Origin of the sequence: Serratia marcescens subsp. marcescens ATCC 13880 (assembly GCF_017299535.1) — a bacterium.
GTDB classification, from domain to species: domain Bacteria; phylum Pseudomonadota; class Gammaproteobacteria; order Enterobacterales; family Enterobacteriaceae; genus Serratia; species Serratia marcescens.
The window spans coordinates 3,970,294-4,027,964 of sequence record NZ_CP071238.1; the positions used below are offsets into that span (position 1 = coordinate 3,970,294).

The 57,671-nt window shown below is 59.2% G+C and carries 50 protein-coding genes, 2 tRNA genes and 3 rRNA genes (2 of these 55 only partly in view); 27 read left to right on the forward strand and 28 right to left on the reverse strand.

The genetic code is table 11. The features are described 5' to 3' along the window. Together J0F90_RS19035 and J0F90_RS19040 are read right to left on the reverse strand one after the other, a co-directional pair. A protein-coding gene (locus J0F90_RS19035) for a DUF1289 domain-containing protein (protein WP_060445239.1) crosses the window boundary here: on the reverse strand, window positions 1-113 show its 5' portion. Its footprint begins 82 nt before the window's first position; the window shows 113 of its 195 coding nt (coding positions 1-113); it begins with the start codon at window positions 111-113; its stop codon lies off the left edge, out of view. Between the two features lie 64 nt (window positions 114-177). Continuing rightward, window positions 178-918 carry an SDR family oxidoreductase gene (locus J0F90_RS19040; protein ID WP_033639546.1) on the reverse strand — a complete coding sequence of 247 codons (741 nt, stop codon included), beginning with the start codon at window positions 916-918 and terminating at the stop codon, window positions 178-180. A 102-nt stretch (window positions 919-1,020) separates the two neighbouring features. On the opposite strand from J0F90_RS19040, the gene J0F90_RS19045 reads away from it, so the two are divergent. After that, on the forward strand, window positions 1,021-1,914 hold the full coding sequence (locus J0F90_RS19045) for a LysR family transcriptional regulator (protein WP_033639545.1): 894 nt from the start codon (window positions 1,021-1,023) through the stop codon (window positions 1,912-1,914). Window positions 1,915-1,926: 12 nt separating this feature from the next. Here J0F90_RS19045 and J0F90_RS19050 read toward each other — a convergent pair whose 3' ends face one another. Beyond that, window positions 1,927-2,871 carry an MBL fold metallo-hydrolase gene (locus J0F90_RS19050; protein ID WP_033639544.1) on the reverse strand — a complete coding sequence of 315 codons (945 nt, stop codon included), beginning with the start codon at window positions 2,869-2,871 and terminating at the stop codon, window positions 1,927-1,929. A 206-nt stretch (window positions 2,872-3,077) separates the two neighbouring features. Between J0F90_RS19050 and J0F90_RS19055 the strand changes: the two genes are divergently transcribed. Then, a complete protein-coding gene (locus J0F90_RS19055; protein WP_033639543.1) occupies window positions 3,078-4,049 on the forward strand; it encodes a patatin-like phospholipase family protein in 972 nt (323 codons plus the stop codon). 98 nt (window positions 4,050-4,147) lie between these two features. Here J0F90_RS19055 and J0F90_RS19060 read toward each other — a convergent pair whose 3' ends face one another. Continuing rightward, entirely contained in the window at window positions 4,148-5,503 is a 1,356-nt protein-coding gene (locus tag J0F90_RS19060; RefSeq protein ID WP_016929843.1) for a 2-hydroxycarboxylate transporter family protein, read from the reverse strand. A 326-nt stretch (window positions 5,504-5,829) separates the two neighbouring features. Between J0F90_RS19060 and J0F90_RS19065 the strand changes: the two genes are divergently transcribed. Beyond that, on the forward strand, window positions 5,830-7,422 hold the full coding sequence (locus J0F90_RS19065) for an ATP-binding protein (RefSeq protein WP_033639542.1): 1,593 nt from the start codon (window positions 5,830-5,832) through the stop codon (window positions 7,420-7,422). 32 nt (window positions 7,423-7,454) lie between these two features. Further along, complete coding sequence (locus J0F90_RS19070; RefSeq protein WP_033639541.1) at window positions 7,455-8,141, forward strand: response regulator; 687 nt, start codon at window positions 7,455-7,457, stop codon at window positions 8,139-8,141. Window positions 8,142-8,157: 16 nt separating this feature from the next. Here J0F90_RS19070 and J0F90_RS19075 read toward each other — a convergent pair whose 3' ends face one another. After that, a complete protein-coding gene (locus J0F90_RS19075; protein WP_126186591.1) occupies window positions 8,158-8,421 on the reverse strand; it encodes a hypothetical protein in 264 nt (87 codons plus the stop codon). 126 nt (window positions 8,422-8,547) lie between these two features. Here J0F90_RS19075 and proV point away from each other — a divergent pair, with 126 nt between their 5' ends. The 3 genes from proV to proX all read left to right on the forward strand — a co-directional run bounded on the left by proV (window position 8,548) and on the right by proX (window position 11,920). Next, entirely contained in the window at window positions 8,548-9,750 is a 1,203-nt protein-coding gene (gene proV, locus J0F90_RS19080; RefSeq protein WP_033639540.1) for a glycine betaine/L-proline ABC transporter ATP-binding protein ProV, read from the forward strand. Next, on the forward strand, window positions 9,743-10,849 hold the full coding sequence (proW, locus tag J0F90_RS19085; RefSeq protein ID WP_016929847.1) for a glycine betaine/L-proline ABC transporter permease ProW: 1,107 nt from the start codon (window positions 9,743-9,745) through the stop codon (window positions 10,847-10,849). The genes proV and proW overlap by 8 nt, the downstream gene beginning before the upstream one ends. A gap of 69 nt (window positions 10,850-10,918) precedes the next feature. Further along, entirely contained in the window at window positions 10,919-11,920 is a 1,002-nt protein-coding gene (gene proX, locus J0F90_RS19090; RefSeq protein WP_033639539.1) for a glycine betaine/L-proline ABC transporter substrate-binding protein ProX, read from the forward strand. Between the two features lie 30 nt (window positions 11,921-11,950). Here proX and J0F90_RS19095 read toward each other — a convergent pair whose 3' ends face one another. Further along, on the reverse strand, window positions 11,951-12,829 hold the full coding sequence (locus tag J0F90_RS19095; protein WP_004928891.1) for a LysR family transcriptional regulator: 879 nt from the start codon (window positions 12,827-12,829) through the stop codon (window positions 11,951-11,953). Window positions 12,830-12,934: 105 nt separating this feature from the next. On the opposite strand from J0F90_RS19095, the gene J0F90_RS19100 reads away from it, so the two are divergent. The 7 genes from J0F90_RS19100 to emrB all read left to right on the forward strand — a co-directional run bounded on the left by J0F90_RS19100 (window position 12,935) and on the right by emrB (window position 20,252). Continuing rightward, window positions 12,935-14,134, forward strand: a complete 1,200-nt coding sequence (locus J0F90_RS19100) for an MFS transporter (protein WP_033639538.1) — start codon at window positions 12,935-12,937, stop codon at window positions 14,132-14,134. Between the two features lie 121 nt (window positions 14,135-14,255). Continuing rightward, complete coding sequence (locus tag J0F90_RS19105; RefSeq protein WP_033639537.1) at window positions 14,256-15,002, forward strand: AzlC family ABC transporter permease; 747 nt, start codon at window positions 14,256-14,258, stop codon at window positions 15,000-15,002. Further along, window positions 14,992-15,339, forward strand: coding sequence for an L-valine transporter subunit YgaH (gene ygaH, locus J0F90_RS19110; protein ID WP_016929852.1), 348 nt, complete (start codon window positions 14,992-14,994; stop codon window positions 15,337-15,339). Before J0F90_RS19105 ends, ygaH begins: the two co-directional genes overlap by 11 nt. Before the next feature lie 162 nt (window positions 15,340-15,501). Then, the gene (gene mprA, locus J0F90_RS19115) at window positions 15,502-16,020 is read left to right on the forward strand and encodes a transcriptional repressor MprA (protein WP_004928879.1); all 519 of its coding nucleotides are present in this window, start codon (window positions 15,502-15,504) and stop codon (window positions 16,018-16,020) included. A 28-nt stretch (window positions 16,021-16,048) separates the two neighbouring features. Further along, a complete protein-coding gene (locus J0F90_RS19120) occupies window positions 16,049-17,500 on the forward strand; it encodes an efflux transporter outer membrane subunit (protein ID WP_028127520.1) in 1,452 nt (483 codons plus the stop codon). A 23-nt stretch (window positions 17,501-17,523) separates the two neighbouring features. Beyond that, window positions 17,524-18,696 (forward strand): multidrug efflux MFS transporter periplasmic adaptor subunit EmrA, encoded by a 1,173-nt coding sequence (emrA, locus tag J0F90_RS19125; protein WP_016929855.1) that lies wholly within the window; start codon window positions 17,524-17,526, stop codon window positions 18,694-18,696. A gap of 17 nt (window positions 18,697-18,713) precedes the next feature. Further along, on the forward strand, window positions 18,714-20,252 hold the full coding sequence (gene emrB, locus J0F90_RS19130) for a multidrug efflux MFS transporter permease subunit EmrB (RefSeq protein WP_016929856.1): 1,539 nt from the start codon (window positions 18,714-18,716) through the stop codon (window positions 20,250-20,252). A gap of 60 nt (window positions 20,253-20,312) precedes the next feature. Here emrB and J0F90_RS19135 read toward each other — a convergent pair whose 3' ends face one another. Continuing rightward, window positions 20,313-21,401 carry a tRNA/rRNA methyltransferase gene (locus J0F90_RS19135; RefSeq protein WP_004928870.1) on the reverse strand — a complete coding sequence of 363 codons (1,089 nt, stop codon included), beginning with the start codon at window positions 21,399-21,401 and terminating at the stop codon, window positions 20,313-20,315. A 207-nt stretch (window positions 21,402-21,608) separates the two neighbouring features. Here J0F90_RS19135 and trxC point away from each other — a divergent pair, with 207 nt between their 5' ends. The 4 genes from trxC (at window position 21,609) to pssA (ending at window position 27,037) form a co-directional block, all read left to right on the forward strand. Further along, window positions 21,609-22,028, forward strand: a complete 420-nt coding sequence (gene trxC / locus J0F90_RS19140; RefSeq protein WP_004928868.1) for a thioredoxin TrxC — start codon at window positions 21,609-21,611, stop codon at window positions 22,026-22,028. Between the two features lie 114 nt (window positions 22,029-22,142). Continuing rightward, complete coding sequence (locus J0F90_RS19145; RefSeq protein WP_004928866.1) at window positions 22,143-22,838, forward strand: tRNA-uridine aminocarboxypropyltransferase; 696 nt, start codon at window positions 22,143-22,145, stop codon at window positions 22,836-22,838. Window positions 22,839-22,880: 42 nt separating this feature from the next. After that, window positions 22,881-25,529, forward strand: a complete 2,649-nt coding sequence (locus J0F90_RS19150) for a bifunctional acetate--CoA ligase family protein/GNAT family N-acetyltransferase (protein WP_033639536.1) — start codon at window positions 22,881-22,883, stop codon at window positions 25,527-25,529. A gap of 152 nt (window positions 25,530-25,681) precedes the next feature. After that, window positions 25,682-27,037 (forward strand): CDP-diacylglycerol--serine O-phosphatidyltransferase, encoded by a 1,356-nt coding sequence (gene pssA / locus J0F90_RS19155; RefSeq protein ID WP_028127521.1) that lies wholly within the window; start codon window positions 25,682-25,684, stop codon window positions 27,035-27,037. A gap of 36 nt (window positions 27,038-27,073) precedes the next feature. On the opposite strand, the gene J0F90_RS19160 is transcribed toward pssA, so the two are convergent. The 7 genes from J0F90_RS19160 to gmhB all read right to left on the reverse strand — a co-directional run bounded on the left by J0F90_RS19160 (window position 27,074) and on the right by gmhB (window position 34,733). Next, window positions 27,074-28,384 (reverse strand): MFS family transporter, encoded by a 1,311-nt coding sequence (locus J0F90_RS19160; RefSeq protein ID WP_016929861.1) that lies wholly within the window; start codon window positions 28,382-28,384, stop codon window positions 27,074-27,076. Between the two features lie 258 nt (window positions 28,385-28,642). Then, window positions 28,643-28,758 (reverse strand): 5S ribosomal RNA (rrf, locus tag J0F90_RS19165). Between the two features lie 99 nt (window positions 28,759-28,857). Continuing rightward, window positions 28,858-31,764 (reverse strand): 23S ribosomal RNA (locus J0F90_RS19170). Between the two features lie 206 nt (window positions 31,765-31,970). Further along, window positions 31,971-32,046, reverse strand: a tRNA-Ala gene (locus J0F90_RS19175). 38 nt (window positions 32,047-32,084) lie between these two features. Further along, window positions 32,085-32,161: transfer RNA gene (locus J0F90_RS19180), tRNA-Ile, on the reverse strand. A 74-nt stretch (window positions 32,162-32,235) separates the two neighbouring features. After that, window positions 32,236-33,777, reverse strand: a 16S ribosomal RNA gene (locus J0F90_RS19185). The 16S, 23S and 5S rRNA genes sit together here with 2 tRNA genes alongside, the layout of an rRNA operon. Before the next feature lie 392 nt (window positions 33,778-34,169). Further along, window positions 34,170-34,733: a D-glycero-beta-D-manno-heptose 1,7-bisphosphate 7-phosphatase gene (gene gmhB, locus J0F90_RS19190; protein WP_015378880.1), complete on the reverse strand. Its 564-nt coding sequence runs from the start codon at window positions 34,731-34,733 to the stop codon at window positions 34,170-34,172. Window positions 34,734-34,921: 188 nt separating this feature from the next. Here gmhB and metN point away from each other — a divergent pair, with 188 nt between their 5' ends. The 6 genes from metN to proS all read left to right on the forward strand — a co-directional run bounded on the left by metN (window position 34,922) and on the right by proS (window position 40,516). Beyond that, window positions 34,922-35,953 (forward strand): methionine ABC transporter ATP-binding protein MetN, encoded by a 1,032-nt coding sequence (metN, locus tag J0F90_RS19195; RefSeq protein ID WP_016929862.1) that lies wholly within the window; start codon window positions 34,922-34,924, stop codon window positions 35,951-35,953. Further along, window positions 35,946-36,599, forward strand: a complete 654-nt coding sequence (locus J0F90_RS19200; RefSeq protein ID WP_004932010.1) for a methionine ABC transporter permease MetI — start codon at window positions 35,946-35,948, stop codon at window positions 36,597-36,599. Before metN ends, J0F90_RS19200 begins: the two co-directional genes overlap by 8 nt. Before the next feature lie 39 nt (window positions 36,600-36,638). Beyond that, window positions 36,639-37,454 carry a MetQ/NlpA family lipoprotein gene (locus J0F90_RS19205; RefSeq protein ID WP_033639535.1) on the forward strand — a complete coding sequence of 272 codons (816 nt, stop codon included), beginning with the start codon at window positions 36,639-36,641 and terminating at the stop codon, window positions 37,452-37,454. A 114-nt stretch (window positions 37,455-37,568) separates the two neighbouring features. Next, window positions 37,569-37,973, forward strand: a complete 405-nt coding sequence (gene rcsF, locus J0F90_RS19210; protein ID WP_025304011.1) for an Rcs stress response system protein RcsF — start codon at window positions 37,569-37,571, stop codon at window positions 37,971-37,973. Beyond that, window positions 37,970-38,677, forward strand: coding sequence for a tRNA (N6-threonylcarbamoyladenosine(37)-N6)-methyltransferase TrmO (gene tsaA, locus J0F90_RS19215; RefSeq protein WP_016929866.1), 708 nt, complete (start codon window positions 37,970-37,972; stop codon window positions 38,675-38,677). The genes rcsF and tsaA overlap by 4 nt, the downstream gene beginning before the upstream one ends. Window positions 38,678-38,797: 120 nt before the next feature. Beyond that, a complete protein-coding gene (gene proS / locus J0F90_RS19220; RefSeq protein ID WP_033639534.1) occupies window positions 38,798-40,516 on the forward strand; it encodes a proline--tRNA ligase in 1,719 nt (572 codons plus the stop codon). A 61-nt stretch (window positions 40,517-40,577) separates the two neighbouring features. Here the strand turns inward: proS and nlpE are convergent, their stop codons facing one another. From nlpE to J0F90_RS19235, 3 genes are read right to left on the reverse strand one after another with little or no spacing between them, the layout of a single operon-like run. Continuing rightward, window positions 40,578-41,261: an envelope stress response activation lipoprotein NlpE gene (gene nlpE / locus J0F90_RS19225; protein WP_016929868.1), complete on the reverse strand. Its 684-nt coding sequence runs from the start codon at window positions 41,259-41,261 to the stop codon at window positions 40,578-40,580. A gap of 29 nt (window positions 41,262-41,290) precedes the next feature. Next, the gene (gene arfB / locus J0F90_RS19230) at window positions 41,291-41,704 is read right to left on the reverse strand and encodes an alternative ribosome rescue aminoacyl-tRNA hydrolase ArfB (protein WP_033639533.1); all 414 of its coding nucleotides are present in this window, start codon (window positions 41,702-41,704) and stop codon (window positions 41,291-41,293) included. 3 nt (window positions 41,705-41,707) lie between these two features. Then, window positions 41,708-42,256, reverse strand: coding sequence for a YaeQ family protein (locus tag J0F90_RS19235; RefSeq protein ID WP_004931995.1), 549 nt, complete (start codon window positions 42,254-42,256; stop codon window positions 41,708-41,710). 213 nt (window positions 42,257-42,469) lie between these two features. On the opposite strand from J0F90_RS19235, the gene J0F90_RS19240 reads away from it, so the two are divergent. Both J0F90_RS19240 and rof read left to right on the forward strand, forming a co-directional pair. Next, on the forward strand, window positions 42,470-42,670 hold the full coding sequence (locus J0F90_RS19240) for a YaeP family protein (RefSeq protein ID WP_004931993.1): 201 nt from the start codon (window positions 42,470-42,472) through the stop codon (window positions 42,668-42,670). Further along, a complete protein-coding gene (gene rof / locus J0F90_RS19245) occupies window positions 42,657-42,920 on the forward strand; it encodes a Rho-binding antiterminator (protein WP_004931991.1) in 264 nt (87 codons plus the stop codon). Before J0F90_RS19240 ends, rof begins: the two co-directional genes overlap by 14 nt. 50 nt (window positions 42,921-42,970) lie before the next feature. Here rof and J0F90_RS19250 read toward each other — a convergent pair whose 3' ends face one another. The 8 genes from J0F90_RS19250 to J0F90_RS19285 form a co-directional block, all read right to left on the reverse strand. After that, window positions 42,971-43,285 (reverse strand): c-type cytochrome, encoded by a 315-nt coding sequence (locus J0F90_RS19250; RefSeq protein ID WP_033639532.1) that lies wholly within the window; start codon window positions 43,283-43,285, stop codon window positions 42,971-42,973. Continuing rightward, a complete protein-coding gene (gene tilS / locus J0F90_RS19255) occupies window positions 43,285-44,616 on the reverse strand; it encodes a tRNA lysidine(34) synthetase TilS (protein ID WP_033639531.1) in 1,332 nt (443 codons plus the stop codon). Before tilS ends, J0F90_RS19250 begins: the two co-directional genes overlap by 1 nt. 56 nt (window positions 44,617-44,672) lie before the next feature. Then, window positions 44,673-46,118 carry a dipeptide permease DtpD gene (gene dtpD / locus J0F90_RS19260; protein ID WP_033639530.1) on the reverse strand — a complete coding sequence of 482 codons (1,446 nt, stop codon included), beginning with the start codon at window positions 46,116-46,118 and terminating at the stop codon, window positions 44,673-44,675. Between the two features lie 68 nt (window positions 46,119-46,186). Further along, window positions 46,187-48,325 carry a lysine decarboxylase CadA gene (gene cadA, locus J0F90_RS19265; protein ID WP_016929874.1) on the reverse strand — a complete coding sequence of 713 codons (2,139 nt, stop codon included), beginning with the start codon at window positions 48,323-48,325 and terminating at the stop codon, window positions 46,187-46,189. 95 nt (window positions 48,326-48,420) lie between these two features. Beyond that, on the reverse strand, window positions 48,421-49,764 hold the full coding sequence (cadB, locus tag J0F90_RS19270) for a cadaverine/lysine antiporter (RefSeq protein WP_033639529.1): 1,344 nt from the start codon (window positions 49,762-49,764) through the stop codon (window positions 48,421-48,423). A gap of 370 nt (window positions 49,765-50,134) precedes the next feature. After that, a complete protein-coding gene (cadC, locus tag J0F90_RS19275; RefSeq protein WP_033639528.1) occupies window positions 50,135-51,694 on the reverse strand; it encodes a lysine decarboxylation/transport transcriptional activator CadC in 1,560 nt (519 codons plus the stop codon). A gap of 89 nt (window positions 51,695-51,783) precedes the next feature. After that, window positions 51,784-52,173, reverse strand: coding sequence for a VOC family protein (locus tag J0F90_RS19280; RefSeq protein ID WP_033639527.1), 390 nt, complete (start codon window positions 52,171-52,173; stop codon window positions 51,784-51,786). 110 nt (window positions 52,174-52,283) lie between these two features. Further along, the gene (locus tag J0F90_RS19285; protein WP_033639526.1) at window positions 52,284-52,517 is read right to left on the reverse strand and encodes a glutaredoxin domain-containing protein; all 234 of its coding nucleotides are present in this window, start codon (window positions 52,515-52,517) and stop codon (window positions 52,284-52,286) included. Window positions 52,518-52,664: 147 nt separating this feature from the next. Between J0F90_RS19285 and J0F90_RS19290 the strand changes: the two genes are divergently transcribed. Further along, window positions 52,665-53,210: a MarR family winged helix-turn-helix transcriptional regulator gene (locus J0F90_RS19290; protein WP_033639525.1), complete on the forward strand. Its 546-nt coding sequence runs from the start codon at window positions 52,665-52,667 to the stop codon at window positions 53,208-53,210. A gap of 4 nt (window positions 53,211-53,214) precedes the next feature. Here J0F90_RS19290 and J0F90_RS19295 read toward each other — a convergent pair whose 3' ends face one another. From J0F90_RS19295 to dnaE, 3 genes are all read right to left on the reverse strand, one after another. After that, window positions 53,215-55,356, reverse strand: a complete 2,142-nt coding sequence (locus J0F90_RS19295) for a lysine decarboxylase LdcC (protein WP_033639524.1) — start codon at window positions 55,354-55,356, stop codon at window positions 53,215-53,217. A 111-nt stretch (window positions 55,357-55,467) separates the two neighbouring features. Then, entirely contained in the window at window positions 55,468-56,427 is a 960-nt protein-coding gene (gene accA, locus J0F90_RS19300) for an acetyl-CoA carboxylase carboxyl transferase subunit alpha (protein ID WP_004931972.1), read from the reverse strand. A 12-nt stretch (window positions 56,428-56,439) separates the two neighbouring features. After that, on the reverse strand, window positions 56,440-57,671 hold the 3' portion of the coding sequence (gene dnaE, locus J0F90_RS19305) for a DNA polymerase III subunit alpha (protein WP_016929879.1). The gene runs 2,257 nt beyond the window's last position; 1,232 of the gene's 3,489 nt are visible here — the last part of the coding sequence; its start codon lies off the right edge, out of view — the gene reads right to left on this strand; its stop codon occupies window positions 56,440-56,442.

Sequence of the window (57,671 nt, forward strand, 5' to 3'; positions counted from 1 at the left end):
TCCGCCCGCGTGCGCCGGCATCCGCGGCACTGCTGGGTTTCGTCGTCGATCCGGCACAGGCTGACGCAGGGCGATCTGACGCCAGGATGGGATTGCTGAGTGTGGCCCGCCATACGTTGCCCTTGATGTGATATGTTCCGCCACAGGATACCCGATCCTGCGGCGGCGCGTCGCCAATCAGATGATGCCGCCGTTGGCGCGCAGGGTTTGGCCATTGATCCAGCCGCCGTCTGCCCCGGCGAGGAAAGCCACCGCCGCGGCGATATCGTCCGGCGTGCCCAGACGTTCCAACGGCGCCATCTTCGCCAGCCGCTCGATAAGCTCCGGGGTTTTGCCGTCGAGGAACAAGCCGGTGGCGGTCGGCCCCGGCGCGACGGCGTTCACCGTGATATTGCGGCCGCGCAGCTCTTTCGCCAGCACGCTGGTCAGCGCTTCGATCGCCGCCTTGCTGGCGGCATACATGCCGTACCCCGGCTGCAGCAACCCCACCACGCTGGAGGAGAAGTTGATGATGCGGCCGTTGTCGCGCAGGCGCTTCGCCGCCTCGCGCATCGCATTGAAGCTGCCTTTCAGGTTGATGTCGAGCAGGCGATCCGCATCTTCATCACGCATGTCCGCCACCGGCGCCAGCGCGATCACCCCGGCGTTATTGACCAGCACGTCGACGCCGCCAAACGCCTGTTCGGCGCTATCGAACAGGCCGGCGACCGCAGATGCATCGCTGACGTCGGCTTTGACGCTCAAGGCGCGGCCGCCGCGCTGTTCAATCTTGCGCATCAGCTCATCGGCCGGCGCCGGGTTGCCCGAATAGTTGATGATGACGGTGAAGCCATCGGCGGCCAGACGCTCGGCGATGGCCGCGCCGATGCCGCGGGATGCGCCGGTGACGATGGCGACGCGTTGAGTCGCGTGATTCATGGATATCTCCTCATCGGGTTAATGTACAGTCATCATGCACCTTTCGGCACGGCGAATAATCCCCTATTCTTCGTTATCACTATCCGAAATAAACGAACAATTATGGACAGAATCGACGCCATGCGCCTGTTCACCTGCGTGGTAGAACAACGCAGCTTCACCCAGGCGGCGCAGAATCTGAACCTGCCGCGATCCACCGTGACCGACGCCATCAAACAGCTCGAAGCCCGGCTGCAGGTGAGGCTGCTGCAACGCACCACCCGCCACGTCAGCCCGACGCTGGACGGCGAAGCCTACTATCAGCGTTGTCTGAGCATTCTGGCGGACATCGAAGAAGCAGAGATGGCGTTCGCCGGCGCCAAACCGCGCGGATTGCTGCGCATCGACGTGCACGGCACGCTGGCGCGCCATTTTCTGTTGCCCGATTTGCCGGATTTTTTGGCGCAATACCCGGATATCGAGCTTTATATGAGCGAAGGCGATCGGCTGGTGGACGCGCTGCGGGAAGGCATCGACTGCGTGGTGCGCGTCGGCAAACTGCGGGACAGCGACATGGTGGCGCGCCGCCTGGGCGAGCTGGAAGAGGTGACCTGCGCCGCCCCGGCCTACCTGCAGCGCTTCGGCACGCCGCAAAGCCTGGACGATCTGCGCCATCACCGCATGGTGGGCTTTCGCTCTTCGGCGACCGGCGCGCTGATGCCGCTGGCGTTCACGGTGGCGGGACAAGCGCAACCCGTCACGCTGCCGGCGACGGTGTCGGTCACCGCGGCGGAGAGCCTGGTCGCCGCCGCCCGCGCCGGACTGGGCATCATTCAGGTGCCGCGCTATCACCTGCGCGGCGATCTGGCCGACGGCAGCCTGTTGCCGCTGCTGCCGGATTGGCCTTCTCCTCCAATGCCGGTCTCGCTGCTTTATCCGCGCAACCGCCAGCTGTCGCCGCGGGTGCGCGTGTTTCTCGACTGGTTCAGCCGGGTGTTCGCCGAGCGGAACCGATAACGAGAGCGGGCGTTACAGCGCGCCGTAGTTCAACGGCACCCAGGTGTAACCGTCGCCCTGGCGGTTCAGATACCCCAACCCCGGGAACGACAGGTGTGCGCCGCCGACCAGTTCGCTCTGCCGCGCGCTGTCGCCAAATATCCGCAGCCGCTGAGCGACAGCCGCCTTGGCGTCGCTGTCAAAGCTGATAGCCACCTTCGGATGCGGCAACTGCACCGCCGCCACGTGGATCAGATCCCCCAACAGCAACAGCTTCTTGCCCTGGCTGGTCACCTGATACACGCTGTGCCCCGGCGTATGGCCGTGGGCGGCGAAGGCGGCAATGCCCGGCGACAGTTCACCGTCGCCGCTGAACGGCTTAAAGTGGCCCATCGCCTGGTATGGCTTGATCGCCGCCTGGGCCCGTTCGAAGTTGCTTTTACTGCCTGCGCTGGCCTGTTTCAGTTGGTCCGCGCTCAGCCAGAAGTCCGTGTCCTGGCTGGCGGCGCGCACCACCGCATTGGGGAATACCGCCTTGCCGTCGTGCGTCAGGCCGCCGAGGTGGTCCGGGTGCATGTGGGTCAGGTAGATCTCATCCACCTGCTCCGGCTGGTAGCCCGCCGCGCGCAGGTTATCCACCAGCTTGCCCAGGCCGTCGCCCAGCAGTTGGCCGGCGCCGCTGTCGATCATCACCAGCTTGTCGCCGGTATTGATCAGATAGGCATTGACCGAGGTGACCACCGGCAGGCTTTGATGCCGCTCGGCCAACCCGGCGGCGATCTGCTGCGGCGTGGTGTTCAACAACAGTTTGTCCGCCGGCAGACGAATGATGCCGTCGGATAACGCGGTCACTTCAAAACTGCCCAGCATGATGCGGTAAAATCCCGGCGTCGGGGTTTTGGCCTGCGGCGCGGCGGCCCCGGCCTGTAATGACATAACGGCCAGCGCCGCGCCCAGCAGACAACGTTTCCAGAACATGATGACTCCTTGCGAGAATTGAACAGCGCTAAGTATTGACGCAAAAAGCCCGATGCGCCTGTTTAATAAATGCCTTTGATAAATATATAAACAATATATTTATTATGAATAATTTTGTTTGCCGACTCACACAACCCCAATCAATATTTTCCGGTTCGCGACTTGGTTATTTTTCTTACTCCCTAAATCAAGAGTGAGGAAATATCATGAACTATCAATTCGAAAATCTGGTCTTTGAAGGCGGCGGCGTAAAAGGCATCGCCTATGGCGGCGCGCTGGAATTGCTGGAAGCCAAAGGCATCATGCCGCAGATCAAGCAAACCTCCGGCGCCTCGGCGGGCGCCATCGCCGCGCTGTTGGTCGGCCTGGGCTGCAGCTCGGCGGACGTCACCAAAATTCTGTCGGCGATGGATTTTAAAAAATTCCTCGATTATAACGGCGGTTTTTTCGGTACGATCCAGGACGCCTATCGCCTGTTCAATCAATACGGCATCGCGCCCGGCGATTATTTCTATCAATGGTCACGCGATATTATCAAGCAATATACCGGCAACCCGGATATCACCTTCGAGCAGTTCGAAGCGATGAAGGCGGCGAAAGGGTTCAAGTCGATTTACTTTATCGGCGCCAACCTCAACAGCGGCCAACGCGAAGTTTATTCGCACCGCACTACGCCGCGCATGAAAGTGGCGGACGGCCTGCGCATTTCGATGTCGTTCCCGTTCGCCTTCGTGGCGAAGAACAATACCCTGGGCGACCTGTGCATCGATGGCGGCATGATCGACAACTACCCGGTGCGGCTATTCGACTATGACTTCTCCGCCACGCCGCCTTACATCGACGTCTCCAGCCAGCGCATCAACACCCGCACCCTGGGCCTTCGCCTGGACTCCGCCGGTGAAATCGCCCAGGCCGCCGGTCAGGCCGGCCCGCGCACGCCGGTCAACAACCTGTTTGATTTCACCCTGGCAGTGGCCAACGTGATGCTGGACATCCAAACCAAGGTGCATCTGGACAGCGACGACTGGAAGCGCACCGTGTATGTCGACACGCTCGACGTCGGCACGCTGGAGTTCGGCATCAGCGAAGAGAAGAAACGCGCGCTGATCGAATCCGGCCGACGCGGCGTAGAGCGCTACTTCGCCTGGTACGATGCCGCCATGAAACAGGCGGCATAACCGGCGTTCCCCTTGCCCGCGCGTCTGGCCGGCGCGCGGGCAAAAAAAATCCCCGCGGGGGCGGGGAAAGGCAAAGTAACGCTAAGGATTTATAGGAGTTATACGAAGAACTTGGCCAACACCAGCAGCGACAGCGAGACGTTGATAGCGCCCCCGATACGCGTAGCGATCTGGGCGAACGGCATCAACGACATGCGGTTGCCGGCGGTGAGGATCGCGACGTCGCCGGTGCCGCCCTGCCCGCTCTGGCAGCATGAGACAATCGCCACGTCGATAGGGTGCATGCCGATTTTCTTGCCGACGAAGAAACCGGTCGCCACCAGCGCGCTGACGGTCGTGACGATCACGATCAGATTCTGGACGGTGAACGCATCCACCAGCTCCTGCCACGGCGTGATGGCCACCCCGACCGCGAACAGGATCGGATAAGTCACGGCGGTGCGGAAGAATTTGTACACCACCTGCGAGCCTTCCTGAATGCGCGGCGATACCCCGTGCGCCAGCTTCACCGCCACGGCGGCGAACAGCATGCCCACCGGCGCCGGCAGGCCAATCAGGCGATGCAGCAGCATGCCCACCATATACAGCAGAATAGCCAGCAACGCGCCGCAGGCGATGGTGCTGACGTCCACCTTGCCGCTGATTTTTTCCACCGCGTTCATGCCGCTGTCGCCCTGCTTGCTCGGCATCAGGCTGCCTTCGCCGGTCAGGTGCGGATAACGCTTGCCCAGTTGGTTGAGCAGGCCGGCGATGACGATGGCGGTCAGGCTGCCGAGCATCACGATCGGCAGAATGCGCCCCAACGCCACGCCCTGCTCCATGTGCAGGATCGCCGCGTAGCCCATCGACAGCGGGATCGCCCCTTCACCCACGCCGCCGGCCATGATCGGCAGGATCAGGAAGAAGAAGATCTGGAACGGCTCCAGGCCCAGCGCCATGCCGACGCCCATCCCCACCAGCATGCCGACGATCTCGCCGCACAGCATCGGAATGAAGATGCGCAGGAAGCCCTGGATCAGCACCTGGCGGTTCATGCTCATGATGCTGCCGACGATGATGCAGCAAATGTAGAGATAAAGAATGTTGGTCGATTTGTAGAACTTGGTGGTCGACTCCACCACCACGTCCGGCAACAGGCCATAGTGCACCAGCGCGGAAGGAATGAAGGTGGCGCAGATCGCCGCCGCGCCCATTTTGCCGATCAACGGCAGCCGTTTGCCGAATTCGCCGCAGGCGAAACCGAAGAACGCCAGGGTGGCCACCATCACCACGATATCGCTCGGCAATTTGCCTTCCAGGCAGTCGAGCAGAATCAATACGCCGGCCAGAATAAAGAACGGTAACGGAATAATCCCTACTTTATAATTGTCCAGTATCCGCCACCATTTCTCACGCAGAGGAATATCGGCGGTCTTGTCTTTGGCTACGAGGTAAGAATCATCTGTTGTGCTCATAATCTGGCCTCTTATTAGTTTGTTCAGCCATCATAGAGAAGCGCACGGATTATCTGCTGTGATTATGTTCAAAGTTAAAAAGGGTTTTTAATGGTGGTTATGGTTTCTATGGGGTTAATTAAGATTATGTAAAAACCGACGTGGTTTTAATGGTGTTAATACCGTTTTTATTTTAAAGCTTATCAATTTTATCGCAGGCGAACAATTCTCGTCCGGTTCACTCTAATCCCGTGTGAGGGATCACAAGTTGATCGGGCGCAATATTACAGACCCCGCTTCTCGTGATAGGGTAAGGCTTCAGGATCTCTTTACGGTGAAGCTCCGCCATGCGCCTCAAACTCTCATTTCAAATCAAACTGTTTCTGTGCCTGGTGGCCTTCTCCTGCCTGCTGTTGACCTGTATCGGCGCCTACACCTATTACCAGCTGGATGCGCAACTGCACCGCGATCTCGGCGCCCGCGCCCAGGTGCAGGCGCGGGAAATCGCCCTTATCCCTTCGCTGGTGGACGCGGTGGAAAAACACGACGCCGCCAGAATTGCCGCGCTGATGAAAAAAATCCGCGCCAGCAGCGACGCCAGTTATATCGTCATCGGCGATAATCACGCCCGCCATCTTTATCATTCCGAATACGAAGGCCGCTTGGGCACGCCGATGATCGGCGGCGATAATAAAGAGGTGCTGGAAGGGAAAAGCATTATTTCCATTCGCAAGGGCGGCATTGGCGTTTCATTGCGCAGCAAGGCGCCGATCCTGGATGAAAATAATCACGTGATCGGCATCGTTTCCGTCGGCTATTTGAAATCGCACATCGATAATTTAAATGCCAGGACGTTGACGCAAATTATCGGCTCCATCGTTCTGCTGCTGATCGCCCTGTTCGTTTTTTCCTGGCTGCTGTCGAAAAATCTCAAGCGCCAGATGTTCTGGCTGGAACCGAAAGAGATCGCGCTGCTGGTGCGCCAGCAAAAAGCGCTGCTGGAAGCCATTTATGAGGGCGTGATCGCCATCGATCCGCAATTGCGGATCATCACCATCAACCATGCGGCGCGCGAGCTATTGGATCTGCACCAGCCCGCCGCCAGCTTGCTGGGCCGGCCGATCGGCGACGTGATCCAGGCGCAGCCGGACTTCTTCGCCGCCGCGCAACTGGGCCAGGATACGCATGACGAGGTGTGCCGCTTCAACCACGTGCGGGTGATCGCCAGCCGGGTGCGCATCATGCAGGAGCAGGAGTTGCAAGGCTGGGTGATCAGCTTCCGCGACAAGAACGATATCAATACCCTGAGCAGCCAGCTCAGCCAGGTGAAACGCTATGCCGACAATCTGCGCATCATGCGCCACGAGCAGCTGAACTGGACCGCCACGCTGGCCGGGCTGCTGCATATGCAGCGCTACGACGAGGCCATCCGCTATGTGGAAGCCCAGTCGGAGGGCGCGCAGGAGATCCTCGATTTCATCTCGCAGCGCTTCAGTTCGGCGGCGCTGTGCGGCCTGCTGCTGGGCAAATATTCCAGCGCCAGAGAAAAAGGCATCGAGCTGCGCTTCGATCCGGCTTGCCAACTGCGGCAGATCCCGGCGGCGCTGAATGAGACCGAACTGATGTCGATTGTCGGCAATCTGCTGGATAATGCGGTGGAAGCGACGCTGCACTGCCCGGCGCCGCACGACGCGATCGAACTCTATATCAGCGACGGCAGCGACGAGCTGGTGATCGAGGTGGCGGATCGCGGCACCGGCATCGCCGAGGAGATTCGTGATACGCTGTTTGAACAGGGCGTCACCACCAAAGCGGATAAAAGCGACCACGGCATCGGCCTGCATCTGGTCGCCAGCCATGTGGCGCAGGCGCACGGCAGCATAGAAGTGTCGGACAATGAGCCGCACGGCGCGATATTCTCTATATTTATCCCTAAATAAAACCCATAACCCGATTTTTTGAGCACCCGATTATGTCACACCTAACACTGGACGTTCTGATCGTGGAAGACGAGCCGCAACTGGCGACGCTGCACGCGGAGTTCATCGAGAAAAATTTCAATCTGCGGGTGGTGGCTTACGCCGCCACGCTGGCCGAAGCGCGGGCCAAAGCCAACGCGCATCAGCCGCGGCTGATCCTGCTGGATAACTTCCTGCCGGACGGCCAGGGCATCGAGCTGATGGAAGAGCCGGCGGTGAAGAACCCCGCCTGTTCGGTGATCTTCATCACCGCCGCCAGCGACATGCATACCTGCAGCCAGGCGATCCGCAACGGCGCTTTCGATTACATCATCAAGCCGGTGTCCTATAAGCGACTGCGCAATTCGCTCGAACGCTTTATGCAGTTCGTGCAGACCCAGCGCACCTTCAAGATCATCGATCAGGACAACGTCGATGCGCTGTACAACCTGCAGTCGAAGCAGTTCTCCAGCGAGCCGAGCGCCAAAGGCATCGAAACCAATACCCTCGAGCTGGTGCAGGCGCTGTTTATCGCCCAGCCGGCGGTGGCGCATGCGGTGGAAGACGTGGTCGAACAGGTCGGCATCAGCAAAACCACCGCCCGCCGTTATCTGGAATATTGCGTCGCCACCCAGTTCGTACGGGTGGAGATGCTGTACGGCAATATCGGCCATCCGCGGCGGCTGTACCGCAAGGCCTGAGGCTGCCATCTGGCTGTCATACTAAGGCGATAACATGACGCTCGACGATATCCCCCTCGATATCGGCACCTGTCGTTAAAACTGATGAAATACTGATGACTTTTGCCCGGCCTCTGGTCGGGTTTTTTATTATCCGAACGGCAGGCGCGGCGCCAAAATATCTCTCTGCGCCACACCGTATTATTTTCCCAAAAACCAAACCATTATGCCGAATAATGGCCGTCAATTTTGAGTCACGGGCCAAATTACCATAACTAATTAAAACCTTGATGTAAACCACTAATATCCCATTTAAATGACATTGAGGGTTGTCTCAGATATTCACTGTGTTAGGGTAAAAAGCTCTTTTATTTTGCTAAGGACAGCCCATAACGCGTTAATTAAACCAGAGGAAACAGCAAATTGCATGGCAATTAAACTCGAAGTAAAGAACCTGTATAAGATATTTGGCGAACACCCGGAACGCGCATTCAAACTGCTGGATAAAGGTCTGACAAAAGATCGGCTGTTTGAAAAAACCGGCTTATCGCTCGGCGTAAAAGACGCCACTCTGGCCATTGAAGAAGGCGAGATATTTGTCATCATGGGGCTCTCCGGTTCCGGCAAGTCCACCCTGGTACGCCTTCTCAATCGTCTGATAGAACCCACCCGCGGTCAGGTGCTGATCGACGGTGAGGACATCGCCAAAATATCCGACACCGCGCTGCGCACCGTGCGGCGAAATAAGATCAGCATGGTATTCCAGTCATTCGCGCTGATGCCGCACATGAATGTCCTGAATAATACTGCCTTTGGTATGGAATTAGCCGGCATGCCGCTGCAGGAACGCCAGGAAAAAGCGCTGGATGCCCTGCGTCAGGTCGGGCTGGAGAATTATGCGCTGTCTTATCCGGATGAATTATCTGGCGGTATGCGCCAGCGCGTAGGATTAGCCCGCGCCATGGCCAATAACCCGGATATATTATTGATGGATGAAGCCTTCTCGGCGCTCGATCCGTTAATTCGCACCGAAATGCAGGATGAGCTGGTGAAATTACAGGCCCAGCATCAACGCACCATCGTGTTTATCTCACACGATCTGGACGAGGCGATGCGCATCGGCGATCGCATCGCCATCATGCAGGGCGGTGAGGTGATCCAGGTCGGCACGCCGGACGAGATCCTGAACAACCCGGCCAACGACTATGTGCGCACCTTCTTCCGCGGCGTGGACATCAGTCATGTGTTCAGCGCCAAGGATATCGCCCAACGGCGCCCGGTGACGCTGATCCGCAAAACCCCCGGTTTTGGCCCTCGCTCGGCGCTGCAGCTGCTGCGCGATGAGGACCGTGATTATGGTTATGTTGTTGAACGCGGGAAGAAATTTATCGGCGTGGTGTCGATAGAGTCGCTGAAAAAAGCGCTGTCCGCCAATCAAACGCTGGACGATGCCCTGCTCGAGGCCCCCGCCGCCGTGCCGGCCGACACGCCGCTCAGCGATCTGATTTCCCTGGTCGCCCAGGCGCCGTGCGCGGTGCCGGTGGTGAGCGAAGAACATAACTATCTCGGCATCATCTCCAAGGCCATGCTGCTGCAGGCGTTGGACAAGGAGGGCTCAACCAATGAGTGATACCACGCAAACCCAAGATCCCTGGGCTACCGCAGCGGCCGATACCGGCTCCGCACCTGCCAGCGATGCCGCCGCCAACGCCGGCGACGCCTGGTCCAGCGCGCCGCCGCCGGCCGCTCATGACGCCGCCGGGCAAAGCGCCGATTGGCTCAGCGGCGCCCCGGCGCAGCCGGAGCACTTCAGCCTGCTCGATCCGTTCCACAAAGCCTGGGTGCCGTTCGACACCTGGGTCACGCAAGGCATCGACTGGCTGGTGCTGCACTTCCGCCCGCTGTTCCAGGGCATCCGCGTGCCGGTGGACATGATCCTGAGCGGCTTCCAGCAATTGCTGCTGGGCATGCCGGCGCCGATCGCCATTCTGGTGTTCTCGCTGCTCGCCTGGCAGGTCTCGGGCCTCGGCATGGGCGCCGCGACGCTGCTCTCCCTGATCGCCATCGGCGCCATTGGCGCCTGGTCACAGGCGATGGTCACGCTGGCGCTGGTGCTGACCGCGCTGTTCTTCTGCATCCTTATCGGCCTGCCGCTCGGCATCTGGCTGGCGCGCAGCAAGCACGCCGCCAAGGTGATTAGACCGCTGCTCGACGCGATGCAAACCACCCCGGCCTTCGTCTACCTGGTGCCGATCGTCATGCTGTTCGGCATCGGCAACGTGCCGGGCGTGGTGGTCACCATCATCTTCGCGCTGCCGCCGATCGTGCGTCTGACCATTCTGGGCATCAAACAGGTGCCGGAGGATCTGATCGAGGCCGCCGAATCCTTCGGCGCCAGCCCGCGCCAACTGCTGTTCAAGGTGCAGTTGCCGCTGGCGATGCCGACCATCATGGCCGGCGTGAATCAGACGCTGATGCTGGCGCTGTCGATGGTGGTCATCGCCTCGATGATCGCCGTCGGCGGTTTGGGCCAGATGGTGCTGCGCGGCATCGGTCGACTGGACATGGGCCTGGCCGCCGTCGGCGGGGTCGGCATCGTGATCCTGGCGATCATTCTCGATCGCCTCACCCAATCGCTGGGGCGCGATCGCCGCAGTAAAGGCATCGGCCGCTGGTATCGCCGCGGCCCCATCGGGCTGCTGACTCGCCCGTTCATCAAGCAAGCCTGACGCTTTTCCCGCCGGCGGCTGCGGCCCCGGCGGGCTATGACACCACCACATCGAAAGAGGGGAAACACTATGCGCACCACGGGCATCTGGGCTCTCGCCCTGACGACGCTGATTGGCTCACAGAGCGTGAGCGCGGCAGATTTACCTGGCAAGGGGATCGCGGTACAGCCGGTGCAAAGCACCATATCCGAAGAGACGTTCCAGACGCTGCTGGTCAGCAAAGCGCTGGAAAAATTGGGTTATGACGTGAAAGAACCGCGTGAAGTGGATTACAACGTCGCCTACACCTCGATCGCCTCCGGCGATGCGACCTTTATCGCGGTCAACTGGGATCCGCTGCACGCCGATCAGTACAAGGCCGCCGGCGGCGACGCAAAGTTCTACCGCGAAGGCGTCTACGTCAACGGCGCCGCGCAGGGCTACCTGATCGACAAGAAAACCGCCGAGCAATACCACATCACCAACGTCGAGCAGCTCAAGGATCCCAAGATCGCCAAACTGTTCGACACCAACGGCGACGGCAAGGCCGATCTGACCGGCTGCACCCCGGGCTGGGGCTGCGAAGCGGTGATCAACCACCACATCAAGGCCTACGGCCTGAGCAACACCGTCGAACACAACCAGGGCAACTACGCGGCGATGATCGCCGACACCATTACCCGCTACAAAGAGGGCAAACCGGTGCTGTATTACACCTGGACGCCGTACTGGGTCAGCGATGTGCTGGTGCCGGGCCGCGACGTGGTCTGGCTGCAGGTGCCGTTCTCCTCGCTGCCGGGCGAGCAGAAGAACGTCGACACCAAGCTGCCTAACGGCGCCAACTACGGCTTCCCGGTCAACACCATGCGCATCGCCGCCAACAAACAGTGGGCCGAAGCCAATCCGGCGGCCGCCAAGCTGTTCGCCATCATGAAGCTGCCGATCGCCGACATCAACGCGCAAAACCTGCGCATGCATGAAGGCCAGGCTTCGGAAGCCGATATCCAGAACCACGTTAACGGCTGGATCAAGGCGCACCAGGCGACCTTCGACGGCTGGGTGAAAACCGCCGCCGCAGCGGCGAAGTCGTAACCGTTCAGGGGCGCCGCCTTTGCCGCGCCCCTACCCCGCCATATCGATGCCGCTGAACTGTAAAAAACGTGCGGCGGCGTTCGACAAGGGCTGCGGCCAGATGCAATACACCTGGCGCCGCGGCCCGTCTTCAATCGGAATCGACACCAGCGCGCTTAAGCGTTGCGCGGTCGAGACAGGTACGATGCCCGCCGCCAATCCACGCCGCACCAAATTCTCCAGCCATTCGATATGATCTATCTCAAAACTGACGTGTCGGCGGATGCCCGCCGCCAGGAAGGCGCGATCGGTTTGGCGCCGCGCGCCGGTGCCGCTGTAGAAATCCACCAGCGGGACTTCCGCCAGCGCTTGCAGGTTTACCCGCTCGCGGTTGGCCAGCGGGTGCTGCGGCGCCACCAGCGCCACCAGTGGCTCATCGGTCAACTGCCGGTGCGACATCGGCAGTAAATCGACATCGCCGGGCCAAATGCCGACGAACGCCATATCGCACTTCTGCTGACGCACATCCTCCAGCAGGGCTTCGCTCATGCCAACGTACAGGCGGATGTTCACCGCCGGATAGTGGCGATGAAACTTGTCGAGCTTTTCGGTCAGATCAATCGCGTTTATGGTTGAAATCGTGCCGATGGTCAGGGTGCCGGACACCGCATCGCCGGCGGCGGTCACCTCTTCCACCAGCGCCTGCTGCGCCGCCAACAGTCGCTGCGCCGACGGAATGAAAGCCTGGCCGGCGGGGGTCAACCGCACCCGGCGCGAGGTGCGTTCAAACAGCGTACAGCCCAGCTCTTCTTCCAGTTTGGCGATCTGGTGGCTGAGCGCCGACTGCACCGTATGGCAGCGCTGCGCCGCCCGGGTGAAACTCTGTTCTTCCGCCACCGCCAGCGCGTAGCGGATCTGTTTCAGGTTCATGGCATCTATCTTGAAATGAGATAAATCAAATGAAAATTATACATTGGTTTCCGCAGACGCGTTGCCGGATACTGCGCGCTATCTTCTTCCCGTGATGAAAAAATCATGAACCCACAAAACGCCCATCCGGGCCTCAGCCCGGCGCTGACCGTGCTGATTGCCATCGCCACCGGCCTGGCGGTCGCCAGCAACTACTACGCGCAACCGCTGCTGGAAACCATCGCCACCAGTTTCAACCTGTCGGTCAACCAGGCCGGCTTTATCGTCACCGCCGCGCAACTCGGTTACGCCACCGGCCTGCTGCTGCTGGTGCCGCTCGGCGACATGTTCGAACGCCGCGGCCTGATCGTTTTCATGACGCTGCTGGCCGCCGGCGGCATGCTGATCACCGCCACCTCCGCCACGCTGCCGATGATGATCCTCGGCACCGCGCTCACCGGGCTGTTCTCGGTAGTGGCGCAGATCCTGGTGCCCCTGGCCGCCACGCTGGCCCACCCGGAAAAGCGCGGCAAGACCGTCGGCATCATCATGAGCGGCCTGCTGCTCGGCATCCTGCTGGCGCGAACCGTCGCGGGCGCACTGGCGTCGTTCGGCGGCTGGCGCACCATCTACTGGGTCGCCAGCGTGCTGATGATCCTGATGGCGCTGATCCTGTGGCGCGCGCTGCCGCGCTATAAGCAACACTCCGGGCTGAACTACCCGCAGCTGCTGGCCTCGATCTTCAGCCTGTTCTGCCGCACGCCGCTGCTGCGCACCCGCGCCATCCTCGGCGCCCTGTCGTTCGCCAACTTCAGCGTGCTCTGGACCTCAATGGCCTTTCTGCTCGCCGCGCCGCCGTTCAACTATTCCGAGGGAGTGATCGGGCTGTTCGGCCTGGTGGGCGCCGCCGGGGCGCTGGCCGCTTCGCGCGCCGGGCATCTGGCGGACAAAGGCAAGGCCGGGCTGACCACCACCGTCGGCCTGGTGTTGCTGCTGCTGTCCTGGATCCCTATCGCGTTCGCCAAACAATCGCTGTGGGCGCTGATCGCCGGCATCCTGATCCTCGATCTGGCGGTGCAGGCGGTGCACGTCACCAACCAGAGCGTGATGTACCGCATCATGCCGGACGCGCGCAACCGCCTGACCGCCGGCTACATGACCAGCTACTTTATCGGCGGCGCTCTCGGTTCACTGCTCTCCGCCTCGGCCTATCAACATGCCGGTTGGTACGGCGTGGCCGCCGCCGGCGGGGTGTTATGCCTGCTCAACCTGCTGACCTGGTGGCTCGGCAAGCACCACGATCCCCAGGGGCCCGCGACAATCTGATTATCGTGCAAATAGTCACTAAAGAAATTTATTAGCGGTGCAGGGTATAAACATTACTTACTCTCTGGTAATGTTCTGGGCATAAACTATTGAAGTCCTATCTACCCTGCGATCCACAACCATGCAAAGCCAAGCTGCAGACAGCCTCAATCCGCCCGCCGTCAGCGCCACTTTCGCCAACGGCGTCGTCGACAGTTTGCCGATCGTCATCGGGTATGTCCCGGTGGCGTTCGCCTTCGGCCTCAGCGCCGTCAAACTGGGTTTTTCCCCGCTGGAAAGCATTTTCTTCTCCTGCATCATCTACGCCGGCGCCAGCCAGTTCGTGATCACCGCCCTGCTGAGCGCCGGGATGTCGCTGTGGGTCTCCGCATTGACGGTGATGGCGATGGACGTGCGCCACCTGCTGTACGGCCCGGCGCTGCGTCATCGTATCGTCTCGCGCATGTCGCCCGGTAAAACGGCGATGTGGGCCTTTGGTCTGACCGATGAGGTCTTCGCCGCCGCCACCGCCAGACTGATGCGCAATAACCGCAGCTGGAGCGAAAACTGGATGCTGGGCATCGCGCTCTGTTCCTGGCTCTCCTGGGTGGCCGGCACCGCGCTCGGCGCGCTGTTCGGCAACGGCCCGCTGGAGCAGTTCCCGGTGATCGAGGCCTCGCTGGCCTTCATGCTGCCGGCGCTGTTTCTCAGCTTCCTGTTGGCCGCCTTCCGGCGTCCGCAGAGCCTGACCATCGCAGCCTCATTAGCCGGCGCGCTGCTCGGCGTGGTGCTGTTCTCCATCCCGGTCGCCATTTTGGCCGGCATCGGCGCCGGTTGCGTCGCCGCTCTGTTCCAACCTACCCCTGCGGAGGCCAGCCATGAACACTGATGTGCTGGTGATCGGCCTGGTGGTGGGCTGCGCCAATTACCTGTTCCGTTATCTGCCGCTGCGGCTGGCGCCGGCGCGCGCCCAGCCCGGCCTCAAACGCGGTAAAGCCGCCCTGCTGCTCGACAGCATCGGCATCGCCTCGATCTGCGCCCTGCTGGTGGTCTCCAGCACGCCGGTGGTGATGCGCGAGCCGGACAAACTGCTGCCGACGTTGGTGGGGTTCGCCGCGCTGGCGCTGTGCTTCTACCGCAGCAAAAGCATCATTCTGTCGACGCTGCTCGGCGCAACGGCCTTTGGCGTCACATTAAAGCTGTTAATGATTTTCGGCGCGGGCTGACGCCGCTCCCGATCGTTTGGCTTCACACTGGCGTTTTCAGGCGCCACATCTTTACAAACACTGACAAATGACACGAATTGCTAAATTATCCGCACGGCTGAACATTTACATTATTTGTCACCGTCGTTACTATCTCGAACGAAATTAATGAGGCCCTAAATTATGGAAAGCTCGTTTGCCCCCATAGAACAAATGCTGAATTTCCGCGCCACGCGGCAGAAAGATTTCCCTTATCAGGAAATCCTGCTGACCCGCCTGTGCATGCACATGCAAGGCAAGCTGCTGGAAAACCGCAATAAGATGCTCAAAGCGCAGGGGATTAACGAAACACTGTTTATGGCGCTGATTACCCTGGATGCGCAGGAAAGCCACAGCATCCAACCTTCTGAGCTAAGCTCTGCCTTAGGCTCCTCGCGCACCAATGCGACCCGCATCGCCGACGAGCTGGAGAAACGCGGCTGGATCGAGCGCCGGGAAAGCGACAATGATCGCCGCTGCCTGCATCTGCACCTGACGCCGCAGGGGGAAGAATTTCTCAGTCAACTGCTGCCGCCGCAGCATCAATGTCTGCATTTCCTGTGGTCCACATTGACCGACGATGAGCAAAAACAGCTGGAACAGCTGACGCGCAAATTGCTGGCACGTCTGGATCAAATGGAAATCACAGAACAGTTACCCTAATTCACAATTTCTGTTCAGGTACCTACTTATGCGATCCCCATTTCACTGGAGATTCACCCCGCTGTTCGCCGTGTTACTGCTGGCCGGGTGTGCTTCGACCGATAATATTGCCCCGCAATCCACGCTGATGGATCCGCAGAGCCTGCAGTTGGCTCAGCCGAAAGTCAGTTCGCTGGCCGTCAGCCCGCAGTGGTGGCGCGCCCTCAAGGATCCGCAGTTGGATACCCTGATGACGCAGACGCTGCAAAGCTCGCCGACCCTGCGTCAAGCCGCCGCCCGCGTGCGCGAAGCGCAGAGCGTGGTGGGTGAAGCCAGCGCCGCCAACGGGCCGAACCTGGATCTGAACGCCAGCACCCAGCGCCAGCGCGTGCCGCAAAACGTCAATATGGGGCTGGGGTATCCGCATAAGCCCATCTACGAAAGCTCCAACTCGCTGGGGTTGAACCTGGCGTACGAGTTCGACTGGTGGGGCAAATACCGCAACCAGGTGAACGCCGCCAAGGCGCAGGTCAACGCCGCGCGCGCCGAGCAGGAACAGGCGGCGCTGACGCTGACCAGCTCGGTGGCGTCCGCCTACTACCAGCTGCAGAGCAATCTGGCGCTCGAGAAGCTGCTGCAGCAGGAAGTAAACAACAATGAGCGCCTGACCGCGCTGCGCCAACAGCGCTATCAGGCCGGGCTGACCGGCGTCGATGTGCCGCAACAGACCCAGGCGCAGTCCGACGTCGCCAAGCAGCAGATCCTGCAGCTGCAGTCGCAAATCGAACAGCTCAGACACCAGCTTGCCGCGTTGGCGGGCCAGGGGCCGAACGCCATGCAGCACCTGCGTCAGGTGCCGTTGCCCGCAGACAACCTGATGGCGCCGCAGGGCGAGCTGACGGCGGATCTGCTGGGTAAACGCCCGGACATCGCCGCGCAACGCCAGCTGGTGGAATCTTACAGCCAGCGCGTCAGCGCCGCGCGTAAAGAGTTTTATCCCAGCCTGACCATTTCAGCCTTCGCCGGCCTGATGACCACCAATACCAGTGGCACCAGCCCGAATCTGTTTGAAGCGGCCAGCCAGGCCTGGAACGTGATGCCGGCGATCTCGCTGCCGATCTTCCACGCCGGGGCGCTGCGCAGCAAGCTGGGCGAGGAATCCGCGCTGTATGACGAAGCGGTGGAATCCTACAACCAAACCATCCTGAATGCGGTACAGGAAACCGCCGACGCCATCACCATCCAGCAGAGTTCTGCGCAACAGCAGCTGCAGGCGGCGTCCGCGGCCCAGTCGATGCAACAGGTGTACCAGGTCGCCAACGCCCGTTACCAGGCAGGGATTATCGGGCGCGACGATCTGTTGACCAGCCAAACGCAGCTATTACAGCAGCAACAGGCGGAGTTGAATGCCAGCAGCAATTTACTGCAGGCGAAGATAGGACTGATCCGCGCGCTGGGCGGTGGCTATCAGGCCCCGGCCGCAGCGGATTCGAAAGCATAATAATATAAGGCTTGGAGAACACCATGAGCGCAAGCGCGGAAACTCAAAACCCGCAGCAGCCGAGCGGCAAAAAGAAGCAGCGCAAATTTTGGCTGCTGTTGCTGACGGTTATTTTCATTGTTATAGGGGTGGCTTACTTAGTGTATTGGTTCCTGGTGCTGCGTCATCATCAGGAAACCGACGACGCCTACGTCTCCGGCAACCAGGTGCAGATCATGGCCCAGGTGTCCGGCAGCGTGAACAGCGTCAATTTCGACAACACCGACTACGTCAAGCAGGGCGACGTGCTGCTGACGCTCGATCCGACCGATGCCGAGCAGGCGTTTGAACGCGCCAAGACCGGCCTGGCCAACAGCGTGCGTCAGACCCACCAGCTGATCATCAACAGCAAGCAATATCAGGCCAACATCGCCCTGCGCAAGACCGATCTGAGCAAGGCCGAGAACGATCTGAAACGCCGCGTGGTGCTGGGCAGCGTCGACGCCATCGGCCGCGAAGAACTGCAACACGCGCGCGATGCGGTCGACAGCGCCAAGGCAGCCCTGGAAGTGGCGGTGCAGCAATACAACGCCAATCAGGCGATGGTGCTGAATACCCCGCTGGAACAGCAGCCGGCGATCCAACAGGCCGCCGCGCAGATGCGCGACGCCTGGCTGGCGCTGCAGCGTACCAAGGTGATCAGCCCGATTACCGGTTATGTCTCGCGCCGCAGCGTGCAGGTCGGCGCGCAGATCGCCGCCGGTTCGCCGCTGATGGCGGTGGTGCCGGCCGATCACATCTGGGTTGACGCCAACTTCAAGGAAACCCAGATCGCCAACATGCGCATCGGCCAGCCGGCGACGGTGGTCAGCGACGTCTACGGCGATGACGTGGTGTATCAAGGCAAAGTGGTCGGTATCGACATGGGCACCGGCAGCGCCTTCTCGCTGCTGCCGGCCCAGAACGCGACCGGCAACTGGATCAAGGTGGTGCAACGTCTGCCGGTGCGTATTGAGCTCGACGCCAAGCAGGTGGCCGATCATCCGCTGCGCATCGGTCTTTCGACGCTGGTGACCGTCGATACCGCCAATCTGGACGGCCGCGTGTTGTCTGACGTGGTGCGCGACAAACCGCTGTACCAGAGCGACGCGCTGGCGTTGAATCTGGCGCCGGTTAACCAGCTGATCGCCGACGTGATCCATGCGAACGCCGGCTAAGCGCGCGGGAGGCCATCTTGCCACAGAAACCGCTTGAAGGCGCCCAGCTCGCCTGGATGACGGTCGCGCTCGCCATGGCGACCTTCATGCAGGTGCTGGACTCCACCATCGCCAACGTGGCGATCCCCACCATTGCCGGTAACCTCGGGTCTTCCAACTCGCAGGGGACCTGGGTGATCACCTCGTTCGGCGTGGCGAACGCCATCTCGATCCCGATCACCGGCTGGCTGGCGAAGCGCATCGGCGAAGTGCGGCTGTTCCTCTGGTCCACCGCGCTGTTCGTCCTCGCTTCCTGGCTGTGCGGCATCTCCAACAGCCTCGGCATGCTGATCTTCTTCCGCGTGATCCAGGGCGTGGTGGCCGGGCCGCTGATCCCGCTGTCGCAGAGCCTGTTGCTGAATAACTACCCGCCCGCCAAGCGAGCGATGGCCCTGGCGCTCTGGTCGATGACCGTTATCGTCGCGCCGATATTCGGGCCGATCCTCGGCGGTTACATCAGCGACAACTACCATTGGGGTTGGATCTTCTTCATCAACATCCCGATCGGCGCCTTCGTTATCATGGCGGCGATGGCGACGCTGAAGGGGCGAGAAACCAAAACCGAGATCAAACCGATCGACACGGTTGGACTGGTGCTGCTGATCGTCGGCATCGGTTCGCTGCAGGTGATGCTCGATCAGGGCAAGGAGCTGGACTGGTTCAACTCGACCGAGATCATCACCCTGACCGTCGTGGCGGTGGTGGCGCTGTTGTTCCTGGTGGTTTGGGAGCTGACGGACGACCATCCGGTGGTGGATCTGTCGCTGTTCAAATCGCGCAACTTCACCATCGGCTGCCTGTGCATCAGCCTGGCGTACATGCTGTACTTCGGCGCCATCGTGCTGTTGCCGCAGCTGTTGCAAGAGGTGTACGGCTATACCGCCACCTGGGCGGGGCTGGCGTCGGCGCCGGTCGGGCTGATCCCGGTGCTGCTGTCGCCGATCATCGGCAAGTTCGGCAACCGGCTCGACATGCGCCGGCTGGTGACCTTCAGCTTCATCATGTATGCCGTGTGCTTCTACTGGCGCGCCTATACGTTTGAACCGGGCATGGACTTCGGCGCTTCCGCCTGGCCGCAGTTCGTCCAGGGCTTCGCCATCGCCTGCTTCTTCATGCCGTTGACCACCATCACGCTGTCCGGCCTGCCGCCGGAGCGTATGGCGGCGGCATCGAGCCTGTCGAACTTCACGCGAACGCTGGCGGGTTCGATCGGGACCTCGATCACCACCACCCTGTGGACGCAGCGCGAATCGCAGCACCATTCGCAGCTGACGGAGTTCGTCAACCCGTACAACCCGCAGTCGCAGGAGATGTACCACCAGCTGGAGCAGCTCGGCATGAGCAAGCAGCAGGCGTCGGCGTACATCGCCAACGAGATCACCGCGCAGGGCCTGATCATCTCCGCCAACGAAATCTTCTGGCTGTCGGCCGGGGTGTTCCTGGTGCTGCTGGTGCTGGTGTGGGTGGCGAAACCGCCGTTCAGCTCCGGCGGCGGCGGGGGCGGCGGCGCGCACTAAGCTGCAATAAACGAAACGGGCGCCCTGGGGCGCCCGTTTTTTTATCCGACGTAGAAAAGATTACGCCTGATTCTGACGCCACCAGTCCGCCAGCAGAATGCCGGTCGCCACGGAAACGTTCAGGCTTTCCACCTTGCCGGTGCCGCCGATAGACACGTTCATGTCACCCTGCTGCCAGGCGCTGTCGCTCAGACCGTCGCGTTCCTGGCCCAACACCAGCACCATCTTGGCCGGCAGTTTGGCCTGCGCCAGCGCGGTGCCTTTGTGGCTCGAGGTCGTGACGATGGTGTAACCCGCCTTGCGGAAGGTATCCAGCACCGACAGGAAATCGTCAGCGTTGATCGCCTTGATATGCTCCGCCCCGCCTTCTGCGGTGCGCACCGCCGCGCCGGATTCCAGCAGCGCCGGATCCTGCAGCAGCACGCCGTTGACGCCGAAGTGGGCGCACGAACGGACGATGGCGCCCAGGTTGTGCGGGTTGCCCACTTCTTCCAGCGCCAGCACGCAGTCGGTCGCCGGTGCGGTTTTCAGGTAGGTCTGCGCATCCAGGCCCTGACGTTTTTTGATCAGGAAGCAGACGCCGCCGTGGTGCTCGGTGCCGGAAGCCTTGGCCAGTTCTTCTTCATCCACCACGTGGTAAGCTTTGCGGTTAGCCGCCATCCAGCGCAGCGCTTCGCGGAAGCGCGGGGTGACCGACTGCACGAACCAGGCGCGCACAATCGCTTCCGGACGGCTGGCGAACAGCGCCTGACAGGCGTTTTCACCGTAAACGCGGGTTTCTTCCGCGCGCTGGCGGCGCAGTTGCTCAGGATCGATGAAGCTTTTGCCGCTGATGCCGCCATGATCGAACGCCGGCTCTTCATTCGGCGCGCGTGAGACGGTTCTCCACGGCGACTCATTGCCACCGCGATCTTCAGAGCGCGCCGGACGGCGAGGACGATCGCTTTCACTGCGGCGGGAGTCGGCGCCGCGACGATCGTTGCCGCCGCGCGCCTTGTCTTGACCGGTGCGGCCCGATCGCGCACCGTCAGCCGGACGGCCTTTGCCGGCCGGACGTTTATTCTTGTTACGGTCGTCGCCGTTGTCGTCGTCACTGCGGACGTACATCACTTTGACTTTACCGTTCTTGCCACTAAATGAATCGTTCATTGTCTTCTCCACCAACGCGCAGGGCGCGAAGATTACCTGATGTTGGTGCACGAAGCCACCAACTTGCGCTAAAAGCTCCCAACTATCACATCCATTGAACAAACCTCATTGTTCACGCGCCGGGTTTTGCCGATAATTGTCAGCATTAAAGAAACATCTCCGCAACCGCGTTGCGGGGACCATGCTTTCTCTGTACCCGAGGTCAACATGAATACAGTTTGTGCAGCTTGCAATGCCACCAACCGCGTGCCGGAAGAACGTCTGGCGGACAACGCGAAATGCGGCCGCTGCGGCCATGAGCTCTTCGACGGTGAAGTGATCAACGCCACCGCCGCCACGCTGGACCAGTTGCTGCAGGACGATCTGCCGGTCGTGGTCGATTTCTGGGCGCCGTGGTGCGGCCCGTGCCGCAGCTTTGCGCCGATCTTTGAAGACGTGGCCGAAGAGCGCGCCGGCAAAGTGCGCTTCGTGAAAGTGAACACCGAAGCCGAGCCGGAGCTGAGCGCCCGTTTCCGCATCCGCAGCATCCCGACCATCATGGTGTTCCGTCAGGGCAAAATGGTCGACATGCTCAACGGCGCGATGCCGAAAGCGCCGTTTGATAACTGGCTCAACGAGTTAGTGTGATTCGGCAAGTATAGGCCGTATCCCGCCATTGCGCGCGAACGCGCCCCGATCGAGCCCGCCCCTCCCGGCGGGCTTTTTTCTGCGTTACAATAGCGGTTTTTCCCCAGGATCGTTATGACCGACAACGCCGTACTTCGCCTGCGCCAATTCCGTTTAGACCGCGCCACCCGCCCTTTTTTGGCGCGCGGTTGCCGTGTGGCGCGTTGTCAGGGTTGCCTGCTGCCGCATAAGAACTGCCTGTGCGACACCATTCGCCCACAGCAGGCCGGCAGCCGTTTCTGCCTGATCATGTTCGGCGCCGAGCCGCTCAAGCCCAGCAACACCGGCCGCCTGATCGCCGATATCCTGCCGGACACCCAGGCGTTCCTCTGGTCGCGTACCGAGGTCGATCCCGCCCTGCTGGCGGCCATCAACGATCCCACCCGGCAGCCTTATGTGGTGTTCCCCGCGTCCTACGCCGACGCCGAACGGCCGGTGTTCAGCGCGCTGCCCGTCGGCGGCAAACCGCCGCTGTTCATCATGCTGGACGGCACCTGGGCGGAGGCGCGCAAAATGTTCCGTAAAAGCCCGTATCTCAATCAATTCCCGGTGTTTTCCCTCAACGTCGACGCCGCATCGGACTACCAACTGCGCGAAGCCAGCCGCGCCGAGCAACACTGCACGGCGGAAGTGGCCGCCGCCCTGCTGCAACAGGCGGGCGATCTGCCGGCCGCCGAAGGGTTGAATCAGCATTTTCGCTATTTCCGTCAACAGTATCTGGCGGGAAAACCGACCCGGCCGGAGGCATCGGTCACAGCAATGCAGCCATAAAGCGCCTAAAATCAGGCGTAACGTTGCCAAAAGGAGCCGTGCATGAGCCAGCGAGGGTTAGAAGCGCTACTACGTCCCAAATCGATCGCCGTTCTGGGCGCTTCGCAGCAGCCGGGCCGCGCCGGCAACCTGATGATGAGCAACCTGCTGGCCGGCGGTTTCGGCGGCCCCATATTGCCGGTGACCCCGCGCTACAAGGCGGTATGCGGCGTCATGGCCTACCCCGACGTCGCCAGCCTGCCGTTGACGCCGGATCTGGCGATCATCTGCACTCACGCCAAGCGTAATCTGGCGCTGCTCGACGCGCTGGGGCAGCGCGGCTGCAAAACCGCCATCGTGCTCTCTTCACCGCCAGAACAGTTCGCCGAACTGAAAGCCTGCGCGCAGCGCTACGCCATGCGGCTATTGGGCCCCAACAGTCTGGGATTACTGGCGCCGTGGCAAGGCATCAACGCCAGCTTCTCGCCGGTGCCGATCCAAAAAGGCAAGCTGGCGTTTATCTCGCAGTCCGCCGCCGTCGCCAACACCATTCTCGACTGGGCGCAGCAGCGCGAAGTCGGCTTCTCTTACTTCATCGCGCTGGGCGACAGCCTGGATATCGACGTCGACGACCTGCTCGACTTTTTGGCGCGCGACAGCAAAACCAGCGCCATCCTGCTGTATCTGGAAAACATCAGCGACGCACGGCGCTTTCTCTCCGCCTCGCGCAGCGCCTCACGCAACAAGCCCATTCTGGTGATCAAAAGCGGCCGCAGCCAACAGGCGCAATTACTGCTCAACAGCCAGCAGGGGCTGGACGCCGCCTACGACGCCGCCATCCAGCGAGCCGGCCTGCTGCGCGTGCAGGATACCCATGAGCTGTTCTCCGCGGTGGAAACCCTCAGCCATATGCATCCGCTGCGCGGCGAGCGGCTGATGATCGTCAGCAACGGGGCGGCGCCGGCGGCAATGGCGCTGGACGAGCTGCTCGGGCGCAACGGCAAGCTGGCGACGCTGAACGATGAGAGCCTGGCGAAGCTGAGCGATGCGCTGCCGGATTTCATTCGCGCCGGCAACCCGCTCGATCTGCGCGACGACGCCACGCCGCAGCGCTACCTGGCGGCTCTCGAAGCGCTGCTCGACAGCCACGACTATGACGCGCTGCTGCTGATCCATGCGCCGAGCGCGGCGGCGCCGGGCACCGCCACGGCGCAGCGGCTGATCGACGCGCTGCACCGCCATGCGCGCGGCAAACGCATCACCTTGCTGACCAACTGGTGCGGCGAATACTCCTCTCAAGAGGCGCGCCGGCTGTTTACCGAGGCCGCCATTCCCACCTACCGCACGCCGGAAGGCGCTGTGACCGCTTTTATGCATATGGTGGAATACCGCCGCAACCAGAAGCAGCTGAAAGAGACCCCGGCGCTGCCGGTCGGCCTGACCGCCAATACCGCCGACGCTCACCGCCTGATCCATCAGGCACTGGCCGAAGGCGCCACCCAGTTGGATACCCACGAGGTGCAATCCATTCTGCAGGCTTATGACCTGAGCACCCTGCCGACCTGGATCGCCGAAGACAGCGCCGAAGCGGTACATATCGCCGAACAGATCGGCTACCCGGTAGCGCTGAAGCTCCGTTCGCCGGATATCCCGCACAAGTCGGAAGTTCAGGGCGTCATGCTCTACCTGCGCACCGCGACCGAAGTGCAGCGCGCGGCGGAGGCGATCCTCGACCGCGTGAAGCGCACCTACCCTCAGGCGCGCATCCACGGTTTGCTGGTGCAGAGCATGGCCAACCGCGCCGGCGCCCAGGAGCTGCGCATCGCGGTGGAGCAGGATGCGATTTTCGGCCCGCTGATCATGCTGGGTGAAGGCGGTGTGGAATGGCGCCAGGAAAATCAGGTGGCGGTCGCGCTGCCGCCGCTGAACATGGCGCTGGCGCGTTATCTGGTGCTGCAGGCGGTGAAAGGCGGCAAGATCCGCGGGCGCAGCGCGCTGCGGCCTTTAGATATCCCTGGACTAAGCCGCTTGCTGGTGCAGGTCTCCAACCTGATCCTCGACTGCCCGGAGATCGCCCGGCTGGATATTCACCCGGTGTTGGCCTCCGGCAGCGAATTCACTCTGCTGGACGTTTCGATGCAGCTCGCGCCGTTCAGCGGCGATCCGCAGGCGCGGCTGGCGATCCGCCCTTATCCGCATGAGCTGGAAGAGACCATCGCGTTGAAAGACGGCAGCCAATGCCTGTTCCGCCCGATCCTGCCGGAAGACGAGCCGACGCTGAAACATTTCATCGACCGGGTGACCAAGGAAGACCTCTATTATCGCTACTTCAGCGAGATCAACGAGTTTACCCATGACGATTTGGCCAACATGACGCAGATCGACTACGATCGAGAAATGGCCTTTGTGGCGGTGCGCGCAGACGAGATCATCGGCGTGACGCGCGCGCTGTCCGATCCGGACAACACCGACGCCGAATTCGCCGTGCTGGTGCGTTCCGACCTCAAAGGCCTGGGCCTGGGCCGTCAGTTGCTGGAGAAAATGATCGCCTATGCGCGCGCTCATGGCCTGACCCGTCTGAGCGGCATCACCATGCCGAATAACCGCGGCATGATCGCACTGGCGCAGCGGCTGGGCTTTGGCATCGAGGTGCAGCTTGAGGACGGCATCGTCAATCTGACGCTGCCGCTGCAGGCCGCCGACGCGCAGTGACCTGCGTCGCAATGCGCTACGAATCCACCACTTAACGCCAAAACATACGCACAATCGGGGCAACTAATGGTATTATCGCCCGATTATTCGGTTTATTGTTTTTATGCCTGTGGCGTTCTGGCCATCAATCATGAGAGAAGAAACGCACTGTGATGTTGTCAAAATTTAAACGTAGCAAACATCAACAACACCTTGCACAACTGCCCAAACTCCCCCAGACGGTTGCTGATGTTCGTACGTTGTACGCGCCGTCCGATTTTCGCACCACGCTGCTGAGCGCCATCGCCAACGCCACCCAACGCATCTATCTGGTGGCCCTGTATCTGGAGCATGACGACGCCGGGCGCGAGATCCTCAACGCGCTGTATCAAGCCAAACAGCGGCGGCCCGAGCTGGAAATCTGCGTACTGGTCGACTGGCACCGCGCACAGCGTGGGCGCATCGGCGCCGCCGCCGCCAATACCAACGCCGACTGGTACTGCGCCATGGCCAGCCAACATCCGGAACAGTCGGTGCCGATCTACGGCGTGCCGGTCAATACCCGCGAAGCGTTAGGCGTACTGCACCTGAAAGGCTTTGTGGTCGACGATACCGCGATCTACAGCGGCGCCAGCATCAACGACGTTTATCTGCATCAGCATGAGAAATACCGTTACGATCGCTATCAGCTGATCACCAACGGCGTGCTGGCCGATACCTTGATCGATTACATCAAGCAGCATCTGCTCACCGCCGGCGCCGTACAGCGCCTCGATCGCAGCGATCGGCCGAAAAGCCCGGAGATCAAAAACGAGACCCGTCTGTTCCGTTTCGCCCTGCGCCGCGCCGGTTACCACTTCCGCGGCAAGGCCGGCAACGATGAGCTGGCGGTGACGCCGCTGGTTGGGCTTGGCAAGCAAAGCGTGCTGAATAAAACCATTCATCACCTGATGTCGTGCGCCGACCAGAAACTGACGCTCTGTACCCCCTACTTCAACCTGCCGGCGCTGCTGGTGCGCAACATCATTTATCTGCTGCGCCAGGGCAAACAGGTGGAGATCATTGTCGGCGACAAGACCGCCAACGATTTCTATATTCCGGAAGACCAGCCGTTCAAAATCATCGGCGCGCTGCCCTACCTGTACGAGATCAACCTGCGCCGCTTCCTGAGCCGCTTGCAGCGTTATATCGATACCGGGCAGCTGATCGTGCGTCTGTGGAAGGATGGCGATAACAGCTATCACCTGAAAGGCATGTGGGTAGACGAAGAGTGGCAGCTGATTACCGGCAATAATCTCAACCCGCGCGCCTGGCGGCTGGATCTGGAAAACGCCATTCTGATCCACGATCCCAAACAAGAGATGCGCGAACAGCGGCAAAAAGAGCTGGAGTGCATCCGCACCCACACCACCGTGGTCGGGCACTATCAGGAGCTGCAAAGCATTCAGCAGTATCCGATCAAGGTGCGCAAGCTGATTCGCCGTCTGCGGCGTATCCGCATCGATCGGCTGATTAGCCGTATCCTGTAAGCGGTACTCTGACCCCGGCCAAGGCCGGGGTTTTTATTACAGCTGTATCTCCTTGCCTTTGCGATGCAACCGAAGCGAAACCAGCAACGCCAGCAGGCACATGCCGGAAACGTACCAGAAGAAGGCATTCTCCACGCCGAATGATTTAAGCGACAACGCGACATATTCCGCCGAACCGCCGAACAGAGCATTCGCCACCGCATAAGACAAACCTACCCCTAACGCGCGTACCTCCGGCGGGAACATCTCGGCTTTAAGCAGCCCGCTGATCGCGGTGTAAAAGCTGACAACGAACAACGCCAACACGATCAGACCGAACGCCATAAAGGGGTTGGTCACCTCTTTCAAGGCAAACAGGATCGGCACCGTCAACACCGTGGCGAAGGCTGAGAAGATCAGCATCGAGCTGCGACGGCCGATTTTGTCCGAAAACGCGCCTACCGCCGGCTGCAGCAGCATAAAGACGAATAGCGCAACGGTCATGATGGCGCTGGCCAGCTTGGCGTCCATACCGGCAGTGTTCACCAGGTACTTCTGCATGTAGGTGGTGAAGGTGTAGAAGGTCAGTGAACCGGCGGCGGTAAAGCCCAGCACCATCAGGAACGCCTTGCGATTTTTCCACAGCCCCGTCAGCGAACCAGCATCTTTGTGGTTACGCGTCTTCGCATCGGAGGTTTCATTCAGCGAGCGGCGCAGGTACAGCGCCACCACCGCCAACACGGCCCCCAAGGCAAACGGTATACGCCATCCCCAGGCTTTCAGCTCTTCGGCGGGCAATATCTGCTGCAAGATCACCAAGACCAGCAGCGCCAACAGTTGCCCGCCAATCAGCGTCACGTACTGGAACGATGCGTAGAAGCCACGCCGCCCCTTGATTGCCACCTCGCTCATGTAGGTGGCGCTGGTGCCATACTCGCCGCCCACCGACAACCCCTGGAACAACCGAGCGATCAGCAGCAGCGCCGGGGCCCAACTGCCGATCGATTCATACGTCGGCAGGCAGGCGATCACCAGCGATCCGGCGCACATCATGCAGACTGAAAGCAGCATGGAGTTTTTTCGGCCATGCTTGTCGGCAATATAGCCGAACAGCCAACCGCCGATAGGTCGCATAAAGAAGCCGGCGGCGAAAACACCGGCGGTTTGCAGCAGCTGCGTGGTGCTGTTGCCCGCTGGAAAGAACGAGGCGGCAAAATAAATGGAACAGAAGGAGTAAACGTAAAAATCAAACCACTCCACCAGATTGCCTGATGAAGCCCCGACGATAGCGAAAATGCGTTTCTTGTTATCCAGCGCCTCCTGTTCGACGCCGTGCTCATCCCCAAGAGCCGAGGTTGTTTCTGTCATGATATTTTCTCCGAGCCATAGCAATGATGAAATTCGGCGTCCTGCCGCCCTGGTTGTTACTTTATTGTTATTTATAAGTTAACAGCCAAACTTAATAGCGGACGAAGAATATCTGACATTCAGAGAAACAATGCGTTGGTTTTGTGATGAATATTAAACAGTACGATGAAAGTTGAAGCGGATTACAACGGGGATTTTCCTTTTTACGCATAGCAAAAAGCCCTGAACGTCAGTTCAGGGCTTTCGGCTTTGTTTGATGCCTGGCAGTGTCCTACTCTCGCATGGGGAGACCCCACACTACCATCGGCGCTACGGCGTTTCACTTCTGAGTTCGGCATGGGGTCAGGTGGGACCACCGCGCTATTGCCGCCAGGCAAATTCGTTTCATTCCAACCGCTTCACTTCCGTCAAGCCATCAGAACCAATCTCGGAACTTCGCTGAAAATCTCTCTAAAAAACACCTTCGGTGTTGTAAGGTTAAGCCTCACGGATCATTAGTACTGGTTAGCTCAATGCATCGCTGCACTTACACACCCAGCCTATCAACGTCTTAGTCTTAAACGTTCCTTCAGGGGCCTTGAAGGCCCAGGGAAGACTCATCTTGAGGCAAGTTTCGCGCTTAGATGCTTTCAGCGCTTATCTTTTCCGCACTTAGCTACCGGGCAATGCCATTGGCATGACAACCCGAACACCAGTGGTGCGTTCACTCCGGTCCTCTCGTACTAGGAGCAACCCCTCTCAATCTTCCAACGCCCACGGCAGATAGGGACCGAACTGTCTCACGACGTTCTAAACCCAGCTCGCGTACCACTTTAAATGGCGAACAGCCATACCCTTGGGACCTACTTCAGCCCCAGGATGTGATGAGCCGACATCGAGGTGCCAAACACCGCCGTCGATATGAACTCTTGGGCGGTATCAGCCTGTTATCCCCGGAGTACCTTTTATCCGTTGAGCGATGGCCCTTCCATTCAGAACCACCGGATCACTAAGACCTACTTTCGTACCTGCTCGAGCCGTCACTCTCGCAGTCAAGCTAGCTTATGCCTTTGCACTAACCTCACGATGTCCGACCGTGATTAGCTAACCTTCGTGCTCCTCCGTTACTCTTTGGGAGGAGACCGCCCCAGTCAAACTACCCACCAGACACTGTCCTCACCCCGGATCACGGGGCCGAGTTAGAACATCAAACATTAAAGGGTGGTATTTCAAGGATGGCTCCACGCAGACTGGCGTCCACGCTTCAAAGCCTCCCACCTATCCTACACATCAAGGCTCAATGTTCAGTGTCAAGCTATAGTAAAGGTTCACGGGGTCTTTCCGTCTTGCCGCGGGTACACTGCATCTTCACAGCGAGTTCAATTTCACTGAGTCTCGGGTGGAGACAGCCTGGCCATCATTACGCCATTCGTGCAGGTCGGAACTTACCCGACAAGGAATTTCGCTACCTTAGGACCGTTATAGTTACGGCCGCCGTTTACTGGGGCTTCGATCAAGAGCTTCGCCTTGCGGCTGACCCCATCAATTAACCTTCCAGCACCGGGCAGGCGTCACACCGTATACGTCCACTTTCGTGTTTGCACAGTGCTGTGTTTTTATTAAACAGTTGCAGCCAGCTGGTATCTTCGACTGGCTTCAGCTCCATCCGCGAGGGACTTCACCTACATGCCAGCGTGCCTTCTCCCGAAGTTACGGCACCATTTTGCCTAGTTCCTTCACCCGAGTTCTCTCAAGCGCCTTGGTATTCTCTACCTGACCACCTGTGTCGGTTTGGGGTACGATTTAATGTTACCTGGAGCTTAGAGGATTTTCCTGGAAGCAGGGCATCAACTACTTCTGCACCGTAGTGCATCGTCATCACGCCTCAGGGTTGATATGCAACCGGATTTACCAGGTCACACCCCCTACACGCTTAAACCGGGACAACCGTCGCCCGGCTAGCCTAGCCTTCTCCGTCCCCCCTTCGCAGTAACACCAAGTACAGGAATATTAACCTGTTTCCCATCGACTACGCTTTTCAGCCTCGCCTTAGGGGTCGACTCACCCTGCCCCGATTAACGTTGGACAGGAACCCTTGGTCTTCCGGCGAGCGGGCTTTTCACCCGCTTTATCGTTACTTATGTCAGCATTCGCACTTCTGATACCTCCAGCAACCCTCACAGGCCACCTTCAACGGCTTACAGAACGCTCCCCTACCCAACAACGCTAAGCGTCGCTGCCGCAGCTTCGGTGCATGGTTTAGCCCCGTTACATCTTCCGCGCAGGCCGACTCGACCAGTGAGCTATTACGCTTTCTTTAAATGATGGCTGCTTCTAAGCCAACATCCTGGCTGTCTATGCCTTCCCACATCGTTTCCCACTTAACCATGACTTTGGGACCTTAGCTGGCGGTCTGGGTTGTTTCCCTCTTCACGACGGACGTTAGCACCCGCCGTGTGTCTCCCGTGATAACATTCTTCGGTATTCGGAGTTTGCATCGGTTTGGTAAGCCGGGATGGCCCCCTAGCCGAAACAGTGCTCTACCCCCGAAGATGAGTTCACGAGGCGCTACCTAAATAGCTTTCGGGGAGAACCAGCTATCTCCCGGTTTGATTGGCCTTTCACCCCCAGCCACAAGTCATCCGCTAATTTTTCAACATTAGTCGGTTCGGTCCTCCAGTTAGTGTTACCCAACCTTCAACCTGCCCATGGCTAGATCACCGGGTTTCGGGTCTATACCTTGCAACTAATCGCCCAGTTAAGACTCGGTTTCCCTACGGCTCCCCTATACGGTTAACCTTGCTACAAAATATAAGTCGCTGACCCATTATACAAAAGGTACGCAGTCACACCACGAAGGTGCTCCCACTGCTTGTACGTACACGGTTTCAGGTTCTATTTCACTCCCCTCGCCGGGGTTCTTTTCGCCTTTCCCTCACGGTACTGGTTCACTATCGGTCAGTCAGGAGTATTTAGCCTTGGAGGATGGTCCCCCCATATTCAGACAGGATGTCACGTGTCCCGCCCTACTCATCGAACTCACGACCTGTGCATTTTAGTGTACGGGGCTATCACCCTTTGCTGCGCGACTTTCCAGACGCTTCCACTAACACACAAGCCGATTCAGGTTCTGGGCTCCTCCCCGTTCGCTCGCCGCTACTGGGGGAATCTCGGTTGATTTCTTTTCCTCGGGGTACTTAGATGTTTCAGTTCCCCCGGTTCGCCTCATGCCACTATGTATTCATGACATGATAATGTGTCGAAACACACTGGGTTTCCCCATTCGGGTATCGCCGGTTATAACGGTTCATATCACCTTACCGACGCTTTTCGCAGATTAGCACGCCCTTCATCGCCTCTGACTGCCTAGGCATCCACCGTGTACGCTTAGTCACTTAACCTCACAACCCGAAGATGTTTCCATCGTTCGCGCTGCAAACATTTGAGAGACTCTATGACAGGTTACTCTTCATCCCAATACGTCTACGGAGGGACAAATTTCAGCCGTCATGTTTCAATTTTCAGCTTGTTCCAGATTGTTAAAGAGCAAAATACTTCGCAGCATACTGTCGCCAATATACTCTGAAGTATTAAATACCGGACTATATGGTGGAGCTAAGCGGGATCGAACCGCTGACCTCCTGCGTGCAAGGCAGGCGCTCTCCCAGCTGAGCTATAGCCCCATACAGTCACGCGCAGTACCTTTTCCACTTCCGAGAAGTGGTAGGCCTGAGTGGACTTGAACCACCGACCTCACCCTTATCAGGGGTGCGCTCTAACCACCTGAGCTACAAGCCTATAAAGGTATTTCTGCTCGTTACTTTCTATCAGACAATCTGTGTGAGCACGCCACTCGAACTAATATCTTTAGGTAAGGAGGTGATCCAACCGCAGGTTCCCCTACGGTTACCTTGTTACGACTTCACCCCAGTCATGAATCACAAAGTGGTAAGCGCCCTCCCGAAGGTTAAGCTACCTACTTCTTTTGCAACCCACTCCCATGGTGTGACGGGCGGTGTGTACAAGGCCCGGGAACGTATTCACCGTAGCATTCTGATCTACGATTACTAGCGATTCCGACTTCATGGAGTCGAGTTGCAGACTCCAATCCGGACTACGACATACTTTATGAGGTCCGCTTGCTCTCGCGAGGTCGCTTCTCTTTGTATATGCCATTGTAGCACGTGTGTAGCCCTACTCGTAAGGGCCATGATGACTTGACGTCATCCCCACCTTCCTCCAGTTTATCACTGGCAGTCTCCTTTGAGTTCCCGGCCGAACCGCTGGCAACAAAGGATAAGGGTTGCGCTCGTTGCGGGACTTAACCCAACATTTCACAACACGAGCTGACGACAGCCATGCAGCACCTGTCTCAGAGTTCCCGAAGGCACCAATCCATCTCTGGAAAGTTCTCTGGATGTCAAGAGTAGGTAAGGTTCTTCGCGTTGCATCGAATTAAACCACATGCTCCACCGCTTGTGCGGGCCCCCGTCAATTCATTTGAGTTTTAACCTTGCGGCCGTACTCCCCAGGCGGTCGATTTAACGCGTTAGCTCCGGAAGCCACGCCTCAAGGGCACAACCTCCAAATCGACATCGTTTACAGCGTGGACTACCAGGGTATCTAATCCTGTTTGCTCCCCACGCTTTCGCACCTGAGCGTCAGTCTTCGTCCAGGGGGCCGCCTTCGCCACCGGTATTCCTCCAGATCTCTACGCATTTCACCGCTACACCTGGAATTCTACCCCCCTCTACGAGACTCTAGCTTGCCAGTTTCAAATGCAGTTCCCAGGTTGAGCCCGGGGATTTCACATCTGACTTAACAAACCGCCTGCGTGCGCTTTACGCCCAGTAATTCCGATTAACGCTTGCACCCTCCGTATTACCGCGGCTGCTGGCACGGAGTTAGCCGGTGCTTCTTCTGCGAGTAACGTCAATTGATGAACGTATTAAGTTCACCACCTTCCTCCTCGCTGAAAGTGCTTTACAACCCGAAGGCCTTCTTCACACACGCGGCATGGCTGCATCAGGCTTGCGCCCATTGTGCAATATTCCCCACTGCTGCCTCCCGTAGGAGTCTGGACCGTGTCTCAGTTCCAGTGTGGCTGGTCATCCTCTCAGACCAGCTAGGGATCGTCGCCTAGGTGAGCCATTACCCCACCTACTAGCTAATCCCATCTGGGCACATCTGATGGCAAGAGGCCCGAAGGTCCCCCTCTTTGGTCTTGCGACGTTATGCGGTATTAGCTACCGTTTCCAGTAGTTATCCCCCTCCATCAGGCAGTTTCCCAGACATTACTCACCCGTCCGCCGCTCGTCACCCAGGGAGCAAGCTCCCCTGTGCTACCGCTCGACTTGCATGTGTTAAGCCTGCCGCCAGCGTTCAATCTGAGCCATGATCAAACTCTTCAATTAAAAGCTTGATTTGCTTCCACTCGAGAAGCGATGCTCAAAGATTTACTGCATGAATTTTACTTCAGTTAGTCACTCTTCAAGACTTGATATTTTTTTGCATCCGAAGATGCTGGATATCGTCTTGTGGAGTGCCCACACAGATTGTCTGATAAATTGTTAAAGAGCAGTGAGTTAGGCGCTTTCGCTTGCTAACTCGAGGTGGCGTATATTACGCTTTCCTCTTTCAGAGTCAACCCTAATTTTCAGGATTTTTTCTCTTTCTTCCCGGCCGCTGTGTGAAGTGAATCACTTGCGCCGTGTCGATGGAGGCGCATTATAGGGAGCCGGTTCAGAATGACAAGCGTTAATATGCATTTTTTATCTGACCGCTCACTATTCATTCGTAACGCCTATTAAACCCGCTTTTTGATGGCTGCCGGCAGGTCCGCCAGGCTATTTAGCACCCAATCGGCCAGCTTTTCGCCCTGCTCCGTCACCGGCTTGCCGGTACGCACCAGCACCTTGGTGCCGACGCCGGCCGCGATCGCCGCCTGCATGTCTTCCGGTTTATCGCCCACCATATAAGAAGCGGCCATATCGATGTTCAATTCCTGCTGCGCTTGCAGCAGCATGCCCGGCTGCGGTTTACGGCAGTCACAGACCTGACGATACTCCTCTACTACCGCCTCCGGATGATGCGGGCAGAAATAGATGCCGTCGAAGTCGACGTCGCGATCGGCCAGCGACCAGTCCATCCACTCGGTCAGGTACATAAACTGGTCTTCGCTGAACTTGCCGCGCGCAATGCCCGACTGGTTGGTCACCATCACCAGCGCGAACCCCATCTTTTTGAGTTCGCGACAGGCGTCAATCACGCCGTCAATAAAGTGGAAGTTGTCGATTTCATGGACATAACCATGGTCAACGTTAATCGTACCGTCACGATCGAGAAAAATTGCTGGAACGCTTTGTGTCACCGCTTTGCTCCTGAGGGGCTGAATACGCTGACAGTATCGCATGTTTTACCCCGCACTGAGAACGCCGGAGAACGTCGCTGGCCGTTGACTTAGACGTCTAGACGCCTTAACATCTGATCCATACCTTGGTTCCACGCCGAGGTTTACTTTTATCTAGCCACGGGCAACCACGCTAAAATAAGAAGAATATGATTAAACTTTCTAACATCACTAAAGTGTTCCAGCAGGGTTCGCGCACCATTACCGCGCTCTCTGACGTGACCCTTCACGTCCCTGCCGGGCAAATCTATGGCGTTATCGGATCTTCCGGCGCCGGCAAAAGCACGCTGATTCGCTGCGCCAACATGCTTGAGCGCCCTACCTCCGGCCAGGTGCTAGTCGATGGCCAGGATCTGACGTCTCTGTCGGAAAGCGAACTGACGCGCGCCCGTCGCCAAATCGGCATGATCTTCCAGCACTTCAACCTGCTCTCTTCCCGCACGGTGTTCGGCAACGTGGCGCTGCCGCTGGAACTGGACAATACGTCGCGCGCCGAGATCAAAAAGCGCGTGACCGAACTGCTGGAGCTGGTCGGCCTGGCGGACAAACACGACGCCTACCCGGCCAATCTGTCCGGCGGCCAGAAACAGCGCGTGGCGATCGCCCGTGCGCTGGCCAGCAATCCCAAAGTGCTGCTGTGCGACGAAGCCACCAGCGCGTTGGATCCGGCCACCACCCGTTCCATCCTGGAACTGCTTAAAGACATCAACCGCCGTCTGGGTCTGACCATTCTGCTCATCACCCATGAAATGGACGTGGTGAAACGCATCTGCGACCAGGTCGCGGTCATCAGCCAGGGGCAGTTGATCGAAAAAGACAGCGTCAGCGAAGTGTTCTCACACCCGAAAACCCCGCTGGCCCAGCAGTTCATTCAGTCCACGCTGCATCTGGATATTCCGGACGACTACGCCGCGCGCCTGTCGCCGGAGCGCCAGGGCGACCGTCAGCCGCTGCTGCGCCTGGAGTTCACCGGTCAGTCGGTCGATGCGCCGCTGCTGTCTGAAGCCGCTCGCCGCTTCAACGTGAACAACAACATTATCAGCGCCCAGATGGATTATGCCGGCGGCGTAAAATTCGGCGTGATGCTGGCGGAGCTGCACGGCAGCGACGAAGACGCGCTGGCGACGATTAAGTTCCTGCAAGAAAATCAGGTAAAAGTAGAGGTTCTGGGTTATGTCTGAGGCAATGATGTGGTTGATGGCGCGTGGCGTGTGGGAAACCGTCATGATGACCTTTGTCTCCGGCTTCTTCGGTTTCGTGCTCGGCCTGCCGGTAGGCGTGCTGCTGTATGTCACCCGCCCGGGGCAGATCATCGCCAACAATTCGCTGTATAAGATCCTGTCCGGGCTGGTGAACATCTTCCGTTCCATCCCGTTCATCATCCTGCTGGTTTGGATGATTCCGTTTACCCGCATGATCGTCGGCACCTCGATCGGCCTGCAGGCGGCCATCGTGCCGCTGACCGTCGGTGCCGCGCCGTTCATCGCGCGCATGGTGGAAAACGCCCTGCTGGAGATCCCGTCCGGTCTGGTGGAAGCGGCGCGCGCCATGGGCGCCACGCCGATGCAAATCATCAAGAAAGTGTTGCTGCCGGAAGCCCTGCCGGGCCTGGTCAACGCCGCGACCATCACCCTGATCACCCTGGTGGGCTACTCCGCCATGGGCGGCGCGGTCGGCGCCGGTGGTCTGGGCCAAATCGGTTACCAATACGGTTATATCGGTTATAACGCCACAGTTATGAATACCGTATTAGTATTACTGGTAGTTTTGGTTTATCTGATCCAATTCTGCGGCGATCGCATCGTCAAAGCCGTTACCCATAAATAATTTCACCGCATATTAATGCGAGTCTAATGAGGAAGGGATATGTCGTTAACATTTAAATCCATCGCGACAATTGGCGCACTGATCGGCACGCTGGCTCTGGCGGGCTGTGGCCAGGATGAAAAGAATCCGAACCACATCAAGGTCGGCGTAATCGTCGGCGCAGAGCAGCAAGTGGCTGAAGTGGCGCAGAAAGTGGCGAAAGAGAAATACGGTCTGGACGTTGAACTGGTCACCTTCAACGACTACGTGTTGCCTAACGAAGCGTTGAGCAAAGGCGATATCGACCTGAACGCTTTCCAGCACAAGCCATATCTGGATCAGCAAATCAAAGATCGCGGCTACAAGCTGGTGCCGGTCGGCAACACCTTTGTTTACCCGATCGCCGGTTACTCCAAGAAAATCAAATCGCTGGACGAACTGAAAGAGGGCTCTCAGATCGCGCTGCCGAACGATCCGACCAACCTGGGCCGTTCGCTGTTGCTGCTGCAAAAAGTCGGTCTGATCAAACTGAAAGACGGCGTTGGCCTGCTGCCGACCGTGCTGGACGTGACCGAGAACCCGAAAAACCTGAAATTGGTTGAGCTGGAAGCGCCCCAGCTGCCGCGCTCTCTGGACGATCAGCAGATCGCGCTGGCGGTGATCAATACCACCTACGCCAGCCAGATCGGCCTGACGCCAGCGAAAGACGGTCTGTTCGTGGAAGATAAAGACTCGCCTTACGTCAACCTGCTGGTTGCGCGCGAAGATAACAAAGATGCGGAAAACGTGAAGAAATTCGTGCAGGCCTATCAGTCTGACGACGTTGACGCCGCCGCCAACAAAATCTTCAACGGCGGTGCGGTGAAAGGCTGGTAAGCGCTTATTCACCCATTTTATTCCTATAATTGCAAGACGGGCCAAGGCCCGTCTTGTTATTTCCGCCATAGATTGCTTCAATAGCGCCACTTTCATTAAGGCAGAGGAATCTCAATGCGTGTTTTACCTCTCTGTTTGTTAGCGCTCGCGCTGGCCGGATGTTCATCGCAACGTATCGCGCCATCCTCAACAAACAGCACCAGCAAGCCGACCACGACCGCCCCGGCCAAGACCACGCCGGCCGCCCGCCCCGCTCCGGTAAAACTGTATAAAAGTGCAGAAGAACTCGTGGGCAAGCCGTTCCGCGATCTGGGTGAAGTGTCCGGCGAATCGTGCCAAACCACCGTGCAAGACTCCCCACCGAATCTGGCTACCGCCCGTAAACGCATGCAAATCCGTGCGTCTTACATGAAGGCCAACGCCGTGCTGCTGCACGACTGCCAGATTGTCAGCGGCGTCGCCGGTTGTTACCAGCAGGCCGTTTGCCAGGGCTCGGCGCTTAACGTCTCGTCCAAATGACCGAATTCGTTTTCGAGCAGATCGGCGTGATCCGCTCGCCGTATAAAGAGAAATTCGCCGTGCCCCGCCAACCGGGGCTGGTCGAAGACGGCGGCGGCGAACTGCTGCTGCTGCCGCCCTACAACCAGGCGGAAGCGGTGCGCGGTCTCAGCGATTTCAGCCACCTGTGGGTAATGTTCATTTTCCATCAAACCATGGAAGGCGGCTGGCGCCCGACGGTACGCCCGCCGCGTTTAGGCGGCAATGCCCGCATGGGCGTGTTCGCCACCCGTTCCACCTTCCGCCCCAACCCGCTCGGCATGTCGCTCATTGAGCTGAAAGGCGTGCGGGTGAAAAACGGTGAAGTGGCGCTGGAACTGGGCAGCCTCGACCTGGTCGACGGCACCCCGGTGGTGGACATCAAGCCTTATCTGCCGTTCGCCGAGAGCCAGCCGCAGGCCCGCGCCGGCTTTGCCCAGGCCGCACCCGCCGGCGATATGCCGGTGCGTTTCGCGCCGCAGGCCGAGCAACAGCTGCAGCAACATCAGGCGCGCTACCCGCAATTAAGGCGTTTTATCAGCCAGGTGCTGGCGCAAGACCCCCGTCCCGCCTATCGTAAAGGAGAGGACGTCGAACGGGATTACGCCGTCTGGCTGTTGGATTTCAACGTGCGCTGGCGCGTCGTGGACGGCCACACCGAAGTGTTGGCGCTCGACCCGCGTTAAAATTCCGCCGCCTCTCTTTTGGCGACCCGCTCGCGCTGGTAAACTAAACCACTTTTGTCACTTTTGGCCGCCACTCTGGCAGCCCGATGCAATTTGCAGTTCTAACGGAACCAAAACACCATGCGTACTAGCCAATATCTGCTCTCCACACTGAAGGAGACACCTGCCGACGCCGAAGTGATCAGCCACCAGCTGATGCTGCGCGCCGGGATGATCCGCAAGCTGGCCTCCGGTCTTTACACCTGGCTGCCGACCGGCCTGCGCGTTCTGAAGAAGGTTGAAAACATCGTTCGCGAAGAAATGAACAATGCTAACGCGATCGAAGTGTCCATGCCGGTGGTTCAGCCTGCCGATCTGTGGCAGGAAAGCGGCCGTTGGGAGCAATACGGCCCCGAGCTGCTGCGCTTCGTCGACCGCGGCGATCGTCCGTTCGTGCTGGGCCCGACGCATGAAGAAGTGATCACCGATCTGATCCGCAACGAGATCAGCTCGTACAAGCAGCTGCCGCTGAACTTCTTCCAGATCCAGACCAAGTTCCGTGATGAAGTGCGCCCACGTTTCGGCGTGATGCGCTCCCGTGAGTTCCTGATGAAGGATGCCTACTCCTTCCACACCTCACAGGAGTCTCTGCAGGAGACTTACGACGCGATGTACGAAGCGTACAGCAAAATCTTCAGCCGCATGGGCCTGGATTTCCGCCCGGTGCAGGCCGATACCGGCTCGATCGGCGGCAGCGCCTCGCACGAATTCCAGGTGCTGGCGCAAAGCGGTGAAGACGATATCGTGTTCTCCACCGGTTCCGACTTCGCCGCCAACATCGAGCTGGCGGAAGCGGTCGCGCCGGCAGCGCCGCGCGCGGCGGCCAGCGAAGCGCTGCGCCTGGTGGATACGCCGAACGCCAAAACCATCGCCGAGCTGGTCGAGCAATTCCAGCTGCCGGTGGAAAAAACCGTGAAGACGCTGATGGTGCGCGCCACCGAAGAGAGCGGCCACAAGCTGGTCGCCCTGCTGGTGCGCGGCGATCACGAGCTGAACGAAGTCAAGGCAGAGAAGCTGGCGCAGGTTGCCGCGCCGCTGACCTTCGCCACCGAAGAAGAAATTCGCGCCATCGTCGGCGCCGGCCCGGGTTCACTCGGCCCGGTCAACTTGCCGATGCCGGTGGTAGCCGACCGCAGCGTGGCGGCGATGAGCGACTTTGGCGCCGGCGCCAACGTTGACGGCAAACACTACTTCGGCATCAACTGGGAGCGCGATCTGCCGCTGCCGCAGGTGGCCGATATCCGTAACGTGGTGGAAGGCGACGCCAGCCCGGATGGTCAGGGCACGCTGCTGATCAAACGCGGCATCGAAGTGGGCCATATCTTCCAGCTCGGCACCAAGTACTCGGAAGCGATGAAAGCGACCGTGCAGGGTGAAGACGGCCGCAACCAGGTGCTGACCATGGGTTGCTACGGCATCGGGGTCACGCGCGTCGTGGCCGCCGCCATCGAGCAGAACCACGACGAACGCGGCATCATCTGGCCGGACGCCATCGCGCCGTTCCAGGTAGCGATCCTGCCGATGAACATGCACAAGTCGTTCCGCGTGCAGGCGCTGGCGGAAGAGCTGTACAACACCCTGCGCTCCCACGGCATCGATGTGATCCTCGATGACCGCAAAGAGCGTCCGGGCGTGATGTTCGCGGATATGGAGCTGATCGGCGTGCCGCACTCTATCGTCATCGGTGACCGCAACCTCGACAACGAAGAGATCGAGTACAAGAACCGCCGCGTCGGCGAGAAGCAAATGATCAAAACCGGCGAAATCGTTGATTTCCTGCTGGGCCAGATCAAACGCTGAGCAACGAACGCCAGAAAATAAAAAAACCCGCCTAGGCGGGTTTTTTTATGTCCGAAAACGCTTACTTGCTGCTGCAGTTCTTGCTGCGGTCGAACGCGATTTTGCCGTCCGGCACCACCGCCTTCTCTATCTGCCCTTCTTCCATCGATGGCTGCACGCTGAAGTGCGCATTGAAGGTCAGGAACACCGGCTCGCCGGCATTTTTGTTGGCTTTGGCGTAGCCTTGCTCCAGCGCGATGTTGTTATCCACCGGGAACGTGATGCCGGTAGCGCAGTCCTTAAAGACTGCCGCATCCGCCATATAGGTGTAACTGCCTTTCATCACCATCGGGGTTTTAGGCAACGGTTTTTCAATCGGCTCCAGGCGATAGTTCAGCTTGGAGGCGATCGGCGCGCCGCTGCGATCCAGCATCTCCAGGCTTTTGCCCACCGGACGGAAGTAACGTTTTTCACCGGTGCTGTCGGTCAGCACCAGCTTATCCGCAGTGCGCGCCCATTTGCCGTAGTCGGCAAAGGTCTGATCGCCGTCTTTGGTGCCGCGATAGGTTTCCTGCAGCACAAAGGTGCCGTCCTCATCCAGGAACAGCGCCGTATCCAGCCCGCCGCAATCGGCGCAAGGCAACAATCCTTGATAACTCTGCGGCATCGCCTGCAGCGGTTGTTCCTTCGGCTGATAATGATTGTTGCATCCCAACAACGAGAGTGCGCCTGCCGCCAAGAACAGGGCTACCGTAATTTTCTTCACAGTTATTCTCCTACTGTGTTCATGTATTCCTAAGAGCGAACCTTGCCGCGCAGCGCCTTGGTGGCGCCTTTACGCGCCTTGCCTTCCAAACGGCGCAATTTCGCCCCTTTCGTCGGCTTGGTCGCCTTGCGCGTTTTTTCCACCACCATCGCCTGCCGAATCAGCGCGGCCAGCCTGGCCAACGCCGCTTCGCGATTCAATTCCTGACTGCGATACTCTTGCGCCTTGATAATCACCACGCCATCGGCGGTAATTAAATGGTGATTCAGCGCCAGCAGCCTTTCCTTATAATACTCTGGCAGGCTGGAGGCCCGGATGTCAAAGCGCAAATGGATCGCCGTTGAGGTTTTGTTCACGTGCTGGCCGCCCGCGCCCTGCGCGCGGATCGCCGTCAACTCAAGCTCATTATCCGGTATGGCGACGTTTCTTGACAGTTCCAGCACCGGTCACACCTGTGCCCGCTGCCACTCGGCAAACTGGATTTCCAGACTATTCTGAGCATCGGACAGCCAAATAGTTCCCTCCTGCAGCGTCGCCTGCAGCGTCATGGTGCGGCTGGCCAATGCCGTCAGGCGCGCCAGCTGCTCGTCGTCGAGGAAACGCACGCTCAGGTTCTTGTAGCCGGCCACCTTGCCCTGCATTCCCTGCCACCACACGTGCGCGGCGCGCTCGCCGTAGGCGTACAACACCACGCGCGGCGACTGGTTGCAGGCCTTCCGGATGCGTTTTTCGTCGGGCAATCCCATCTCGATCCACATTTCCAGCCCGTTGTGGTCGTTGCGCTGCCAGATCTCCGGCTCGTCGTCGGCGCTCAGCCCTTTGGTGAACACCAGCCGCTCGTCGGCATGACAGATCCAGGCCAACAGGCGCAGCATCATGCGCTGCTCGTTTTCAGACGGATGTTGCGCCAGCGTCAGCGTGGCGTCGTGGTAGAAGTGACGATCCATATCAGCAATATTGACCGCGGCTTTATAAATGGTTGCTTTCAGCGCCATGGGTGACCTCGTTATTATCCGGCGACAGTGTACTTGATCAGGGCCAAACCCCGCCAGCGCGGCCAGGCTGCGGCAGTGCGAAAGGCGTGCCGGGGTGCTGATAACTCCATAACAGCTGTGCTATAGTCGTCTAGGATAGGATAAAACTCCGAGAGCCTGCGCCTCATCGCGATAGTAGTCTTGATGATGCAGAGGTTCTTAAGGGAGGAAACTGTGCAACAATACTGTGAGTTAGTACGCCGTACTTACGCCGAGATTGGCAGTGGAGATCTTGGCTACGTGCCTGATGCGCTGGCTTGTGCGTTAAAGGCATTGGACGATGTCGCAGCGAACGATGCGCTACCGTCCTCCGTTAGGGAACAGGCGGCCTTTGCCGCCGCTAACTTATTGGTGAGCGACTATGTTGATGAATGATGAGTACCAACCCATCAATTGCGATGACTACGACAACCTGGAACTCGCCTGTCAGCATAAACTTATTCTGAAGCTGGAGTTACGCGACGGAGAAGTGATCGAGGCCAAGGCGATCGACCTGCTGCAAAAGAAACGCGTTGAGTATCTGACCATCGAACAGAACGGCCAGCAGCGCGACCTGCGCCTGGACCACATCAGCAGTTTCAGTCATCCGGAAATCGGTACCGTGGTCGTCAGCCTGTCGGACTGAGCAGCGGTAACCCCATCCCAACAGGGCAGCCCAACGGCTGCCCTCGTCATTTACGGCTTCAGGCTGGCGTAATAGGCCGCCAGATCGGCGATATCGTCATCCGACAGCCCCGACACATAGGCCTTCATCACCTCGGCCTGGCCGCCGTTGCGCTCCCCTTTCTTGTACGCCTGCAATGCATGCTGCAGATATATGGCGTTCTGTCCGGCCAGATTCGGGTACATCGGCACCGTCACCTTGCCCTGCGCGCCGTGGCACGCCGCACAGGCGGCGGCTTTCGCCTGACCGGCCGCCGCATCTCCCGCCGCCAATGCCGGCAGGCTGAACAGGCCGGCGGCCAACAGCGTGATCCCCACTAACTTCATCAGTGCTCCTCGTGATTATGATTTTTTTCCCAGCGCAGTCGCCACGGGCGTTCACCTTCAGGCACCTGCCCCGCCTCACAGACAAATACGTCCAGCGCGGCGATCAGCTGCTCATCATAGTAAATCAACGGGATGCGTTCACGCTGCCAGGGGGGAATACCCAGCTCCTGCCACAGTTTTTTTATCGGCCGCGAATGGGCGCGCCCCACGATGCGCACCGCGCCCTGCACGCCGCCGAAACGAATACTGATCTGCTGCGATGGCTGCGGTGCGCGCAGCGCCAGCTCGCCCTCACCGGCAATCAACTGCCCCAACCCGTCCGGCAACGTCAGCGGCTGGTCAGGCTGCCAGGGCAGATGCACATCGCGCAGCGCCGCCAGCGGCGGCAACAGGTGCAATCGGCCGCGGAAACGGCGGATCTGGTAGGCGCCGAGCTGCAGCTGCGGTTCGGCATCTTCCCGGCTGAGCGCCACCTCCGCCCACAGACGCTGCAACTGCTCACGCGCCGGCATGCTGACGTCAAACAATGCGATCCAGCGCCGCAGCAAGGCGAAGCGCCGCACCGGCGAACAGGCCGTCAAACCGTCAATCGCCAATGAGCGATCCGCCGCCAACAGGCTTTGCAGCGGTTCCGCCAGCAACTCGTCCAACAACTGTTCCTGTTCAGCGCACAGGCTGGCGCTGCGCGCCACCGCCGAGGCGAAATGCGGCCAGCGTTGGGTGAGCTGCGGTAAGACCTGCAAACGCAGGAAGTTGCGATCGAAGCGCGTATCCTGATTGCTGTCGTCATCTATCCAGGTTAAGGCGTGACGCTGCGCGTAACTTTCCAGCGCCTGACGCGAGCAACCCAGCAACGGCCGCAACAACAGGTGCTCGCCCAGCATGGCGCGGGCCGCCATCGCCGACAGCCCCGCCGGCCCGCTGCCGCGTTTGAGCGCCAGCAGAAAGGTTTCGCTTTGATCGTCGAGGTGTTGGGCGGTGAGCAGCGCTTCACCCTCCGCCAATGCTGCGCTGAAGGCGGCATAGCGCGCCGCTCGCGCCGCCGCTTCGATGCCGCCCTGACGGGCGTCCACCTGTACGTGCGTCACCGTCAGCGGAACCTGCCAGTCGGCGCACTGGCGGCGGCAATGCTCAACCCAGTGATCGGCGAAAACGCTCAAGCCATGATGCACGTGCAGCGCGCGCAGCTGCAATGCCGGACGTTGGCGGCGCAATTCCGCCAGCAGATGCAGCAGCACGCTGGAATCCAGACCGCCGCTGAACGCCACCAGCAACCGCTGCTGTGCGCCCAACTGGTCTGCCACCCGCGTCGTTAATTGATCAGTATCCATCGGTAGGCTTTGTCACTTCTACATAGCTGCACGTTAACCCCGCCTACCGTCATCAATCAAGCATTAACCGTCCGGGCCTGGCGTCGCGTCAGCAGCCACCAGCCGCCCAGCGCCGCGATCACCGCCAGCGCGCACCCGGCCGCTCCCCAGCCGATCTGGGCGAAAATGCGGCCATACGCCTGCATCGCCGCCCCCTCGAGGTGATCTTCGGCGGTCTGATTGGCGATGATGCCCGCCAGGTAATTGGCGATCGAACCGGTCGCCAGCATATAGATGCCGGTCAACACGCCGGTGGCGCAGGGGATATTCAGCCGGGTGATCTGCGCCATCGCCACCGGATCGATAAACAGTTCGGCGAAGCCCATCACCGCCAGGCCGGCGATCATCAGCCCCATCGATCCCGGCCCGTGCAGCCGCGTATTAAGCGCCATCAGCGTAAAGCCGACGCCGATCAACAGCAGACCGAAGGCGAACTTGCACCAGATGCGCAGCGTGCGGTCGCCATCGCCGCTCGCCAGCCATGCCAGCGCCACGCCGCCCAGCATTACCGCGCAAGCGTTAACCGACTGGAACAAGGCGGTCGGCACCGTCCAGCCGAACCAGCGCCGGTCGACGAAATGGTCGATAAACAGGCTGATGGAGCTGCCGCCCTGCTGGGCAAAGGCCCAGAACAGCGTGCCCAACAGCATCAACACCACGATCTGCCACAGCCCCCGGCGCTGGCCGGCGTCCGCGCGCAGCATAATGCGCGCCACCAGCGCCACCGCCGCCACGCACACCAGCCCGAGCAAATAACCGGCCCAGTCGCGCATAAACAACAGCGTGAAGAACAGCGGCGATGCCAGCAACGCCGCCAACAGCCAGCCCCAGTGCGGCAGGCCCAGGCTTCTGGCGCGCATCAGCGGGGCATTCACGCCGCGAGTGTGGCGGAAATGACGCCCGCCCAGCAGGAAGATCGCCAGGCCGGCGAACATGCCGATCCCGGCCAACGCAAAGCCGACGTGCCAACCATAGCGCTCGGCCGCCAGCCCGCAGGCGATCGGCGCCAAAATGGAACCGACGTTGCCGGCGGCGTACAGCAGCGAGAAGCCCCCTTCGCGCCGCGGATCCTGGGCCGGATACAGCTCGCCCAGCAGGCAGCTGATATTGGATTTGAACAGGCCGTAGCCGCAGATGATGATGGCCAGCGCCAGATAGAGCGACTGGGCAGAAACCGCGCTCAGGCCGAGCACGATATGCCCCAGGGTCATCAGCGCCGCGCCGGCGATCACCGCGACGCGGTTGCCCAGCAGGCGGTCGGCGAGCCAGCCGCCAAGAATCGGAGTGACGTAAACTAACGAAGCGTAAGCGCTGTAGAGATCGATGGCGCGGCTGTCGGTATAGCCGAGTTGGTGGGTCAGATAGAGGATCAGTAACGCACGCATGCCGTAAAAGCTGAAATATTCCCAAATTTGTATCGCTACGACATAGTAGATTGCGCGCGGCTGTGAGGGTGTTTTCATGGTGGTCTCCCATCAGTCGGTGAACGGCAAAGGGGAAGCGCGAGCGCCTCCCCTCTTATTGGCTGCGGTTATTTCGCCTTCAGCACTTTCACCCGATAACGTCCGTCCGCTTGACGGTAGGCGCCGTGAATGTCGGTTTCAAAGCCCGGATAATGCGCGCCGATTTCGCACAGCATCTGCAGGAACTCCAGCACCGGCCGGCTCTCCTCGGTCAGCATTTCGCCCGGCATCACCAGCGGCACGCCCGGCGGGTATGGGAGGATCATGTTGGCGTTGACCTTACCGACCATCTCTTCCAGATAGACCTCTTCCACTTCGCCATGCAGCTCTTTCTGGAACGCCTGGTACGGATTCATCACCATGGTTGGCAGCACTTCGAACGCGCGGTACATCAGGTCCGGCAGGTTATGTTGCTCCACCAGGCGGTGAATGTTCTGCGCCAGATCCTGAATGCGCATGTTTTCATAGAAATCAGGCGCTTCCTGATACAGCGAAGGCAGCATGTTTTTCACCCGCAGGTTCAGATCGAACGAGCGTTTGAAGTCGGTCATCGCGCGCAGCAGGCTGAGCGCTTTGGTTTTATCGATGCCGATGCTGAACAGGAACAGCAGGTTGTACGGCCCGGTTTTCTCGACGATGATGCCGCGTTCGTCGAGGTATTTCGCCACGATGCTGGCCGGGATGCCGAACGGCTGCATCTCGCCTTCCTTGCTCATCCCCGGCGTCAAAATGGTGACCTTGATCGGATCGAGGTACATGTGTTCATTGTCGATATTCTTGAAACCGTGCCAGGCGCTGTCGGAGCGCAGCGGCCAGCACTCCGGCTCATCGATATGCTCCGGCTGCCAGACGTCGAAGAACCAGCCGTCAGATTCGACTTTCAGGCGTTTGATCTCTTTACGGAACTTGATCGCGCGTTCGATAGAACCGTGGATCAGGCGCTTGCCGGCATTGCCTTTCATCATCGCCGCGGCGGTTTCGGTCGACGCCACGATGCCATAGTGCGGCGAGGTGGTGGTGTGCATCATGTAGGCTTCGTTGAAGGTCTCTTCGTTGATATCGCCCTTCACATGAATCATCGAAGCCTGCGAGAAGGCCGCCAGCAGTTTGTGGGTGGACTGGGTTTCGTAGATCACCTTACCCTCCACGCGGCCGCCGCTCATGCCGCACTTGCCTTTATAGATCGGGTGGAAGTTGGTGTAAGGCACCCAGGCGGAATCGAAGTGGATCGACTTCACGTCCAGGGTGTTCTTGATAAAGTCAGTGTTGTACAGCAGCCCGTCATAGGTGGAGTTGGTGATCACCGCGTGCACCGGCCAGGTGGCGTTCGGGGTCTCCTTCACACGCTTGGCGATGGTGGCGCGCTGGAACTCGCTCTGCGGAATACCGCCGAGGATGCCGTAGGCGTTGCGGGTCGGGCGGAAATAGATCGGCGTGATGTCGCTCATCATCATCAGGTGAGTCAGCGACTTGTGGCAGTTACGGTCAATCAGCACCGTGCTGCCCGCCGGCGCCGAATACATGCCGACGATCTTGTTGGCGGTGGAGGTGCCGTTGGTGACCATGTAGCTGCGTTCGGCGTTGAACACGCGGGAAATGTACTCCTCCGCCTCTTTGTGCGGGCCGGAGTGATCCAGCAGCGATCCCAGCTCGGACACCGAAATCGAAATATCCGACTTCATGGTGTTCGGGCCGAAGAAATCGTAGAACAGGCTGCCCACCGGGCTCTTCTGGAACGCGGTGCCGCCCATGTGGCCCGGCGTACAGAAGGTGTATTTGCCTTCGCGCACGTATTTGAACAGCGCCTTGGTCAGCGGCGGCAGGATGGTGTCGATATACTCGTCGGTGTTCTGTTTGATCTTGGCGGCAATGTCGGTTGCCGCGCCGAGCGCATACTCGAAGAAGCGCACCTGCATGCGCAGATCGTTCAGGCTGACATCCAGCGTCGAATAGGTGTTGGCGAATGCGTACAGCGGCATGTATTCGTTCAGTTGGCTGATCTCTTCGCACAGCTCCAGGTTGTATTTGTCCCAGTCGAAGATCACCCCGCACAAGCGGGCGTTGTTCTCGATCAGTTTCAGCAGGTCTTCGCGATCGTTAGGGTAAACGATGCGGAAATCCAGACTTTCCAGCGCCTGATGCAGTTCACGGATGGGCTCTTCTTTGAAGTAGACACCCATGTGATTCATGATGGCGATAACGTTCATATGCATTTCTCCTGGCAAAGCAAGCCCCTTCCCGTCGCGGCTGACAGGTCGGAAAGAAAGGGGCTGGGTAAATTCAGTCGGTCAGCGGACGCGAATCAGTGCGCTTTGGCCGTGGTGTTTTCATCGACCGCCGCGGCGTTGGCAGCCTGGCGGGTATTCATTTTCCGGGCGTAGAACATCAGGATAATCAGGCTGATGATAAAGGTGCCGGACAGTTCGAAAGAGTTGGCGCCCATCAGCGCGATGAAGCAGAAGCCGCAGCCGCACACTGAAGCGATCAGGCTCAGCAGATTGCGCACGTTGACCCCTTCAAAGCGGATCAGGTCTACGCAGGAGTAGAAGTAAGGCAGCATGGTCAGCAGCACCGCGATGCCGGTCAGCTCGCCGAACAGGTCGGAGGCTTTGCCGCCGGCGGAGCTCATCAGGGTGATTAGCACCATCAGCGCGGTCATTTTGCAGCCGGCCAGCAGCAGGCCTTTTTTCGGAATGCCGTTTTTATCCAGCTCGCCGTACACTTTCGGGAAGTTGCCGTCGTTGGCGGCGCGTACCCCGGCCTGGCCGACCAGCATCATCCACGAACCGAGTGAGGTCAGGCAGGCGAAGGCGGTGAAGGCGGAAACCATCGGTGCGGCCCAGTTGCCCATAATCGCCGAGGCGCTGATGGCGAACGGCGCGCCGCTGGCGGCCATTTCAGACGCCGGGAACATACCGCTGATCACCTGGGTGGCGGCGATGTAGATGATGCCCGCCAGGCCGGTGCCGAGCATGGTCGCCAGCGGCACGGTGCGTTTCGGGTTTTTCACCATGCCGGTGCTGACCGCTGCGGACTCCACGCCGATAAACGCCCACAGGCACAGCAGGATGCTTTTGATGACCGCATGGCTATCGGTGGTGCCGGAGGTATTCCAGTTAGCCTGATAGGTGGCGGCGTCAAACCAGTGCCATCCGAGGGTGGCGGTCACGATCACCGGGATCAGCACCAGCACCAGGCCCAGCGTGGTCAAACGGCTGACCCAGGTTCCACCCAGCATGTTGACGAAGGTGAAGACCCACACGATGGCGATACAGGCGATGCCGGCGGGCACCGGGTTGTTCAGCGCCGGGAAGAAGGTGGAGAGATAAGAAACGGCGGTAATGCCGATGGCCAGGTTGCCGATCCAGTTGGCATGGTAATAAAGCACGCCGGTCTGGAAACCGAAGGCCGGGGAAATTTCACCCGCGTAGGCGATAGGGCCGCCCTGCTGCGGGTTTTTGGTGGCGAGGCGGGCATACACATAAGCCAGCGACATCGCCCCGATAATCGAGATCACCCATCCCCAAATAGCGATGGATCCGAGACTCGCCAGGTTGGCGGGCAATAAGGCAATCCCGCTCCCCATCATATTACCGGCGACCACGCCGGTGCAGGCAATAAGCCCTATTTTCTTGGGTGAAGCCATGGTCAGTTTCTCCTGATTTACGTTTCTTATAAGCCACACCCATAAATAAAAGATTTTAATGAGCCGGCTTGATTGTCAGGATGCTAACCATCGGGGGGAATAAAGTCCTAAAGATAAAGTGAGATTACGCTCATGATCATACAAATGATAACCTGAGGTTTTTCATTAACACATCAAGATAAAAAGACAGGCTAAAGAAAAGATAAACATCATTTAAAAACAATAAGATGACAAGGTTAATGACGCATAACAAATGGCAAAAAAGAAATAATATCGCGCAGCAAAATAATACATTCATGCAACATTGCTTCACCAATAAATAACGCCGCCATGATCCCCGAAGAATAAGGGCGGCGTGATATTGGATTAATTATTGGCGCTGATAGTTATTTAAATAAGGCACTACGTTGGTCAATGACGTCTGGAATACGCCATTGGTGATCCAATGCAAGGTATCCTCACCGGGGCGAAGATTGAACGCGGTAATATAAGAGTCGGCCGCCAAATGATTCTGCCCCTGCATTTCATACACCTTGCCCAGCAGCACATAATTCAGCCACGACATTTGCAATTCAATCCCCAGATCGATCGCCCGGTGCGCCTCGTCAATCCGCCCCTGCGTCAAGGCATCTACCGCCAGAACTTGCTGCACGATCGGCGTGTTTTTCAATTCGGGGATCGTCGCCAGATGGCTGATATCGGCACGCAATTGCGCCAAGGCCGGGCTGTCGAACGGTTGATAAGAATTGCGCAGCAGATCCACCAACGCTTTTTCAGCCAGCAGGTAGTGGAAGTTCGGCGCGCTGTTAATCAGCTCGCTCAGCTGGCCGCTGGCGCGGGTCAACGAATCGGCGTCACCGCGGATCAGCAACTGATGCGCCTGGTAGAAACGCTGCAGCAACGGTCCGTTGTCGGGCAGCAACTGCGCCAGACGCTGCTCCAGCTGTGGCGGCCAAGGCTGCTTCAGCGCCGCGGACAGGCTGGCGAGGAAGTCGGCCTGGATCTTCAGCTGGTTATCGGCGGTAATGAAGTAACGCTTGTCCAGCATGACAGAGCTGTCGGCGTTATCCACCAGCCGCACGGAAAGGAAACACTGCTGGGCGCGGTAGTGGCGCTGATTGACGAACTCGATATACAGCGACTTGCCCGAATTGCTGGGGCCGGAATAGTTGTAATTGGTTTGGTCATGCACCAGGAAGGTCGAGTAGGTGTTCAACGAATCGGTGATCAGCTCGCTGACGCCCACCACGTAAGAGAGCTGGGGCATCCAGTTGCTGCAGCTCTCGCCGCCCTGGATGCGGATATCGATATCGCGCGGGTTGAGCAGCACCGGCATGGTCGATACCGGCACGCGCTGCGACAGCGTGGCGATGCCGACAAACGCCACGCAAACGCTGAGCGCCGCCAGAAACGCCAGCCACACCCAGAAGGTCGGGCGACGATAAAAACGCGGCTGCTTTTCGCCAGGCGCGGCAGACGGCGCGCCGCTTGTCCGGCGCGGCGGCACATACGGCGTCTCGTCGTCTTCCTCGCTGCCGTCTTCCGGTTCATGCATGATCACCGCAATCTGCGGCGCCTGTGCGGGAGCGGGTTGCGTCTCCCCTTCTTCACACCAGATCACCGACGTCGCCAGCTTATACCCGCGCTTGGGCACGGTGATAATGTATTCCGGGCTGTCGCTGTCGCCGTCTTTCAGGTACTTGCGCAGCTCTGAAATACATTGGGTCACCACGTGGTTGGTGACGATATTGCGCTTCCAGACGTTGTCGATCAGCTCGTCGCGGCTCAGCACCACGTCGGGGTGCCGGGCGAAATAGCACAGCATGTCGATCAGGCGCGGTTCCAGCGTTTTTTGGCGGCCGTCGCGGCTGATGGTGTTGTCGGCAGGGGTAACCAGCCACTCCCCGACGCGAAAAGCAGGCTCTTGCATGGCGGAAATAACTCTGTAGGCATGTAGGGCAAGGGCGCGATCATAGCATAACCGCCCCCGGCTGTGGCCGCCGGGAGGCGATTAAGCCGTTAACTCTCGTATAATTCTAACGGTAAACCATCGGGATCGCTGAAAAAGGTAAATCGGGATTGGGTGTAGGGATCGACGCGCACCGGTTCGCAGGCAACGCCGGCCGCCTGCAGATGGGCGATGGCCCGATCGATGTCGTCAACGCTGAACGCCAGATGGCGCAGGCCGCAGGCCTCTGGGCGGCTGACGCGGGCCGGCGGCGAAGGGAAAGAAAACAGTTCGATAGTGTATTGTCCGTTGAGCGCGAGATCCGCTTTCCAGGAGTCGCGCTCCTCGCGGTAAACTTCACTCAGCAGGGTAAAACCGAGAATATCGCAATAGAAATGCTTACTGGCGGCGTAGTCCGCGCCAATGATCGCGATGTGGTGCACCTGACGTAATCCCAGCATAGAAACCCTCTCCTGTTCATTCTGATGGGGCACGGTATCCGGCGGCGGCGATGACGTCAACGGCAAAAACCCCGCGGATTGCCGCGGGGCATGATTAAGCACACGGCGTCTCAGCCCTTCAGATCCGCCAGCGCCGCGCCGAAGTTGATGTGCAGCACCTGCCCATCGACCACCAGCGCCGGTACACTCTGCACGCCGAGGCGCTCAGCTTCCGCCACGCGCGTTGGGCGTTCCCCCAGGTGCACCACTTCCACCTGCACGTTATCGCTCAACAGTCCCAACAGCTGCTGTTCGGCACTCACGCATACCGGGCAGCCGGCATGATAAAATACGGCCTTAGTCATCCTCATTCTCCTTGGTATTGACGGTTTCGGGCACGTTGACTTACCCATATTGTTTCGAATCGAAACGATATGAACAGTATGCCAGCACCAATGACTTGTCAATATAGTTTTTAATCGATACTATTTACGCAACCTGATGAGGATACGATGCTAAAACTGTTTGATCTGCTTGAACGCTTGAATAGCCTGCAACGCAGCTGGCTGCGCAGCCACGAAGAATTGGAAAGTCTGCCGCCGGTGCAGTTGAGCGCGCTCTACTATCTGGCACGCTGTAATCATTACTCCAACACCCCGATGGCCGTGGCGGAATACCTTGGCCTGACCAAGGGAACGGTGTCCCAATCGCTGAAAAAGCTGGAGCTGAACGGCATGGTCGCCCGCACGGCGGACGCAAAGGATCGCCGCAGCGTGCGGCTGCGGCTGACAGAAAAATCGCGAAGTTTAATGGAGACTCTGTTTCCTCCTGCCTACCTGCAGCAGGCGCAAGACGCCATGCAGCAGGACGGCGAACAGTTGCAGGCGCTGTTAACCCAGCTGCTGCGCCAACTGCAGCGGCAGGAAAATGCGGCGCTGTTCGGCGAATGCCACCGCTGCCGCTATCACCAGCAGCGCAATGGCCAACCGTTTTGCGGCCTGACACAGGAACCGCTGCCGCTCGACAGCGTGAACCTGATCTGCCGAGAATTCGCCTAAACGATTATGCTGGCGCTTTCAACACCTTCACCAGATAGCGCCCGTCCTCCGTCAGTTTGGCGCCGTGGATGTCGGTTTCAAAACCGGGATAGCGCTCACCGATAGAGCACAGCATCAGCAGGAAATCGAGCACCGCCCGGCTCTCTTCGGTGATCATTTCTCCCGGCATCACCAGCGGCACGCCCGGCGGATAAGGCAGGATCATATTGGCCGCCACCTTGCCCACCAGCTGATCCAGCTCGCAGGTTTCCACATTGCCGCGCACCTGTTCCTGGAACATCTGGTGCGGCGTCAGCTTCATTTCCGGCAGCACGTCGAACGCCCGCTGCATCAGGCGCGGCAGATCGTGTTGGCGGATCAGCCGATGAATGCCGGCGGCCAGATCCTGGATACGCATATGGCGATAAAAATCCGGATCCTCGGCGTACAGATCCGGCAGCATGTTCTTCACCCGCAGGTTGAGATCGTAGGCGCGCTTGAAATCAGTCAGGCCGCGCAACAGGCTCATCGCCTTGGTTTTGTCGATGCCGATGCTGAACAGGAACAGCAGGTTGTACGGCCCGGTCTTCTCCACCACGATGCCGCGCTCGTCGAGGTACTTCGCCACCAGCGCCGCCGGGATCCCCTCTTCTTCCAGCGCCCCCAGCTCATTCATGCCCGGCGTCAGGATCGTCACCTTGATCGGATCGAGATACATATGATCGCGATCGGTCTGGCCGAAACCATGCCAGTTATCGTCCGGATCCAGCGGCCAGCACTGCGCCTCATCGATCTCTTCCGGCTGCCAGATATCGAAGAACCAGCTGTCGCTCTCCTCGCGCAGCCGCTGCACTTCACGGCGAAAATGCAGCGCGCGCTCCACCGAACGGTTGATCAAGCGGCGCCCCGGGTTGCCGCGCAGCATGGCGGCGGCGGTCTCCATCGACGCCACGATGCCGTAGTGCGGCGAAGTGGTGGTGTGCATCATGTAGGCTTCGTTGAAGGTGCTCTCATCGTAGTCGCCCTTGATATGAATCATCGAGGCCTGCGAGAAGGCGGCCAGCAGCTTGTGGGTAGACTGGGTTTCGTAGAAAACCTTGCCGGGCACCCGCTCGCCGCTCATGCCGCTCTTGCCGTCGTAAATCGGGTGGAAGTTGGTGTAAGGCACCCAGGCGGAATCAAAGTGAATCGACGGCACCTCCAGCGTCTGCTTGATGTAGTCGGTGTTGTACAGCAGGCCGTCATAGGTGGAGTTGGTGATCACCGCATGCACCGGCCAGGTGGCGTTCGGCGTCGCCTGCACCCGGGCGGCGATGCTCTCGCGCGTGAACTCGCGCTGCGGGATCCCGCCGAGGATGCCGTAGGCGTTGCGCAGCGGGCGCAGATAGATCGGCGTGATATCGCTCATCATCAGCAGGTGGCACAGCGATTTGTGGCAGTTACGGTCGATCAGCACCGTGCTGCCCGCCGGCGCCGAATACATGCCGACGATCTTGTTGGCGGTGGAGGTGCCGTTGGTGACCAGATAGCTCTGCTCGGCGTTAAAGGTGCGCGCGATGTACTCTTCGGCCTCCAGATGCGGGCCGGTGTGATCCAACAGCGACCCGAGCTCGGTGACCGAAATCGAGATGTCGGCCTTCAGGGTATTGGCACCGAAGAAGTCATAGAACAGGCAGCCTACCGGGCTTTTCTGGAACGCGGTGCCGGCCATGTGGCCCGGTGTGCAGAAGGTGTACTTCCCTTCGCGCACGTAGTTGAACAGCGCCTTGGTCAGCGGCGGCGTAATGGTGTCGATGTATTCCGCGGTGTACTGCTGGATGCGCTGCGCGATGTCGTCTGCCGCATTCAGGCCATACTCGAAGAAATAGAGCACCATGCGCATTTCATGCAGGCTGACGTCGAAAGTGGAGTGGGTATTGATAAAGGCATACAGCGGCAGGTATTCGTTCAGCTCGTTGATCTCGCTGCACAGCTCCAGGCTGTAGTCGTCCCAGTCGAAGATCACCCCGCAGATGCGGGCGTTGGCTTCGATCAACTTCAGCAGGTCACCGCTGTTTTTGGGGTACACCAGCTGGAATCCCATGGCGGCCAGCGCAGCGTGGAGCTCGCGAATCGGCTCATCTTTGTAGTAGACGCCCGTCGGGCCCATGATGGCGATGATATTCATCGGCAGCTCCTGTCAGTTAACGGCCAAGTCTCTATAACACCACGAAAATCCGGCGGTGTGTAGCCAAAAAAAAACCGCCCGGAGGCGGTTTCTTGCAGCGAAGAACAGAACTCAGCAGTAGCCGTAGTTCATCAGACGCTGGTAACGGCGGTTGAGCAACTCTTCGTCGTTCAGGCCATCCAAATCTTTCAGATCGGCGAGCAGCTGCGCTTTCAGCGCGGCGGCCATCGCCGGCACGTCGCGGTGCGCGGAACCGAGCGGCTCCGGGATCACCGAGTCGATCAGCTTCAGCTCTTTCAGACGCGGCGCGGTGATGCCCATCGCTTCTGCGGCCAGCGGCGCCTTATCGGCGCTCTTCCACAGGATGGAAGCACAGCCTTCCGGCGAAATCACCGAGTAAGTGCTGTACTGCAGCATGTTCACCTTGTCGCCCACGCCGATCGCCAGCGCGCCGCCGGAGCCGCCTTCGCCGATGACGGTGCAGATGACCGGCACGTTCAGACGCGACATCTCACGCAGGTTGCGCGCGATAGCTTCCGACTGGCCGCGTTCTTCCGCGCCCACGCCCGGATAAGCGCCAGGGGTATCGATAAAGGTGATGATCGGCATCTTGAAGCGCGCGGCCATTTCCATCAGGCGCAGCGCCTTGCGGTAGCCTTCCGGCGCCGGCATGCCGAAGTTGCGGCGGATCTTCTCTTTGGTTTCACGGCCTTTCTGGTGCCCGATGATCATCACCGGACGGCCATCCAGGCGCGCAATGCCGCCGACGATCGCTTTGTCGTCAGCGTAAGCGCGATCGCCCGCCAACTCTTCGAAGTCGGTAAAGATGTGTTTGATATAATCCAGGGTATAAGGACGGCGCGGGTGGCGTGCCAATTGGGCAATTTGCCAAGCCCCAAGATCGGCAAAAATCTTGCGCGTCAGCTCAACGCTCTTTTCACGCAGGCGCTGAACCTCTTCGTCCAGATTAATATCTAATTTTTCGTCTTGACGGCTGACTGCAGTCAGCGAGTCAATTTTCGCTTCCAGCTCTGCAATCGGCTGTTCAAAATCAAGAAAATTCAGACTCATAGCATTCCTATTTTAGTCAAATTCCAAGTCCACCTGCTCATTGCCTACCAACGTCCGCAAGTCGATCAACAAGCGGTCGGTGGGCGTCACGCGCCAGGTTGCGCCAAAACGCAGCTTGGCTCGCGCATCTTCCCGTTGATAGTAGAGATGCACTGGAATCGTCCCCGATCGATGGGGTTCCAACGACTGACGGAGACGGTTCAAAAGCTGGTCATCAATTTGCCTGTCAGTCAGCGAGATAGCAAGCCCGCGAGCGTATTTTTCCCGGGCTTCACTGATGTCCATTACCTCGCGGGCCATCATTTTAAGCCCGCCGCTAAAGTCATCAAAGCTGACCTGTCCACTGGCGATAAGGATACGGTCTTTTTCCAACAAATGCTGGTATTTTTCTAACGCTTCGGTGAATAACATCACTTCCAGACGGCCTGAACGGTCATCCAGCGTGCAGATGCCGATGCGGTTGCCGCGCTTGGTCACCATCACCCGCGCGGCGACCACCAACCCGACGGCGGTAGTCATTTTGCCCCGATCCGTCGGGTGCATGTCTTTCAAACGCTGGCCACCGGCGTAACGTTCGATCTCCTTCAGGTACTGGGTGATCGGGTGGCCGGTCAGGTACAGCCCCAGCGTCTCCCGTTCACCGTCCAGCACCACCTGCTCCGGCCAGGGCGCGATATTGGCGTAGGATTGCTCCACCTGCTCCGGCGCTTCCGCCAGCACGCCAAACATATCCACCTGGCCAATAGCTTCGGCTTTCGCATGCTGATCCGCCGCTTTCAACGCGTCGCCGAGCGAATTCATCAGCGCGGCGCGGTGCGGCCCAAGGCGATCGAACGCCCCGGACATGATCAGTTTTTCCAGAATGCGGCGGTTCAGTTTCTTGATGTCGGAGCGCGCGCAGAGATCGAACAGGTCTTTGAAGTAACCTTGTTCGCCGCTGTTGCGCGCCTCGATAATGGCCTCGATTGGCCCTTCCCCTACGCCCTTGATGGCGCCGATGCCGTAAACGATCTCGCCGTCGTCGTTGACGTGGAAGTGATACAGGCCGCTGTTGATGTCCGGCGGCAGGATCTTCAGCCCCATGCGCCAGCATTCGTCCACCAGCCCCACCACTTTGTCGGTGTTGTCCATATCGGCGGTCATCACCGCCGCCATAAACTCGGCCGGGTAGTGGGCCTTCAGCCACAGCGTCTGATACGACACCAGCGCATAGGCGGCGGAGTGCGATTTGTTGAAGCCATAAC

Bases quoted from the DNA above. Each gene is read 5' to 3' on its own strand.
- J0F90_RS19070 (WP_033639541.1), top strand. From the start codon at position 7,455: ATGTCACACCTAACACTGGACGTTCTGATCGTGGAAGACGAGCCGCAA.
- J0F90_RS19295 (WP_033639524.1), bottom strand. From the start codon at position 55,356: ATGAATATCATCGCCATCATGGGCCCGACGGGCGTCTACTACAAAGAT.
- dtpD (WP_033639530.1), bottom strand. From the start codon at position 46,118: ATGAAAACACCCTCACAGCCGCGCGCAATCTACTATGTCGTAGCGATA.
- J0F90_RS19045 (WP_033639545.1), top strand. From the start codon at position 1,021: ATGGACAGAATCGACGCCATGCGCCTGTTCACCTGCGTGGTAGAACAA.
- tsaA (WP_016929866.1), top strand. From the start codon at position 37,970: ATGACCGAATTCGTTTTCGAGCAGATCGGCGTGATCCGCTCGCCGTAT.
- J0F90_RS19205 (WP_033639535.1), top strand. From the start codon at position 36,639: ATGTCGTTAACATTTAAATCCATCGCGACAATTGGCGCACTGATCGGC.
- J0F90_RS19095 (WP_004928891.1), bottom strand. From the start codon at position 12,829: ATGAACCTGAAACAGATCCGCTACGCGCTGGCGGTGGCGGAAGAACAG.
- ygaH (WP_016929852.1), top strand. From the start codon at position 14,992: ATGAACACTGATGTGCTGGTGATCGGCCTGGTGGTGGGCTGCGCCAAT.
- rof (WP_004931991.1), top strand. From the start codon at position 42,657: ATGTTGATGAATGATGAGTACCAACCCATCAATTGCGATGACTACGAC.
- J0F90_RS19150 (WP_033639536.1), top strand. From the start codon at position 22,881: ATGAGCCAGCGAGGGTTAGAAGCGCTACTACGTCCCAAATCGATCGCC.
- J0F90_RS19280 (WP_033639527.1), bottom strand. From the start codon at position 52,173: ATGCTGGGATTACGTCAGGTGCACCACATCGCGATCATTGGCGCGGAC.
- J0F90_RS19290 (WP_033639525.1), top strand. From the start codon at position 52,665: ATGCTAAAACTGTTTGATCTGCTTGAACGCTTGAATAGCCTGCAACGC.
- J0F90_RS19135 (WP_004928870.1), bottom strand. From the start codon at position 21,401: ATGAACGATTCATTTAGTGGCAAGAACGGTAAAGTCAAAGTGATGTAC.
- accA (WP_004931972.1), bottom strand. From the start codon at position 56,427: ATGAGTCTGAATTTTCTTGATTTTGAACAGCCGATTGCAGAGCTGGAA.
- trxC (WP_004928868.1), top strand. From the start codon at position 21,609: ATGAATACAGTTTGTGCAGCTTGCAATGCCACCAACCGCGTGCCGGAA.
- rcsF (WP_025304011.1), top strand. From the start codon at position 37,569: ATGCGTGTTTTACCTCTCTGTTTGTTAGCGCTCGCGCTGGCCGGATGT.
- emrA (WP_016929855.1), top strand. From the start codon at position 17,524: ATGAGCGCAAGCGCGGAAACTCAAAACCCGCAGCAGCCGAGCGGCAAA.
- J0F90_RS19120 (WP_028127520.1), top strand. From the start codon at position 16,049: ATGCGATCCCCATTTCACTGGAGATTCACCCCGCTGTTCGCCGTGTTA.
- pssA (WP_028127521.1), top strand. From the start codon at position 25,682: ATGTTGTCAAAATTTAAACGTAGCAAACATCAACAACACCTTGCACAA.
- J0F90_RS19145 (WP_004928866.1), top strand. From the start codon at position 22,143: ATGACCGACAACGCCGTACTTCGCCTGCGCCAATTCCGTTTAGACCGC.
- J0F90_RS19055 (WP_033639543.1), top strand. From the start codon at position 3,078: ATGAACTATCAATTCGAAAATCTGGTCTTTGAAGGCGGCGGCGTAAAA.
- J0F90_RS19060 (WP_016929843.1), bottom strand. From the start codon at position 5,503: ATGAGCACAACAGATGATTCTTACCTCGTAGCCAAAGACAAGACCGCC.
- cadC (WP_033639528.1), bottom strand. From the start codon at position 51,694: ATGCAAGAGCCTGCTTTTCGCGTCGGGGAGTGGCTGGTTACCCCTGCC.
- J0F90_RS19105 (WP_033639537.1), top strand. From the start codon at position 14,256: ATGCAAAGCCAAGCTGCAGACAGCCTCAATCCGCCCGCCGTCAGCGCC.
- metN (WP_016929862.1), top strand. From the start codon at position 34,922: ATGATTAAACTTTCTAACATCACTAAAGTGTTCCAGCAGGGTTCGCGC.
- proW (WP_016929847.1), top strand. From the start codon at position 9,743: ATGAGTGATACCACGCAAACCCAAGATCCCTGGGCTACCGCAGCGGCC.
- proS (WP_033639534.1), top strand. From the start codon at position 38,798: ATGCGTACTAGCCAATATCTGCTCTCCACACTGAAGGAGACACCTGCC.
- J0F90_RS19065 (WP_033639542.1), top strand. From the start codon at position 5,830: ATGCGCCTCAAACTCTCATTTCAAATCAAACTGTTTCTGTGCCTGGTG.
- cadA (WP_016929874.1), bottom strand. From the start codon at position 48,325: ATGAACGTTATCGCCATCATGAATCACATGGGTGTCTACTTCAAAGAA.
- J0F90_RS19285 (WP_033639526.1), bottom strand. From the start codon at position 52,517: ATGACTAAGGCCGTATTTTATCATGCCGGCTGCCCGGTATGCGTGAGT.
- cadB (WP_033639529.1), bottom strand. From the start codon at position 49,764: ATGGCTTCACCCAAGAAAATAGGGCTTATTGCCTGCACCGGCGTGGTC.
- mprA (WP_004928879.1), top strand. From the start codon at position 15,502: ATGGAAAGCTCGTTTGCCCCCATAGAACAAATGCTGAATTTCCGCGCC.
- J0F90_RS19235 (WP_004931995.1), bottom strand. From the start codon at position 42,256: ATGGCGCTGAAAGCAACCATTTATAAAGCCGCGGTCAATATTGCTGAT.
- J0F90_RS19160 (WP_016929861.1), bottom strand. From the start codon at position 28,384: ATGACAGAAACAACCTCGGCTCTTGGGGATGAGCACGGCGTCGAACAG.
- J0F90_RS19040 (WP_033639546.1), bottom strand. From the start codon at position 918: ATGAATCACGCGACTCAACGCGTCGCCATCGTCACCGGCGCATCCCGC.
- proX (WP_033639539.1), top strand. From the start codon at position 10,919: ATGCGCACCACGGGCATCTGGGCTCTCGCCCTGACGACGCTGATTGGC.
- proV (WP_033639540.1), top strand. From the start codon at position 8,548: ATGGCAATTAAACTCGAAGTAAAGAACCTGTATAAGATATTTGGCGAA.
- J0F90_RS19100 (WP_033639538.1), top strand. From the start codon at position 12,935: ATGAACCCACAAAACGCCCATCCGGGCCTCAGCCCGGCGCTGACCGTG.
- J0F90_RS19050 (WP_033639544.1), bottom strand. From the start codon at position 2,871: ATGTTCTGGAAACGTTGTCTGCTGGGCGCGGCGCTGGCCGTTATGTCA.
- J0F90_RS19200 (WP_004932010.1), top strand. From the start codon at position 35,946: ATGTCTGAGGCAATGATGTGGTTGATGGCGCGTGGCGTGTGGGAAACC.
- J0F90_RS19250 (WP_033639532.1), bottom strand. From the start codon at position 43,285: ATGAAGTTAGTGGGGATCACGCTGTTGGCCGCCGGCCTGTTCAGCCTG.
- tilS (WP_033639531.1), bottom strand. From the start codon at position 44,616: ATGGATACTGATCAATTAACGACGCGGGTGGCAGACCAGTTGGGCGCA.